The organism is Paenibacillus sp. GCM10027630, assembly GCF_042676305.1.
Lineage (GTDB): Bacteria > Bacillota > Bacilli > Paenibacillales > NBRC-103111 > Paenibacillus_S.
Genome location: NZ_JBHTGY010000031.1, coordinates 115,344 through 173,014 on the forward strand (window position 1 = coordinate 115,344; position 57,671 = coordinate 173,014).

The following is a 57,671-nucleotide window of genomic DNA, read 5'->3' on the forward strand; positions in this document are numbered from 1 at the left end:
GAGCGGCATAAGAGCAAAATATGCAGCCAATATGCAGCCAGAATTCGCTTGCTGAACGAAGCCGTGGATCGATACAATGATGCGGGATTGATACAAATATCGAATGTTAGCTCTGGTATTTATGTGCAGTTCAAGCTGCCCCTTACAGTCAATCTGGAGGTTCTGATGAAGCGGCTTGTGGAGAGAAACGTCATCGTAGTATCAGGCAAAAGATTTTATTTATCGGATTATCTGGAACGGGAGAAATTTCTGAGGATCAGCATTTCACGGACTCAGTCAGAGAAAATTGAAAGAGGGGTTAAGACGATTGTCGAGGAGGTTGCTCGAATGGTTAATGATCCAACTGCTCGATCCTCCATTACATAGTGGATACTGAACCCATCTGTCACCATTTGTATAGTGAAGATCAACAGTAAAACTTGGATTGCGTTTTCCTGAAGGGTTTATTGTCGAACACAATGTGTCAGTGCATTATTAACACAAATAATGACCACCTTGTACACCAACGAGCTCGGTCCTGCGGACTCAACAACGAACCCGGTCCTTCGGCCTCAACAACGGGAGCCGAGGCTGGAAAGGTGCTGCTGAACATGGCCCTGAAGGATTTTGTACGGAACGGAAAGTTCCGTTATTCCATCTGCCGCCTCCAATCCGGGGGAATAGCGGAAGTGGGAATTCCGTTATGTTGGCCCAATTGGAGCATTTATGCACAAAAACAGAGCAATAACGGAACTAGCTGTTCCCGTATCACTCTGATTTTAGGAGTTTTCAGGTGATAAAGGAACAATTACTTCCGCATTGCCCTTCATTTCCGTAGATGCAATACTGGCGGGTTGTTCAGGGTTATGTGCAGGTGATCTTTTCGCTAAAAGTACAGTGAAGCTGTACATGGTACACCTGGAGAAGAGTTCATGGCTATCAAGCTCTGGTCGTCCGCTCTTTTCCTGTTAAGCGAAAATGATAAGTCTCTTACTTATGATATATGGTTAGACTGAGCAAAACTAGGCGAATGGAAGGCAATGCCTTTATCTTTGCAGGCTCCGAGCAGCCTTACTGGCATACAGTGTAATTCCTAGTCCTGCCGCGTATACGACCGCACCAAATCCATAGGCGGCGGTGTAGTTTCCGCTAAGGTGGATAATCCACCCGGAAAGCCCCGGCCCCAGCATCTGTCCGACGGCGTAGAAGACAGATATAAAACCGAGCGCGGCGGCAACAATGTTTTGTGGCACCTGCTGCGCCGCTTGAATTTGAATAAGCGTCATTAAACCGCCGATGCTCGATCCCCATAGCATGGAGGAAATAATAAAGCCTGTCACACTTGGTGTGAGCATTGGAATCAGGTCTCCTGCGACCGCACAGCTCCAGGATAGAACGAACATCCGGTTTACTCCGAAGCGGTCGGACAAGCTGCCCCATACGGGTCCGCCCACAATACTGAAAATTCCTGCCACTGCATACGTAATTCCTGCTGTTTGGTCAGATAACCCTTGGTCAAGCATGAAGCCGGTCTGGTACAGATTAGGGATAAGATAAGCTAACCCAATCAGGAAATATAGCGAGGCGACTCTCATAAGCCCTTTGTTCTTGAGCCAGGCAGGTTTGTCCTCAATGCTCTTTCTGCTGCTGCTTGCTGCCGGATTTCTCAAAATGACAAGCGCAGCGAGCACCACTATTAACGATAAAAAGCCGAAGCATAGCCAGACCGCGCGCCAGCGCCAATCGGGAAACTGCCCGATTAAGAATGGAACGAGAAAGCCGCTCAACAGCATGCCGATTCCGGCACTGCTTAGCAGAAGACCAAGCACGGTACCTTTACGATTGGGGAAAAAGCTCAGCATAATTGTCATTAGCGGGGTGAAGACCAGGGAGCTCCCGGCTCCTGCGAGAAGCATGAAGGGCGCTATCGACTCCACGGAAGAAACCCAGGACAAGCCAAACATACTGATAATAACCGCGCTGCCGCCCATCAGCAGAACTGACTTTCCACCCCAGCGAATAGCTAGCAGGCCTGAAAGCCCGACAGTGACTAGATACCCAAGAAACATGATGGTTCCCAGCATACCTCCTTGGGAGACGGAGAAGCCGAGATCTTCTTCCATGTAAGGAAGAATGAGGCCATATGCCATTCGTGCAAAGCCGGTTGTCGTTATGACGAGCAGCATGCCAACCAGAATAAATGGCCAGAAATTAACCGACGATAAGCTTTGTTGTCCATCTTTCAATCTATCCATCTCCATTCTGTCCATAAATAAAAAGCTCTTGTTGTCATGTTACTGCTGCCTACAGCATTGCCTCTACCCCCAGACGGATTTAAGCTGTCGTTTGCCGGAAACAATGATTCAGGGATTGTTCGTTTAATCAGAATGATTGAATCGGACTATCTCTTGGGCTTTAACGCCAAAAGAGCCCCCAAACCGATTATGGCTGGGGGCTCTTTTGGTGGCCGGTTAACCTATAATGGTGGACAAGGGGGCTTGCAGGAACAGGCCTCCTGCCCCTCCGTTCACAGAGGGTGGGTAACTGGAGCTTCGGCGAAGCAGCGCCCCGGGGTTGACTCCGTATTGCTTTCGGAATGCCTCGGCAAAATGGCTCGGATTGGAGTATCCGACGGTGCAGGACACTTCATTCACATTAGCGTTCCCTTCTTGAAGCAGCAGCCAAGCTTGTTCCAACCGTTTTTCACGTAAATAGCCAAAGACGGTATTGCCGTACATCTCTTTGAATCCCACCTTCAGCTTATAATCATTCAGTCCTACTAGCCTCGAGAGCTGAAGCAAGGACGGAGGTTCACTCATTCGAACCATCATAATTTCGCGCGCAGCCTCGATTCGCGACTGCTCATCCCTGGTCAGCAGCGGTTTAGTCTCTTTTGAATTCAACAAGAAGGAACGGAAAGCAAGCAGCAGCAATTCCAAAATTCGGCATTCCAGTTCAATACGGTGTAAATCTCGGCTTTGCAGCCCTCTTACAAGATGTTTGAGAATGACGGCTGCTGCGGGATCGATTGTTTCCTGAAATATTCTGTATGGTTTTGCTCCCAGCAGTTCGGAGAAATCAATTGATCTTCCGCCAGCTGCCTCTGTCAAGTAATCATGAAAAACAGCTACCGACATACCAATCCCAAGCATCATAAATGGCTGTTTGGCATCGAATTCCAACCTTGCTTCAGCCGTATTGATTAACTGCAAACTCCATTGTCCTGGTACTATTTCTTGTTCGGAGGCAGCCAAATTGGATCTTCTCGTTCCCTGAAAGCAATAACCAAACTCCACCATCGGCTCCAGGGAAAACAGTTCTACGGTCCTATCGGAGGTTAGTCTGAAATCTGATAGAACAAGCTCCATTTCCGGCCTTGGATGAAGGCGATGAATTAGGCCCGTCCCCGCCGGATGCTGAATCGTGATATTTCTAGATAAGTCCTCCCGGTGGTTTGTAAGTGGCTCCAACTGATCGAAGAAATGATTGAAATTATGATGAAAAGCCGCTGCATGCGCATGCATAGTTTTCACACTCCGGTCACATGAATGGAATTAATGATAATCATTCTCATTATAGAGAAGATTGAGCTTTCTGTCGAACCTCTGGCATAAAACTGCAAATCACCCCATACCTGCCCAGAGATTAATCAACAGATCTTTTTCAAGAAAATATCGAATTGTATTATATAATAGGAAGATGACATAGAGGAGTACGAACTCTTACATGATAAAGGTGATAGGACGATTATGGACATTGTAAAGGATTTTTTGCTGCAAATAGCTTTTATAGCAACGTTAATTTTTACCTTTCAAATATTTTTTGCGGAGAGGTCTGACAAAAGTAATCATGTAAAGATCATCTTGATTGTATTATTGGGGCTATCTATCGTATTATCGATGTCTTTTCCTGCTTATATTAACTCCAATATCCGTATGGATATTAGAATCGTTCCCTTATTATTAGGGACTTTATATGGGGGCTGGAGAACAGGCTTAGCCTTATCTACACTTATCATTATGTACCGGTTTTATCTCGGGGTCGATTTGGGATTGTATACTACCATTCTAACGTTATTATTTGGCATGCCGGTGATCATCTATTTTCAAAAGCTTTACATAAAGTCAAAAAAGAATAAAAGGATACGAATTGCGATTCTACTATCCATTTACTATTGTTTAGTTGGACTCATAGTGGGGACTACTATAAGAGGATTTTCACTTGAAGTTTTTCAAGTACAATTAATTCATATCCATATTATTGTTGTGGTAATGTTGTTCTTCACTTCTTTAAACGAAACGATAAATGAAATGATCAGAAAAAATCAGCAGCTGCAATCAGAAGCCAAGGACGCGGAAATCGCCTTCTTGCGTTCCCAAATCAAGCCTCATTTCCTGTATAATGCTCTCAATTCCATTGCATCATTGTGTATCGATGAGCCTAGTAAGGCTGAGGAATTGACGATAGATCTTTCACAGTATTTGAGAAGCAGCTTTGACTTCAAACAACTGGATTCACTAACGACGATAGAAAATGAATTGGAGCTGGTGAAAGCTTATATCAACATCGAAAAGGCACGTTTTGGCGCCAGATTGCAAGTTGAGTACGATATCGATGTAAATCTGGATATCCGGATTCCACCGCTCATTTTACAGCCAATAGTGGAAAATGCTATAAGACATGGCCTGATGTCCACTTTTCGGGGAGGAGCCGTCAAAATAACCGTGAAAGAGGAAGCGGGATCCGTAGTCAGCTTCGCTGTAGAGGACAATGGATGCGGTATGACTGAACAAAAGCAGGAGGAAATACTTAAGCCAGATGCGGAAAAGAAGGGCATAGGGCTGCGGAACATCAGTCAGCGTATTAAGCTGCTTTATGGAAACAATATTCGTATTGAAAGTGCCGAGGGAATAGGGACGAAGGTTTTATTCGAAATTCCCGATCAATCGATCAAGCAGAGTGGAGGTTGAAGCATGCTGCGAGCCATTATCGTGGATGATGAAGAATTATCATTAAAACGTTTGAATAAGATACTATCCGAAAGCGGCGAGATCGAAATATGCGAATCGTTTCTGAACCCGCTGGAAGCTTATGAATTTGTAAAGAGTAATCAGGTACATGTCGTATTTCTGGATATTTCTATGCCGGAAATTGACGGTATGAGACTTTCCAGCCTTTTACTGGAGCTCGATGCTTCCATAGATATGGTGTTTGTAACCGGATATGATAATTATGCGGTTCAAGCTTTCGATATAAATGCAGTGGATTATCTCATGAAGCCTGTATCCTCCCAGCGAATGTCCAAAACGTTGGACAAAATAAAAAAAAGACATCGGATTATGGCTGTTGAGCCTTCCATAGAGGTCAGGAGTCCCATAACACAGATAGAAGAACCGTCTTCTACTGAAATACTGACCGAGCAGGAAAAGAGAATTCTTCGATTGATCACGGATGGTCTGTCGAACAAAGAAATCGCCAATCACCTGAGCATTAAGACTGAAACGGTAAAATCGCATATAAAAAATTTATATAGAAAGCTTAATGTAAATAATAGAGTGCAAGCGCTGCAGCGTGCCAAAGAATTGATGATACTTGCGTGAGAGCCTGTATTTAAAACCATTGATGCGAAGAGCAGGGAAGAAGTAGATGAAATGGTAAAGTTGGTGGCAGAGGCTGGCGGTACTATTTTCAGTAAACCCACAGAACATCAAGGCTGGATGTATGGCTGCGGTTCTGCTGATTTGGATGGACATAGGTGGAATATGCTGTATATGGATATGAGTAAATTATCGAAGAAATAAAGGCTAGGAGGTGCTGCAATGGATAAATGGTCTTCTGAGTCTCCCAAGATTGTTGGTCAAACAGCTTCAGCGGGTTTTCAAATCGGCGTACGAAGAACGCTTCCAATCTCAGTGGAGCAGGCTTGGGCGTTTCTAACTTCTGCTGAGGGTGTGAAACTATGGATCGGTGATGTACCGTCCCTTAAATTTAGCGTAGGGGAATCTTTCACCTCCCAAGAAGGTATTTCAGGCCAATTCAGGATCGTCAAACCGAATCAACAGCTTCGTCTAAGGTGGAAGAAAGTGGAATGGCCGCAGCCTTCCACGCTGCAAATCAGGCTGCTATCAACTAAGCCCGACAGAACAACGATTAGCTTCCATCAGGAGAAGCTGGATCATGCGAATACACGGGAACAGATGAAGCTGTATTGGGAAGATGTGCTGGACACGATTACAGAAAAACAAGCTTAGCCGCTTAGTAAAAAAGATGAGCTGAATGAAAGATGAACAAGTTTAGCTATATCGACTAGCCCAACCAATTATGCTGCATATTTTAAGAGTCTCCATGACGAAATAAATACGAAATGATTCAACGATTAAAATTAATGCCTTATAAAATCAGGGGCCTAAGCTCTACCCATTAAGAACTTTAACACACCAGATTGGGTGTGTTTTTTAGTTCTTTATAGAAACAAAGTTCTTAACATTTTCTAAGATTTTTATGTATGCAAACATCAGGCGGTTTCCTTCTTAAATATTCGGATGTCGGGGAGATTGCTATAGTTACTAAAGGTCTAGAACGGAACAGAAAATTCCGTTATTTAATCTTTTGCCACCAATTTAAGACGATAGCGGAAGTCAGAATTCCGCTATGTGGCGCGAATGATCAGTGCAAGGCAACAAACAGAGAGATAATGGAGGTGCGTCTTCCGTTATCTCTCTGTTTGTTGTGCTTTCCAAGCAATAGCGGAATGATTACTTCCGCTTTTGCTTCAACTAATGATTATGAAAAAGGTTTACTTAAGAAATCAGTGCTAGGGGTTACAGGTTTTATCAAACTGGCGTACAGACGATAAATTTCATTGAAATCCTGTTATTTACAAAGTTAACCAAGTTCAGATGTTGCATAAAGAGAAGCTTAATTGTATACTCAAATAAATGATGTACATATGATCTTATTATGTACAAATGTTCAAGTGGCAATGATAGGAGGTTTAAGATGGTATGCCTGAGATAAATCATGAACGATTTCGGCTGCTGGTAAAAATATGTAAGCTGTATTATGAGGATGGCTTGAACCAATTGGATATCGCCAAGCGTTTAGGGATTTCCCGTCCGCATGTTAGCCGAATGCTAGCAGCTGCCAAGAGCGAGGGCATTGTGCGAATATCGATACATAATCCGTTCTCCAGCGAGCAGGAGCTTGAGAAATGCTTTATTGAAACCTTCGGCATTCAAGATGCGATAATCGTTGATTCCTCTGATTCTGATCCGAACAAGCTGCACGCTCAGCTCGGCCGTACGAGTGCCGCGCTTATAGAGTCTGTACTGATGGACGGCGATATTGTTGGGCTTATGGCCGGGCGGACTGTAGCGAGCGCAGCAGAGGAGCTGGATTATTTTGCGAGAGAAGGACTGCAATTTGTACCTTTGGTAGGCGGTTGGGGATCTGAAGGGGGAGCATGGCACGCAAGCTCTAACACAATGGCCTTTGCGAACAAACTGAAATCCAAATACTGGATGGTTCATGCACCTGCCGTGGTGGCCAATGTAGAAACGGGTATATTATTGCGCCAGGAACCGGAGATTGACAAGGTGCTTCAGCTAGCGCAGCGCAGTCGCGTAGCTATCATTAGCATTGGCGAGGTTAGCGAGCAGGCGACTATGGTGAAATCGGGAAATATGAGTCACGAGGATATTACAGAGGTGGAAGCACGCGGCGCCGTGGCGAATCTATGTGCTTCCTTCATCGATCTGGACGGGCGGGAAATCGATTTTCCGGGAAAAAATAGATTTATCGGCTTGACGGCAAGAGAGCTTCGTGCCATACCGAACGTTATTGGAATAGCTGGCGGCGCCCAGAAAGTAAAAGCAATTACGGCGGCGTTGCGCGGCAAGTGGATCGATATTCTCGTAACCGACGCTGCGACAGCGAGGGCGATTATCGATTTTCATCGAAGTAATGAAGCAAAGTAAGAAGGAAGGAGATTGTTCCATGTCTGAGATAAAGTCGGTATTCAAGTCGGGTCCCGCTGAAGCCCATACGCTGTTATCAGCGAACGGTTACTATGGAAATTACGGAGGTTCGTTCATACCAGAAATTCTCGTTCCCGCATTTGAAGAGATTTCCAAGCAATTCGAGGCGATAAAAAATGATGAAGCTTTCTGGCAGGAATATTGCGCGCTGCTGGCTGATTATTCAGGCCGGCCTACCCCGCTGACCTTTGCGGATCGTCTGACGGAGCATTTTGGCCGTGCGAAAATCTATGTTAAACGCGAGGATTTGAATCATACAGGAGCACATAAGCTCAATAATGCTCTCGGTCAAGCGATGCTTGCCAAAAAAATGGGTAAAACTCGGATTATTGCCGAAACGGGGGCCGGACAGCATGGAGTAGCAACAGCTACGGTAGCGGCAAAGCTAGGATTGTCCGCGACTATCTATATGGGGCGCGAGGATATGGAGCGCCAATATGCCAACGTCTTCTGGATGAGACGGCTGGGAGCAGAAGTCGTTGCAGTCGATTATGGATCGCAGACGCTAAAGGATGCGATTAATGAGACGCTGAGAGACTGGGTATCCAGTTTTGAAACGACCCATTATGTTTTAGGAACGGCATCAGGTGCCCATCCCTTCCCGGCTATTGTGGCATTCTTTCAATCGATTATCGGCATTGAAGCCAAACAACAGATTATTCAAGCGGCCGGTCGGCTGCCAAGCCATGTCTATGCATGCGTTGGCGGGGGCTCGAATGCACTTGGTATATTTCAAGCATTCTACCCGCATGATGAGGTGCAGCTAATCGGAGTTGAAGCGGGTGGGCAGGGCAAGGAATCCGGCAATCACGCTGTGCGAATTGCTTATGGAGAAGGGAAGCCTGGTGTCGCTCAAGGTTATAAAACCATGTTCCTGCAAAATAAGGATGGACAAATGCATGATACGCACAGCATTGCGGCAGGCTTGGACTACGTAGGTGTATCACCGATTTTGGCCGATTTATCCGAGAAGGGGAGAGTTCAGTTCGCAGCAGCAACCGATGCGGAAGTAATCGATGCGTTGGAGGTAGTAATGAAGACAGAAGGGCTGATTCCTGCTTTGGAGTCCACACATGCTTTTGCTGGGGCATTCCAGCATATTGCTGAATCATCGAGGTCGGATATCTTCATTATTAACATGTCCGGGCGAGGCGACAAAGACATCTTCAATGTAGCGGAGGGATTGCAGGATGAAGAATGGAAAGCATTTATCCAACGAAAAAACAAGCAATACAACGATTAAGCTCGCTGAGTATATCAAGGGCAACAAAGCGGCATCCGGAAAGTCCATTCAACTGATGACACATCAGATTCTAGGTTATCCCGATTTCGATACCAATTACGAGATGATCCAACTGTTTCATGAAAATGGCGTTGATCTTGTGGAATTGCAGTTGCCTTTCTCGGAACCTATTGCGGACGGTCCTGTATTTTTGCGAGCGAATCAAACCTCGTTGGCGAACGGGACGACGACTCGGCAGTGTATGGATTTTGCTAGGCGAGCCGTTACAAGCTTTCCGAACATCTCTTTTATATTCATGACTTATTATAATATTGTCATACAATACGGTATTGAGCCATTCATTAGAGAATGCGCGGACATCGGTATCCGTGGGCTGATTGTACCGGATGCCTTACCTGAGGAAAGCAGTGACTTCATGAATGCATGTCGTGAATATGGGGTGGAACCGATTCTTATCGCCACTCCCTATACAACTGATTTGCGTTTAGCCTATTTATCGGAGCAAACCAAAGGCTTCCTCTACTGCGCGCCCCGAAAAGGAGTGACTGGCTCGAGAACAGCATTCGGTGATGAGACTGACGATTTTTTATCCCGTGTACGCGGGTTTGCCAAGACACCGATCGCTGTCGGATTCGGTATTCAGACCGGAGAGGATGTTGCATTCCTGAAGGGGAAATGCGATATCGCCATTATTGGAACTCAACTGCTGAATATTCTGGAGAAGGATGGGCTCACAGGCGTAGAGAGGTTTTTGAAATCCGTGAACAGTAATACTCGATAACTTAAAGTAATTCGGGGACTAAACAAAGAGCTAATCTCGCCACGCCGAATAAGGTGTGGTTTTTTGTTGTAAATAAATCTATTGATGCTTACATAATATTTTATGCTTACTTTTTAAAAGTAACTATGGTAATATAACTATTGTAATTATATTTGGAATATTTTAGATCAGAGGAGAGAAGATACAATGAGCCCATTCACTGAGCTTTTAAAATCCAGGAGATCAGCTAACAAGTTCAAATCAGAAGTGACGATCAGCAGGCAGGAGCTGGACGAGCTTTTTACTCTTGTTAAGTTTGCTCCGTCCGCTTTTAATTTGCAGCATACACATTATGTGGCAGTAACGGATCAAGAATTGAAGGAACAAGTACATGAGGCAGCTTTCAAGCAATATAAGGTCTTAACCAGCTCAGCAGCGATTGTTGTGCTTGGAGATTTGGAAGCGTATCGTAATATCGGGCCAATTAACGAGGGGTTATTGAGCCTGGGCATTATAGATCAGCGGGAATATGACGAAACCGTGAGTAGTGTGCATGCTATGTACGAGGGCGGAGGCGAGCGGTTCAAACGGGATGAGGCCATCCGTAATGCAAGCTTATCTGCTATGTTATTCATGCTAATCGCCAAGGATAAAGGCTGGGATACTTGTCCGATGATAGGTTTCGATCCCGACCGAATCACACAAGCGCTTAACATTACGGACAGGTATGTTCCTGCTATGCTGATAACTTTAGGGAAGGAAGATACAAGCAAACAAAGACCACGCGGTTACCGTAAGCCGAATGGGGAATTTGTCAGTTACAACGGTTTTTAAGCGACGCCTCAACTAATAGTAAGCTGTAGCCCGGAAAGTGGACTCTCTTTATAAGAGTACCCATTATTCGGGTTATTTGCGTTAAGCACAATAAATGGGAGGCTCTTGGAGAGAAATATGCTTTTAAAAGAGAGCTGCGGTTTGACAACTACCTTAAATTCATTTTAACTATAATTAATAGATTGTTTAACTTAAGGATTGGAGAAGTTCAATGGTATATCGAAATTTGGAAGAATGCATAATCGATTTAGAGAAGAATGGACATTTGATTCGTATTCATGAAGAGGTTGACCCTTATTTGGAAATGGCCGCAATTCATATAAAAGTTTATGAGTCCGGTGGGCCGGCGTTATTATTTGAAAATGTAAAAGGCTCGAAGTATCGGGCAGTATCCAACCTTTTCGGTACTATAGAACGCAGTAAGTATATATTTCGGCATACCTGGGAAGCGGTACAAGATGTAATGTCCTTACGTAACGACCCTATAAAAGCTATAAAAAATCCGCTTAAATATATAGGAACGGGCTTGGCAGCATGGAAGGCTCTTCCTATTAAAAAAGCTGGGGGGCATCCGGTTACGTTGCAGGAAATCCAAATATCAGACCTGCCTCTCATCCAACATTGGCCTGAGGATGGTGGCGCATTTATCACCTTGCCTCAAGTGTACTCGGAGGACCCCGATAAGCCGGGAATTATGAATTCCAATCTGGGTATGTATCGTATTCAACTCAATGGCAACGACTATGAACTGAATAAGGAAATTGGCCTGCATTACCAGATTCATCGCGGCATCGGAGTTCATCAGGACAAAGCTAATAAAAAAGGAGGCCCGCTTAAAGTAAGTTGTTTCATCGGGGGGCCTCCGGCACATACTCTTTCAGCAGTTATGCCCTTGCCCGAAGGCTTAAGTGAAATTACTTTTGCGGGACTGCTGTCTGGGCGTCGATTTCGCTATAGCTACATTGACGGCTACTGTGTTAGCAATGATGCTGATTTTGTTATAACAGGAGAAATTTATCCAGGAGAGACCAAGCCGGAGGGACCGTTTGGCGATCATTTGGGCTATTACAGCCTTACGCATCCTTTTCCTCTAATGAAAGTGCATAAGGTGTATGCCAAGCCTAATGCTATATGGCCATTTACCGTCGTTGGTAGGCCGCCACAAGAAGATACGTCATTCGGTGAGCTTATCCATGAGCTAACAGGCGATGCGATCAAGCAGGAAATCCCTGGTGTAAAAGAGGTTCATGCTGTTGATGCTGCAGGCGTGCATCCGTTGCTTTTTGCAATTGGCAGTGAACGCTACACCCCCTACCAGCAAGTCAAACAGCCGGCTGAGCTGCTGACGATTGCTAATCGTATTTTGGGAACAGGGCAGCTGAGCTTGGCGAAGTACTTATTTATAACAGCTGAAGAGAATCAACCCTTGAACGCACATCATGAAGTTGATTTTTTAGCCTACATTTTGGAACGTATGGATCTGCAGCGGGATATTCACTTTTATACTCAAACTACAATCGATACGCTGGACTATTCCGGTACCGGATTAAATAGCGGCAGCAAGGTTGTATTCGCAGCATATGGAGATAAAAAAAGGGATTTATGTCTGGAGGTTCCTAACGTTTTTAATGAGCTGCGGGAGGTTGAACAGGCTCGCTTGGCGATGCCCGGTATCGTGGTAATTCAAGGTGCCAAGTTTACTACCTACAGCGAAGCGCAGCAGGAATTAAAAGAGCTGTGTGATGATATTCAGTCTAAAGGTCCGATTCCATCTTGCCCGATGATCATATTGTGTGATGACAGCCAGTTTATGAGTGCGACGATTAACAATTTTCTTTGGGCAACATTTACACGCAGCAATCCTTCCCATGATATATATGGCGTCAACAGTTATTATGAAAATAAGCATTGGGCTTGCGATAATGTTATTATTGATGCCCGCATCAAACCGCATCAAGCTCCGCCATTAATACCGGATCCGGATGTTGCAAAAAACATCGAAAGATTTTTTGCAGAAGGTGCTAGCTTAGGTGGAATTAAGCTGCGGTGAGTATGCAAGGAAGGGCTGCACCGAAAGTCATTTTGGGACAATCCATCCACCACTTTATCCTGATATAGAGTCGCAAAAGAACCCTCAATTCCACTTTGGTAGTGGAGTTGAAGGTTCTTTGCACATTTTATGGGTACAGTTACTAGGCTTTTCCCTTTTGAGACAACCACTTCTTGGGGTATAGAACGGAGATGGGAGATCGGAGCGGGAGAAATCAACATTTAGTAGTTTTGATTACAATATCCCCATCCATTCCCGATGCCGGCTTGCTGTTGTTGAGGATAATAATCATAGGGTTGACGATTCGAATGAACAGGAGCCTGATTGTTGTTGGGCTTATTCGAATAAGCTGAATTGGCTGCTGCATTGCTTTGGACCTGATTTGTTTTGCAATCGCTAGGCGGTCCTATGAAAACAGTTTTCGTTATGGGGGCCAACGTTTCTTTCACTTGTGCCTCATTGAGGCAATAAGTATGGGCAAATACACTTGCAGGGGTTAATCGCAGCAGGTCGGAACCACCTATGAATTCAGGAGTCGGCGCATCGAATATGGCCAATAGATGTGTGTTATCTACCGTAGCAATTTCATAATGCCACCAGCCCTGCGGCACATTAGCGACTTGGCCCGGATGGATTGAGAAATTGAGCAGCTGCTTTGTAAATGGATTGACTATGGAGACAACAGCGGCGCCGGAAATACAATACACTAGTTCTGAGGCATTTTGATGGATGTGGGGCTCAATGACATTTCCAGTACTAAGAAAAATATCAAGCAGAGACGTGTTGCCTAAAGTGTTAAGCTGATCGATGGAAAGAATATTAATATAATTCTGATCATCCTTTTTGAAAAAGAGGTTGTTATTTACATCAAAGGTGAATTGTGTGGATGGTGAAGTATAGTCCATGTATGAAACGGTCACTTTTTCCCCTACCTTCATTTAATATAGGCTTTTGACTTATGGGATATCTTATGTTTCTACCCAGAAGAAAGTGCACCATTTTATAGTAAAGGTAATTCACTGCGTTTAGAGGGGGAAGCGGGACTGGACAAACAGGGGGATCGCTATATTTTCTTTTACAATGAAAAACCATTCCTGCGTCCGGTACATCGGTCAATCACCCTCCATAACTTCCTCCTGGCGGTCGGTCGAAGCCACTCTAGCATCATTGTTTTTTCCAGCGGTTCGGCGGCATGTCAAAAACTGCGAAAGTGCAGGTTTTTTCAATGGAAAACGTTCATTTAGAGGGAATGCCTGCAAATATACAGGAATATTAGCCTAGGATTGTTTCGCCATGAGTTTGAAAGGTAAAAACATGTATTTTTGCAGGAAAACTTCGCTCTGTACAAAAAAAGATAGAAAAGATGTAAGATTGCAGGCTTTTTACAATCGTTTCATCGCATTTGGATGGAGCTCATACCTCACAAAATGCTTGCCCTCCGCGCCGGCTACAGGGGAGAACAATCCCTTTGTGCAGAGTGAATGCAGGATACGAACGGCAGTGCGATGGTTTATGCACAAATGAGTCTCCACATCAATGGGGCGCAGCGGACGAGTGAGCATGCAGGCAAGCCGGATGATTTCCAGTTCCGCTACACTCTTCATGCTTGTAGGAGAAGATTGTGGGAGATAGCGGCTAAGCACCATTTGCAGCAGGGTCTTGCACAGTTCAGGACGGTGAGCAACATCATCGTATGCAACTGAAATCACCTGAAAGCCCATAGCAGATAAGAAGGTTTCCCGGTTCAGCTCGTGGCAATATTTTTGCCTGTCCATATCCCGTACATGTGGACCGAACCCTTTGATTTCTAGGATTAGCTTGACATGCGAGGTTATCAAGGCAAAGTCGCAGAAGTAGGATAACCCCCGCCAATCGAGCACTTCGAATTCTGGATGTAAATTGTTGAAATCCCCCCGCAGAGGCCACCATACGTTGCAGCAAAACAGCTTCTCAGCTTCCCGGTGTCCTCGCTCCAATCGTCCTCTCCGTTCCCCCGTTCTTTTATGCAAATGATGTTGAATAAATGCTGCATGCGCCGCCTCGAAATTCATGGTATCATCCCTCCCGAATAATAAAAAAAGAACGTCCCGGGTCCATTTCGCGCAGGAATGGACCGGGACGTTCTTCGTCACTTACATTTTATTATAGTAAAGAATCTATCATTTAACCAGTGGGCTTATGCAACGCCACAACGGGAGCCGCGCACGTTGCAAAAAATCAAGCATTGCGGCGCTTATTTTGAACCCAGCGGCGATAAATCAGATAGGTTACTAATAAGAATAGAGCATAGATTCCAATGGCCATAAGAAGCTTGTCCACACCGGAGAACAGATGCTCCCCGATATAGGCATATACGAGCATGGCGGGGATTTTTCCAACAGCTGATGCTACCGAGTAAGTGAGCAACCGAATGGACAGTAGGGCCGAATATACATTGACTAAGGCTTGCGGCAAAACAGGAATCATGCGGGCAAAAACAATTGTCCAAAACGGATGATGCTCAATGGTTTGTGTCAGTCGTTCAAGTTTGTTAAATTTGGCTAAATAGGCTCTGCCTTGCTTTTGGAAAAAGAGTTGCACCAGCAAGTAAATGATCACACTTCCTACGGAGGCGGCAAGCCAGCTTATTAATGCGCCCAGTAAAGAGCCGTAGAAATAACCGAGCATTCCGATAATAATTTTGAAAGGAATGACTGGAAATAGAATGAAGCCTACGGCTATGAGAAATATAAGAGCTAAAGGGGCTTCGCCATTTTGAAGCCAGCTCACAATTTCATTTCTGTACATATAGAAAATCAGGATAGCTGCTGCGTAACCGATGCCTGCGAGTATGCTTTTCATATTAGTTAATAGAGCCCCACTTCATTAGATAAGCTGTGGATATATACGTCCAACATTGGATAAGAAAATAATACCATTCATTATAGCAAGCTTGCCAAGCCAATGAAAGTTTCAATGGAGCGGGGACATGGAAAAAAGCTGGCTTGGGATTATAATCCAGGCCAGCTTTTGTTAAGCATTTATAAACTATTGATGCGTTACATTATATGCATAAACCCAGTTTTCAGCATAGGCATCAGGACTTTCCCCAGGGGCCGTTGTGTCATTTGACTGTGTATAATTGCCTATTTTGAAATAACAACCTGTAGCATTTTTTGTCTGCGTGTACGGTACCGTTTGGCCATTGTATTCATAGCTGAGGACGCCGCCTGAAGCGGTGACTTTAACGGTAAATACGGTACCTAAAGTATAATTGCTGTCAAGCAAATACGCGTGGGTATTGTTTCCGTCTGTAATATAAATTTGGGCTGTTGTTGAAACACCGCCAGGGTTGTTTCCTTCAACACGGAAAACAGTTACATCATCATTTGCATCATGGATTTGGCCGACTACCGTATGCGGTTTTATGGACGTCAAGTGAGTAACTTTTTGTTTGATAAACATGGAATGTGTTTTTCCATCATTAGTTCCCCATGACTTTTGACTGCTCGAATCCTGCGTTGTGTAGTTATCGACCATCTCACGCAATTCACTTCTTGGATTTTTGGAACCGCTAGTTGAAACGGCACCGTGGTTAGCCCGGAATTGAACTGCATAGCCATCTGTGTCGTTCACAACTTTGAACCACGGGTTAATGGAATAGGTGTCCAAATCAGGCTGGAAGATTTCCAATGGTGTGGATGGATTAGAGCTCGATTTGGGTATAGGCAGAGTAAGCTTCCAGTTTTTCAAATATAACACTTGTGACGGTAATGTTGGTGTACTGCCGGATTGCGTTGTCGCGCTGGCGGTATTACTTGCCGTTGATACATTTCCGGCCGCATCCTTCGCTTTGACAGTGTAGCTGTAAGAGGTGGATGCACTCAGGCCTGTGTCGCTGAATGAGGTAGCTGTTGGTGATCCGACAAGGGTGGAGCCACGGTATACTTGATATGCCGTAACACCCACATTATCGGTAGAGGCAGTCCAGCTCAAGTTGATTTGGCTGCTGGATGCTGCCGTTGCGGTCAAGTTGGTTGGTGCTGTGGGAGCTTGCGTATCTCCGCCGCTACCACCACCTCCAGTAATTGTGAAGTCGTCAAAACGAACGTCAGTCGACGTAGTTCCACGGGCAAAAATGATAGCGCTCGTGTTAGACGATCCTGTGGTGAAGGATACCGAAATGGAGGTCCAGGCTGATGAATTGCCGCCTATGGTAACTTCGCTGCCGCCAAAAGTATTCGCTCCAATTAACCCTTGACCCAAAATCCAGGCACTAAGAGTATAGGTGGTGTTGGTGCTCAGACCAGAGATAGTTTGTGAAATTTGCGAGCCTGAGGATGATATTTTACCTGAGCGGGTGCCGCTGTGGTAATCACTTGTAGAGATCGCGGTGCTGCCGCTAGTTGTCCAGCCGGTGAAGCTGTTTTCAAAACCAGGGTTTGCAACGGTAACCTGAGTGCCTCCGGATTGAGTTGTAGCACTGGCTGTGTTGCTGGCAGCTGAAAGATTGCCTGCAGCATCCTTTGCTTTAACGGTGTAGCTGTAGGAAGTGGATGCGCTCAGGCCCGTATCGCTAAAAGAAAGGGTTGACGGAGATCCTACAAGGGTTGAACCGCGGTATACGTTATACCCAGTTACTCCTACATTGTCGGTAGAGGCGTTCCAGCTCAAATTAATTTGGCTGCTGGAAATTGCAGTTGCGGCTAGATTCGCAGGCGCTGTCGGAGCTTGTGTATCGCTTGAGGCGATATCGCTGACGAGGACATCGTCCCACCAGCCGGCTCCTGAAGAGTAAATGGCGATTTTACCGCTGGTGAGGCTGCTGTCGGTTACACTCACGAGCTGTGAGCCGTTGACCGATCCGGAAATTGTCGTGCCATTCAGCGATAGCTTCAAAGTATAGAAGGTTGATGTGTTAAAGGTATAAGCGGCACTTTGTAAGGTTGTGGTTGTGCCGCCCACTTTTTTCTTCAGCACTACATTGCCATTATTTAACGCAAGTATGTAATAGTTGTTGTTATCGGTATACCGTCCGACAATCCCTGTAGTGGAGCTGGTTGAAGCGGTTTGAATGCGCGCTTGGTAGGTGTAGTTCGTCCAAGAGGATTGGCCGTTGGTCATCATATAATCGGTTGAAGATGTAGTGGTTTGTTTGGCTAAGTTTGTACTGATCTGTGAAATCGCCCAGCTGCCGTTGCTGGTTGCGTTCACCCAGCCGCCCTGAGGAAATGAGGAGTATGATTCAAAATCATCACTGAGCAAAGTGGCGGCAAAAATAGGAGTGATAGGGACTAAAGCCACCAATAGAAGCAAGCAAAGCAAGAAACGCATACCTTTTTTTGCATCAGAACACAACATAATTATAGCCTCCCTAATTATTTGTATGGGATCTCATGTTGTCATTTGGTTTTCAGTTCTTCCACTCCGATTAACTATTTTTTTGGATTAAGCGCTTTCACATGAAAGTTGCAGATGCACCTCCTCAGAGCTCTACGTAGCCATGCTGTTTTATTAGCAATGGGCAAGCTGGATATATTTCACTTCGACTTCATTGTACAACATTGATTTGTAAAGGAAGCAAGGGTATTTTTTGGGTCAGGTTGTCATTCCTATAGGTTTCTTTGAGTTTTTTCAATTTGCAATAATCTTTGAAATGAATATGGTAGAATAATTAGTAATAGTGCTGCTAATCGCTAATGCTCAATACTATGAAAGTCTAATTTGATTTACATAGGAGGAGGAATTATGGACAAAGAATTTTTGTTGCAAAATGCAATCGAAATAATGGCAGACCGCTACAAAGCAGCCCAGACGCCAGAATTGGAGCTAGGTGCGGATCTATTTGCAGTAAGAATTAAAAAGAAGCTGATCAAGGACGGATGTACAGAGGCAGAGGCCGAAGCGGCAAGGTTAAAAGCGAAATTTTCTCACTAAAGGGGTTTTATTAATGTCACAGATGCTTAGAACTTTGTATACATTTTGCCAAAAAACTAAACATAATTCAAATAAATTGATAGTCTCCCAGTATAATCACAGCAAGGAAGTGAGCGAGTATTCTTGTGATCGTATCGAATTTGAAACATCCCCCTATGATAGCTTGAACCTCGTTGAGGACAATGGCGATAGAGTGTTATCCTTCATGATTCAAGACTGTGTTATTAACTTCGAAGGGAACAGCGCTAAAATATATCATTTGAATAAAATGTACCTAGAATTTGATTTTATTGAGTAGAATCATTGAAACATAAGAATCAGCCAAGGGGCTGCGGCCAATGTAATGAAAGCTGTAGCCATCATGGCTATAGCGGCGATGGAGCCAGAGACGTCACCATACTCCATGGCTTTGCTGATTCCGGCTGAATGTGCGCTTGTGCCAAACAGAACGCCGCGTGCAATAGGATGCTGAATGTGGAGCCACTTAACAATTAATGGACCTACAATCATGCTGAGCAGTCCGGTGAAGATAGTGGCGACAGCGGTTATCGTCGGAATGCCGCCGATATTGGAAGATATGGAAATAGCAATGGGAGTCGTTGCGGAGCGCGGAGCCAGACTGTCCATTATTTCCGGCGATAGTCCAAGCAGGTAAGATAATCCAGCTGAAGTCACAATGGCAGCAATTGCGCCACATCCTACACAGATGATAATGGTCCACGCATTATTCTTTAATTGCTCCCAATTTTTGTACAAAATTACAGCGAGTGCAATAGTAGCAGGTTCGACCAAGTCGGTAAGCCAACCGGCTCCTTTATCATACGTATTATAAGAAACGCCGGACAATTCGATAACAGCGATAACGACCATTGGGGTAACTAGTAACGGTGTCAAATACATTTTTTTATAAGTTCGGTATAAGCGTTTGGATGCCCAATAAACTATTATTGTGCCGAATAACCAGAGAATAGCGTTCATCATCGGCTTTCTCTCCTTTTACGTAACATAAATAATTGGCCCATGAGACCCGTACATATCATAACGGCTATTGTACTGAGTAAGATAGTGATCGCAATTCGGGCTCCGCTATGGATCACCAGGCTTTTATAGTTGATGATAGCAACAGTTGAAGGAATAAAGAACAGAAGCATTTCCGATAGCAGCCACTTGGAGCCATATTCAATCCAATCGAGCCGGAGTAATTTAAGTTTTAGAAGTGTGAACATGATGATTATGCCGACAATACTGCCGGGAACTGGGATATGCAGCCACTCAACGATCAAGTTGGAGATTCGGGCGAGGATGATAAATAATACGACCTGAAAGATTGTTTTAAGCAGCAATCTCATTATTTCCGCCCCCTTCTTTCCTATTCCTAGTATACGAAGGCGCGTTGCATGAGTAAAATGAATATATAGAATGGTTTTCATTCCATTTGTCTATGGAAATGAGGGTTTATTATCCGTGGAAATACGCCATTTAAAGTATATTACCGAAATCATGCGTCATAATAGCTTTACAAAAGCTGCCGAAGCGCTGCATATAACACAGCCAACCATTAGCAAAATGATCAAAAATCTGGAGAATGAGCTTAACATCGAAGTGTTTGCCCGGGATGGAAAACAGATTAAACTGACGAATGCCGGTGAAGCGATAGTAAAACATGCCGGGCCGATTCTTCAGCTGTTCGATGGTCTGATGACCGAAATAAACGACTTGACTTATTTGCATAAGGGCAGCATCCGTATTGGGCTTCCTCCGATGGCCGGATCAAGGTTTTTCCCTGAGGTACTCAAACGGTTCCAGGAGCAATATCCGGGAATCTCGATCAAAATGGTGGAGGATGGCGCGAGAAAAATCGAGGAAAGTCTATCGGACGGAACATTGGATGTGGGAGTTGTCTTGGGCCCGGTTGAAGAGGAAGTGTTCGATACATTCCGGCTCGTAGAGGATCGGTTAAAGGTTATTATGCATCCAGCGCATAAGCTGGCTCAGCGGAGCCAGATTGAGCTTGCGGATTTGGCGGAAGAACGATTTATCCTGTTCTCCAGCGATTTTGCCCTGCATGACCGAATCATTAACGAATGCCGCGCTATAGGTTATGATCCACACATTGTCTATGAAAGCTCGCAATGGGATTTTATCGGTGAGATGGTAGGTGCGGATTTGGGCATTGCAATGCTGCCCGACACGATCTGCAGAGTACTTGATCCTGATAAGCTAAGAGCGGTTTCTTTAGTCCATCCAATTATACCGTGGGAGCTGGTGATGGCTTGGAGGAAGGAAGGATACCTTTCCTTGGCGGCCAGGGAATGGATTGCGTTTACGAAAAAAATATTTAATGAACGTGTATGAGAAAGAGTAATAGTATGCCTTGATTTAACCCATATTGTATAATAAACATGAAACTGTAGATTAATAAATGGATCTGCCGGTTCTGAATAAGTCTTTTAAACTCATATTTTATAGGAAGGTGTTGAGGATATGAAAATTATTTATCATGGACATTCCGCAGTACAAATCGAGACGAATGGAAAATCGCTAATTATCGATCCATTCCTCAGCGGCAATAAACTGGCGGTTATGAAGCCCGAAAATATCAAGACCGATGCAGTCCTTTTGACCCATGCCCATATAGATCACATTCTCGATGCAGCACCAATAGCGCAAGCGAATAATATTCCTGTCGTTTCCAATGTAGAGCTGGCTGCCTATATGTCCTGGAAAGGTGTGGAGACAATCGGTATGAATATCGGCGGAACGGTGGATCTTGGCTTCGCTCAAGCCAAAATGATTCATGCACTCCATAGCTCAGGCATCGTTGATGAGGAGAACAAAACGATATTATACGGAGGCATGGCTGCCGGGTTCATCATACGTGCGGAGGGCAAGACCCTACTGCATACAGGTGATACCGGACTCTCCCGGGATATGAAGCTGATAGGCAATCGTGAAAAAATTGACGTTGCTTTTGTACCGATTGGAGGCCATTATACGATGGGCCCTGAGGATGCGCTTCAAGCAGCGAAATGGTATAGGGCTAAGCTGGTCATTCCTGTTCACTATAACTCTTTCCCCATTATTAATCAGGATGCCAAAGCCTTCGTAAAGCAGTTGGAAGCTGAGGGGATTAGTGGAAAAGTAATGGCGCCGGGCGATGAGATAGAAATCTAGGTCTGTAGTTCATAAGGAGTGCACATTAAGGCACTTTTTGTAACATTTTATCGAATATTAGATTGCCATAAGGCTTCTATTTCTGTAGACTAAGTGTATAGACTAAACATAGTTAGGCTACTCGAATGGAGACGAATTGATGGACAATATCAGGCAATTTTTTTTGAATTTAACGGTAAGACGATTTTCGATCCTTTTTCTAATATGCTTGCTGCTCATTAGTATTAAGGACATGCTGAACCTGGTACTTTTGACCTTCCTGATAGCATTTATTATGAGCAGTATTCAAAGGTTTTTAACGAGAAGGCTCAATAGATACGTCCAGATTAACAGCAAAGTCATTATCATACTTCTGTATGCTGCGATGATTTCCATATTGGTTTATGCGATCGTAAATTATTTACCGAAGGTCTTTGTTCAGATCATACATTTAAAAGAAATTTTAGTCGGATTAACGAATTTGCCTGCTCCTCAAGATGAGATTTCCCGATATGTCTATAAAACGTTGAAGGATCTGAATTTACAAGCTTATGTGAAGCAAGCCTTCGAATATATTCTCAGGTTCAGCAACTGGGGTACAACCTTTGTTCTGGCAACCATATTGAGCTTGTTCTTTATTCTGGAGAAGAATAGAATCTCTGCATTTACTTCCAAGCTTAAAACAAGTAAAGTTTCCTGGCTGTATGAAGAGCTTGAATATTTCGGTAATAAATTCATTCTGTCCTTCGGGAAAGTTATCGAAGCTCAAATTCTTATTGCTCTGTTCAACACTATATTGACTGTGATCGGGTTATGGATTCTAGGCTTCCCGTACCTGTTTGCTTTAGCTCTTATGATCTTCCTGCTTAGCTTGATACCCGTGGCAGGGTTCCTGATATCCTTAATTCCTTTATGTATTATCGGCTATAATGTAGGTGGTCATATGATGATCATCTATGTGGTTGTAATGATTGCGGTGCTTCATTTCCTGGAAGGGTACTTCTTAAATCCGAAGCTGATGTCTTCCAAAATGAATCTCCCTATGTTCTATACGTTCATAGTACTTATTTTCTCGCAGCATTATTTCGGCACATGGGGCTTGATCGTAGGCATTCCCGTGTTCGTGTTTATATTGGATATTCTCGATGTGGATACCTCAACTTAAAATGAGATAGTAATGAACCGCGGCAACCGCCCAAGTGGCGTTTAAGCAGTCAGCATTCGACAAATACACAAGTCCTCCATCCGAGTAATAGCTCAGAAGGAGGGCTTTTTACTGCGGTTACCGAACGGGGATCAGCCGAGGGATCAGCCGAGGGATCAGCGCCGCAGCCTGACCGTTGCTTTGCAGCTTGAAGCGTGGTAGTGTGTCGGTTAATCTTAGACTTTGGCCGTCACTAATGGTAAATTTAAACTTATTAATAACAAGAAGGAGTTGAGCTGTATGAAGATTGCTTTTATATCTGATATCCATGGGAATGCTCATGCATTGGAAAAGGTGCTAATAGATATTAATAAAAAAAATGTGGATAAAATGTATGTGATGGGAGATTTATGTTACCGCGGCCCGGAACCGAAAAGATCCATTGAATTGATTCGTTCCTTGAATGCTGAAGTGATTAAGGGCAATGCAGACGAATGGGTCGTTCGCGGTGTCCAGAAGGGCGAGGTTGCGGATTCCGCTTTGGAAATGATGAATCGTGAACGGGATTGGACTGTATCTAAATTAGATCTAGCCGATATCGACTATTTGTCCAAGCTGCCTACAGAAATTAACGTTACAATAGAGGGCCTGCCCCTGCATCTTTTTCATGCTACACCGGATAGCTTGTTTGATATTGTGCCTCCGGATGCTGATAACGAAACGGTTAGTTCCAAGCTGATGTCATCCAAGGACGCGCAAATGTACATATATGCTCATATTCACAAACCATATATCAGGTATATCAATGGTAAAGTGATCATGAATACAGGGAGCGTCGGGCTGCCTTTTGATAGTATGGCAATGGCTTCCTACGCTACTTTGGAAATAACGGAAGGGGCTATCAGAACCTCTATTGAACGGGTAAGCTTTGATATTGAAGAGGTTGTCCGGCAATATGAGGCTTCGAGCTACCCCAATGCGGAAATGATGACGAGGGTTCTTAGGAACGCTAGAGTTAATTAAAGAAACCAAGCAGGGAACAAGGAGGAGCTATGTCAACGAAAACGAATGCCTGCCGAATTTTAGATTCATCTCAGACGGAGTATACATTGCATGAATATGAGTGGAGTGAGGACCAGCTTGATGCTTTTACAGTTGCTGATAAAGTAGGATTGCCGGTGAATCATCTATATAAAACGCTTGTATTACGTGGAGACAAAACCGGTATTATTATAGCGTGTATCCCCGGGGACAAAGAGCTGAACTTGAAAGGGCTCGCTCAAGTGAGCGGGAATAAGAAGGTCGAGATGGTTCAGGTAAAAGAAATTCAAGCATTGACCGGTTATATTCGCGGTGGAGTGTCACCACTTGGGGTTAAGAAGAAATATCCCTTTTATATGGATCTAACGGTTACTACAGTTAACCCAGTCAGCATAAGCGCTGGTCGCCGGGGACTTCAAATATTTCTCGATGGCAAAGATTTGGCAGCCGTCTCTGAAGCTGTTTTAGCTGATATTACTCTGTAGATTAGCAATAAAATGATGAAGGATAAGGAGACTGTACATTGGATTTTTCCAGCAAGCTTAAGGAACTACGGCAGCAGCGTGATATTTCATTGCGGAAATTAGGAGAAAAGGCCAGCATTAGCTATTCGATCCTTAATTCAATAGAGAATGGCCGATTCCAACCCTCCAAAGAAATTGTAATATCATTAGCGTATGCATTAAGAGTTGAAAATGTAGAAGAGCTGTTAGTCCTTGCAGGTTACCCTACAACTATTAGCACAGATAGTGAATGATATATTGCGAGGGTCTGCATTTACCTAGCGTTATATAAGGAGTGAAAACAAATGGTGAGTCAGGGTTCCATCACGGCCATGATCGTGCAGGTCATTCTGGGAGTTCTCATTCCCGTGGCGCTTGTGTTATATTTTCGCAGGACTACGGGTATTTCTTATCGTGCGATAGGTGTCGGGATACTCGTTTTTTTCATCTTTTCGCAGGTTTTGGAAAAAGGTATGCATTATTATGTATTATCCTTTAATAAGTCGACGGCAGCTTGGTTCAAAAATCCTTGGCTGTTTGCTCTTTATGGGGGGCTTGCCGCAGGTGTATTTGAAGAGGTAGGACGGTGGCTTGGCTTTACTTTTCTTCTGAAAAACCGGCAGCAGCGCAAGGATGGCATCTCCTTGGGAATCGGTCATGGAGGCATTGAAGCCTTCCTGATAGCGATCGTTTCCGGTGTACAGGGAATAATCTTTGCAACAATGATTAATGCGGGTAAGCTTGAGGAGTCACTTGGAGCGGGTTTGCCGCCGGAACAGATAGCTGAACTCAAGAACCGTTTGATCCAAACTGCGCAAAGTGAATTTTGGTTGGGAGGACTAGAGCGTATCCCGGCAATATTCATGCAAATTGCGTTCTCTCTAATTGTATTGTATGGTGTTCGCAATCGTAAGGTTGTATATTTACTTTATGCTATTCTGCTTCATGCCTTTGTTGACTTTGCACCTGCCATGTATCAAGCTCATTTCTTATCATTGTGGGTGGCTGAGGCTGTAATATGGATACTGGGTATTGGGGCAATAGTGGTGATTGTGAAGTCGAAGAAATGGTATACGTAAATAAAGAGGGATTGTCTCAGCGTATGAGGCAGTTCCTTTTTTTGTAATTTTATTATTGACATACCATAATGTAAGCGATATCATTTGTTTATCGAACGAAGTTCGCATATGCGAACTACAAAAAATGGAAGGTGGCGCAGCCAGTTGCGAATTACAAAATTAGAATTATTTCATGTTAAGCCAAGATGGCTCTTTCTGAAGGTTCACACCGATGAAGGGATAACAGGCTATGGAGAACCGATTGTTGAGGGCAGGGCCAAGACGGTTGAGGCGGCAATCCGGGAGCTGGAATCTTATTTGATCGGGCAGGATCCTTTAAGAATTGAACATCATTGGCAGGTGATGTACCGTGGGACTTTTTATCGTGGAGGTCCGATTCTGGTAAGCGCAATAAGCGGTATTGAACAAGCGTTATGGGATATCAAAGGGAAATACTACAACATTCCGGTGTATGAAATGCTCGGGGGTGCTTGTCGGCATAAAATTCGCATGTATAGCCATTGCTCGGGAGATACGCCTGAGGAAATTGCCAAAAATGCGGTTAAGAAACAACAGCAAGGCTTTACTGCTATCAAAATCGGCATTGATCCCCCGGTGCTGAACGTAGATAGCTTAGCATTCGTCGAAAGCCAAGTAGCCAAATTGGCGGCAATTCGCGCTGCGGTTGGTAAAGAAATGGATATCGCCATTGATTTCCACGGCAGAGTGAGTCCAGCCATGTCGATCCGACTTGCACGGGAGTTTGAGCCTTATTATCCGATGTTTATTGAGGAGCCATGCCTGCCTGAGAATGTGGATACTATGGTTAGGGTTGCACAATCAACGTCTATTCCTATTGCATCGGGAGAGCGGTTGTTTACACGCTGGGGCTTCAGAGAAGCGTTGGAGAAGCAGGCGATAGCCATTGTACAGCCAGACCTGTGTCATGCGGGCGGAATTCTGGAAGCTAAGAAAATAGCCGCCATGGCAGAGGTGTATTACGGCTCCATCGCTCCTCATAATCCACTCGGGCCGATCTCATTGGCATCCTGTTTACAGCTGGATGCATGCACGCCTAATTTCTTGATTCAGGAGCATCCTTCTCTCCATGAGAAATGGGATTTGGGCGCGGGCTATCTCAAGAAACCTTTTGTTATAGAAGACGGTTATATCAAGCTGCCGGAAGGTCCAGGCTTAGGCATCGAAATTGTAGAAGAATCGCTGGTGGAGAGGGCTTACCCTGGTGATTGGGATACACCGAGATTGTATCACGAGGACGGCTCCTACGCAGAATGGTGAGCTTTAGAGGTTATACCGCGAGTGGTTGAGCCATAGGTGAAATGTGAGTGTGTTGAAGCTCTATAAAATTTTGGGAGGTCCGATTATGCTTATTAAAATGTCAAAGCTACCCGCAGTAGTTACGAGTACCTTGTTATCGCTCAGCATGCTTCTATCGGCTTGCAGTGGAGGCGGTACGGGTGCTGGAGCGGGCGGTGCGGTACCCGCGAGCGATAAGGGGAGCGGTAGTTCAACAACTCCAGCGGCAACAGTAACTGGTAACGATGCTTCCAAAAATGAGCCTATCACACTCACTATCGTCTCAACCACTATTCTGGAAAAACCGGAAGCAACCGTTGAACAAGCAATTGCTGATGAATTTATGAAGCAGCATCCGAATGTGAAAATTCAGTTTGTCGGCGTGCCGATGAATGATTTGTTTGCTAAGCTGACCACGATGGCAACAGGCAAGCAGCTTCCGGACATTTTCACAAACACACCCGATTTCGTAGCTAAGGCTGAAGAAATGGGTATTACAGCAGATATGTCCAAATTATTGGGTGATGATTTTTTGAAAGGCTTTTATCCATCTAATCTTAAAGAAGCAACGTTCAAAGATAAGCTGCAATTTATGCCTTGGTTTACAGCTCCCACAGCTCTATTATACCGAGCCGACTGGTTTCAGGAAAAAGGCTTGAAGCCTCCAACTACATGGGATGAATTCAGGGATGCTGCGAAAGCGTTAACGGAACCCGGCAAACGTTGGGGTTTTGCATTGGTTGGCTCGAAAAATGGATCGGGTGCGGGACGTTTCATGCACATTCTTCGTTCCTATGGGGTAGAAGAGCTGCGTGAAGAGAATGGGAAGTGGGTGACGGATATGGATAAACCACAGGCCATTGAAGCGCTGAAAATGTTCGGCGAGCTGTACACGAAGGATAAAGTAGCGCCGCCTGGACCTACTCAAGTAAGCTATGCAGAAGCGGTAACCTTGATGGCTACGGAAAAAACGGGGATGATCGTGACAGGTCCGCATTCTACGGGAGCCATTTATGCGCAGAACCCTAATTTGAAAGGGAAATTAGGATCGGTCCCGCTGCCAAAGGCGGCTAATGGAGGGAAGCATGTCACTACGTTAGGGGAACTTGGATTCTCCATCTCCAGCGGCTCGAAGAACCAGAAGATGGCTGTAGAATATTTGAAGTTTCTTGTTTCCAAGGACAATGCGGTTAAATTCAACGAAACGACAGGACGTATGCCGACAAGAACGGAAGCTGGGGATTTGGTGAAAAGCAGCGCAACGTTTGCCGGGTTTGTTCAAGCGTTGGAATATGTAGTTAACTTCCCGCAGGTGCCTTATTTGCCGAAAGTTCAAGATATACTGGGCGAGGCTTATCAGGTTCTGCTTACCGAACAAGCAACGCCTGAAGCTGCTTCCAAGAAAGCGGCACAAGCCATCCGTGACGAAATCCAGAAAAGCTCCAAATAACTTTGCCAGAGGGGAAACCGCCTGTCCAAGGACATTTCCCCTCAACCACCAACGGTCAAGGGGGGATTTCCCTGAAACGGCATACCTTACGGGGCGAATGGGCGGGGTTATATTTTGCGCTGCCTGCTATCCTGATCATGCTTGCTCTTATTGCTTATCCGCTCGTATATGGAATGGTCATCAGTTTATATGAAACCAATCTGCTCAATAAATACGACTTCAAATGGCTGATCAATTATAAAGATGTACTGACGGATCCCGGGTTTCTGAAAAAACTGTATATCACCTTGAAATTTACTGTGCTTGTGGTTGCAGGCAATTTTATAGTTGGCTTTGTTCTGGCCATACTGTTAAGTATGAATATCAAAGGAAGGGCTGTATTTCGGGCCATTCTAGTGCTGCCGTGGCTGTTCCCCGAGGTTGTCGTTGCCCTAATATGGAAGTGGCTATATAATCCTCTGTATGGGTTAATCAATTATTACCTGATGGAATTTCATTGGGTCAAGGAGCCCTTGGATTTGTTAGGCAATCCTAATCTCGCGTTGTTCAGCGTTGCTATTCCTGCGATCTGGAAGGGCTTCCCGCTTGTACTTGTTATGATTATGGCGGGACTGCAGTCCATCTCACAGGATCTGTATGAAGCGGCGGAGATTGATGGTGCCAATGCCTGGCAATCGATTCGTAATGTCATGATACCCGGGCTTATGCCCGTGCTGTTAGTTACTCTCATCCTGGAGACAATCTGGTGGTTCAAGCATTTTACAATTATTTATTTGCTCACATCAGGCGGTCCGGTTGACGCGACCAGTGTGCTCAGCATCGATATTTTTAAACAGGCCTTCGAGCAGTTCCAGTTTGGCCGTGCATCAGCGACAGCTGTTCTTGTTTTCATCATTTGCTTATTGATTAGCTACTTGTACAGGAGGCTGCTAAGAGATGATGACAAATAGGAAACCAAATACGATGCTGATGGCGATCATCTATGTGATTCTGATTGTTGCCTGCTTACTTATTATTGTTCCGGTGCTATGGATGGTTTCAACTTCATTGAAAGCGGAAAGCGATATTTTCTCCATCCCTCCAAGATGGCTGCCTGAGAAGGTGACATTCGCGGCTTTCACAAGGTTATGGACGGATTATCCGTTCAGCAGTTACTTCTACAATAGTCTGGTTTCCGTTGCTTTTGCTACGGTGCTGTCGCTGTTCTTCTCAACATTAGCCGGGTTTGGGGCATCTAGGTTTCATTTTAGAGGAAAAGGCGCCTTTTTAACCTTCTTACTGGTTACCCAGATGTTTCCTTCTATTATGCTGCTCATTCCTTTTTACAAAATTATGTCGATGATTGGGCTGCTGGATTCCTTGGCGGGGTTGGTGCTCACCTATATCTCGTTTACGATTCCGTTCTGCTCCTGGATGATGATGGGGTATTTTAATACCATTTCCAAGGAGATTGACGACGCTGCTGCTATTGACGGCTGCAGTAAGCTGCGTATTTTTTGGCAAATTATATTGCCATTGACCTTGCCTGGGCTTGCAGCGACGGCTATTTATTCGTTTATTGCTGGCTGGAATGAGTATATTTTCGCCTTGGTGCTAATTACGACTGAGACGAACAAAACGGTGCCTATTGGTATCGGGCAGCTCATCGGACAGTATAAAATTGTGTGGAACGATCTCATGGCCGCTTCTTTGGTAGCATCCGTTCCGTTGACGATTTTGTTCTTATTTATGCAGAAATATTTTATTTCGAGCTTGACTGCGGGAGCCGTGAAATCATAAATGATCAAAGAAAACAAATCTGCAGCACGAACCATAGACCTGCTTTGTCTGATACAAAGTCGAAATGCCCCGCTGACGTTAACGGAAATCTGCGATGGCTTGGACATCCCGAAGAGCAGTGCTTTCGAGCTGGTACAGACGTTAACGAGTAAAGGCTTTTTGGAAGTCGATGATGAGCGTCTTAAGACATATAAGCTTGGTTTGAAATTGTACCAGGTTGGAGTTTCCTACTTGACTGGAAGTGATCTTCACCGAATTGCCCGTCCTATTATGCAGCAGTTGGCCGATGAGCATGGGGCAACCGCTCTACTTGGGATGGAGGATAACGGCGGCTTGGTTTATCTGGATCAAGTAGAGCCACTAACTTCCGTAAGAACGAGGACGCAGCTCGGCTCCAGAGCCCCGATGCACAGCACAGGCTTAGGTAAAGCTCTTCTGGCAGCTTATTCAGATGCAAGGATAAAGCAAATTACTGGAGGGGAAGCGCTGCTTCCTCAAACGGAATTTTCCATTACAAGGTTTGACGCGCTGATGGTCGAATTGAATCATACAAGGGCAAGAGGTTATTCTATTGATAACCGAGAGAATGACTGCGATGTTATCAGTGTATCGGCTGCTATTTACGATTGGACTCATAACGCTACGGCTGCGCTCGGTTTTGCCGCTTTATATGCTCAAACCGATGAGAACCGTATCATCACTCTCGGGAAAAGCATTACAGAAGCTGCATTAACCGTATCGAGGAAACTGGGCTATGTGGGAACAAGGCTCTATGAGATGGATAAGGATGGTAAATTGGTATAGAGCTCTTATGTGAGATGGATAAGGATGGAAAGTTGGTATGGAGCTTTATGTGAGAAGGATAAGGGTGGTAAATTGGTATAGAGCTTTATGTGGGATGGATAAGGATGGAAAGTTGGTATAGAGTCTTTATGTGAGAAGAATAAGGGTGGTAAGTTGATATGGAGCTTTATGTGAGAAGGATAAGAGTGGAAAGTTGGTATGGAGCTTCATGCGAGAAGGATAAGGGTGGAAAGTTGGTATAGAGATTCATGCGAGAAGGATAAGGGTGGAAAGTTGGTATAGAGCTTCTTGAGAGATGAATAAAGGTGGTAAAATAGTATAGAGCTTTAATGAAAAACATAGCAGGTAGTAATACTAGCTAAGCTTCGTCAGGTAGATTTTCTACTTTGGGGTTTAGCTTTTTTTTGATAAATTAGCCAGAAAGTTTAAGTTCTTTTCAGCACCAAAGTATGAAGCAGGGTTGCCCTTTCTAAGTTTTTAACATATCTAAATTTTGAGATCTATACGTATTCAATCATCAGGGGAGTTCCTTTTTATATTCGGATAGCGGAGAAGTAGCTATTTGCTCTATAGCTCTTGAACGGAACAGAGATTTCCGTTATTCCATCTGCCGCTGCCAATTTAAGACGATAGCGGAAGTCGGAACTCCGCTATTAGCGGCGAATGATGAGTAATATGCAACAAATAGAGAGATAACGGAAGCAGATCTTCCGCAATCTTTCTATTTGTTGTGCTTTCCATGCCATAGCGGATAATTACTTCCTCTATTTTGGCTTATTCATATGGGGTGTACGAAGCTTGCCCCATATTAAACATGGATTTGCTCAACTTCGTCAAATAGAAATTTGAATTTCACTAAAACGAATTGTGACTTTTTGCTCACAAGAAAAGGCTTTTAAAGCTCGAATGCATTTTCGACGGGCGGTAGCGAATGGTTAACTGGAATTTCTGGAGCTAATTCCTCCATTACATGCCTAATGAGGAACTTAACTGGAAATTGTCATGCTAATATATATGTTTTTAGAATAAATTCAATAAATCATTAAAATTAACGGGAGGATTTCCAGTTATTTGAAAAAAAGTCCCTCGATGCCTGGAATTAACGGGAGGATGATTTCCTGTTAACCAATCATGCCTAACCTTGAACTGCACCAAAATCAATACCCATCCGTCACTTTTCCCTGAGAATGTCCAATGAACAGCCATTCGAGGTCCCTTTCACTTTTTAACAGGACATTTTGTTATGGAATCATTTAGTAGGGTATCGTACTATAGATAGTAGAGTTTAATAGGATGTAATTATGTCGAACGATACCAATAAAGAGAGGAAACATTAACATATGAGACGCCAAACTACTGGAAACCGAACGCAATCCAATCGAAAAAGGAATTATTTGCTCGCCTTAGTAGGCATCGCAGCCGCTTCGTGCTTGTCGATTATTATTCTTGCGCCAAATTTCGCTAACAGCTTAATTATATCGAAGGGCAGCACTGAGGCACCACAAGCCGTAGAGAAAACCGCACCTGCCAAACCGGCAAGAATAGCGCTCGATTTTCAAATGGATGATATTATGAATGGCTGGGTCTCTTATTCTGACGGGATTATGAAAACCAACGATGGGGGTGTGAGCTGGTCTGCTGCCTCCACCACTACAGCTACCACTACAGCAACCACCACAGCAACCACCACTACAGCTACCGTTGCTGCAGATTCACCTGACAAATCTAACCTCACGTCCGCAGCTCCTGTCGAGAATGAAGCTTTACAATGGATCAAAGGGAGCCTGCCTAGCAACATTCAACGGATTGCCGTTGGAGCGAAAGAGCTTGAGGTTAAAAAGTCGCAGTTTCTAAGCGAGCATATCGGCTGGGTGCTGTTGGTTAAAGAGGAGCAAGGAGCTTCTCCCTTGTGGGTGACTACAGATGGTGGTAAAAGCTGGAACCAGCAGGTTACACCTGAGCTTGTGAAGCAGATGGAAACGGAAAGTCTGCGACTGCGAACCATAGCGAAGGAAGCGGAATATTATGCCGACAATGAGGCAGCGCGGAAAGCTATTCAGTCGGAGTGGACGTTAATGCCCGAAACGGCAGCTCGAGGAGATATTGTACTTGTACGTCACCGTTCTCCCGGTAATGTGGAATGGCAAGGAAAATCTTATGAGATGAAGCCGTTTGGTTCCGGTTACTTCACCTATTTGCCGATCCCCATGAATACTAAGGCGGGAAGTTATCCCATTGGGGACAAGACCCTCACGATCAAGGAGAAGAAATTTGAAACTCAATATTTACAAGTGACGAAACAAATGGAAAGCATGAAACAGGATACGAAAAGAATTCAAGAGGATCAGAAGAAGATTGATCTGGCCAGAAGCAAGTCCGAGCAGGAATTTTTATCCTCCTCTCCGTTTATTCAACCGATTGAAGGTATCCTGACGACGCCATACGGTTACACAAGATATGTGAACGGCAAGCTTGACAGCAGCCATATGGCAATAGACCTTGCTGCAAAGGAGGGGACTCCTATCAAAGCAACTAATGACGGCGTAGTGGCTCTCGCTGATAGTTTGTATTTGACAGGAAACTCCATTTATATCGATCATGGTATGAACTTGTTCTCCCAATATGCGCATCTATCTGAGCTGAAGGTTAAAACAGGGGATCGGGTGAAGCAAGGTGACATTATTGGCCTTGTAGGAACTACTGGGTTTTCTACCGGTCCTCATTTGCATTTTACATTTTGGGCGCATAATATACAGGCCAACCCCAACCTGTTCTTCAATACCAAACCGTTTAATTGGTTTCAGCCTGCACCTTAAATAATATTATGTGGAGTCGTTATCATCTTGGTCGACAGGATGGTAAGGCTCCATAGCTTTTTGGAAATGGCGCAAAAACAAATAATCTACGCTGTTTAATTCTTCTTCCCGGTACATGAGAAAAAGCTGATTAAGTGGAAACGGATTCTGCTCGATGGGTATGGCGAACATTTCTCCCGATTCAATCTCCGCCTGCATGTAAAGAGGAAACGACAGAAAAATACCAAGCGTACTTTTGATCCAATGTTTAATCAATTGCAAATTATTGGTTTCATACTGCGCATTATAGTGCAGGTTCAGATCATTGAAGGTAAGATCTATTTTTTTGCGAAACATGCTCTCCGGCTCATAAAGAATAAGCTGTTCTTTCAACACATCCTGCAGCTTCAGGGAAGCTCGACCGGCATAAGGATGCTCCTCGGATACGATGGCATAGACTGGATGCGAATGCAGCAGCCGAAAGGTGATTGCAGGATCATTGGCGGTATAACGCGTAATTCCGAATTGAAAATGCTTGTTCTTGATCATCTTGATTTGCTCTTGGGTTGTGCAGCAAAGCACCTGAAGTGCAATGTTGGGGTAGGCTTTACTAAAGCTGTCCAAAATCGGGGGCAGGATGATACTGGCAAATGAATTGACACAGCCGAATGAAAGCTTGCCCGTCAAGCCTTGCTTTAGATGATCCACTGCCTCACGGCCTTGGTCCAGCGCGGCAAGCGCGTTTAGTGCATAGGGGAGGAAGGCGCTGCCTTCTTCAGATAGCCTGATTATTCCGTGGGCCCGGATGAGCAAGGGCTTGCCCAGCTCTCTTTCCAGCTGCTTGATCCGGTGTGAAACCGTAGGCTGGGGCAAGTACAGCTTTTCCGCGGCTTTGGAAATACTCCCTAATCGGTAAACCGTCACGAAGGTTAAGATTTGATCGAAGGTCATGAAACACCGCCACTTTCCCAATTAATGTTGCTTGCAGCCGTCTTTGTGGGCATGGTATTCAAAAAATGAATAAGGTCATTCAGTTTTGGATATGTACTTGATATCGAATTCGCCATAAAATAAAGATAAATAACGGGCGCGGCAAATTGTTCAAGACATTGTCTTGGGCTAGTTTATTAATTTCATAAATACTAGAAGCCAAGTTCAAAAAGGAGGCTTTTTGAACAACCTCTAGAAGTGAAAAGGATAGGGTAACTAATGCCGCTCCTTAAGTTAGGATATCCCCTAAAGCTCACCAATACAAGAGACAATTAGAAGACAAGAAGGTGACTTGCTGTGAATTCGGAAAAAGCGGTGCGAGCGATTGGGATTTATGGTGGAGGAGTGTTTTTCGGGGTGATGACGGTAGCCCAGCCGTTTTTTACGCTTTATGCAGATGCACTTGGGGCTTCTACTGCATTGATTGGATTAATTGTAACACTCAGGTCTTTATTGCCAATGTTTATTGCAATGCCTATCGGGCAAATGATCGATACCTTGGGACCTTTTCGGATGACCAAGATAGGATGCTTATTGCTTATGGCTTCATTAGCCATTATGTCATGGAGTAGTACACTGTTGGTACTGGCTGTTTCACAGGTGCTTCTTGGAGCGAGTATGATTATCATGGCGTCTTCGCTTCAGGTTCTTGCTACGGATGGGGAGCAGGATAAGGCGAAACGCAACAAGAACATCAACCGTTTCTCCATGTGGTCTTCCGTAGGCAACATGGCTGGGCCGCTATTAGGCGGACTAGTTGTTTCCTATTATGGTTCTTCCATATGGAGCTACCGCTCTGCTTTTATCGCTTCGTTTATCGTTTGCTCGGTTTGTTTTATCCTTGTTTCGTTGATCAAGAGTCAAGATGGACCTGGCAAGCTGACGAAAACTAAAGAGCTTTTTAAACCTAAGGAAATGCTGAACAGCTATATCAGCGGGATTCACTTAACCCGGCACAGGGGTGTTCAGTTTGGGCTTGTGGGTACATTTCTGATTATGTTCATTCAAGCGTTGTATGGCAGCTTTATCCCGCTTTATTTAAATGAGCATGGCTATTCGGCCTTTATTATTTCATCAGTTATCTCACTAATGGGATTGTCTGGTCTGGTATCACGGTTTTTATTGGGCCAATTCATGAAACGGGTGACATTGGAAACGATTCTGCTCACCGCTGGCTGTGTAGCTTCAATATGCCTGATCTTTATTCCCGTTGCTTCCTTGCATATTATCGGAATTGGCATAATTACTTTCCTGCTCGGCAGCTCAATCGGCATGAATTTGCCGGTGACCATTATGATCATGGTGGAGGAAACGAAGGAGTCGGAACGCGGGAAGGTTATGGGGCTTCGCCTCTTAACGAATCGTTTATCGCAAATGACCGCTCCTGCCATGTTTGGCCTACTCGGACAGTCTTTCGGCTTGACCGCAGCTTTTTATACGGGAGGCGGCATGCTTCTTGCAACGATGCTGGGATTTGCTGTCTACAGCTCCAACAGGCAGGCACCGGTGAAAAGCGAAGCCTCCGCTTCTACTGCCGCGGAGCAGTCATCCAACCTTTGAGTTTATGCAGCAGCGGTCATAGTTGAAACAGATTCAGATATTAACCGGGCATTAACATATGGATGTGAAAATCTCCTACATCAGTTATTGATAATGGGACTGCCATTACCTTGCATTCTGTGGAAATATGATGATCTCCCAAAATATTTGGAGGTGTAATATCCACATGAATTCCGTCGTTGTACAGCATTGTGCTGGCATTACCGCTGATCATGTTCCCTAATTCGGAAATAGCGCTTTGACACATTTCGTCCAATTCGGTTACTGCATAACCGCCCATCATGGCAGATACGATTTTCAAGGCCACTTGCTCAGGAAAGCCAAACACGACATCACCTTTGAAATGTCCAACGATTCCGACTTTTAGCCAAATGTGTTTCTCCATGAGCTCTAATTTCTTTACGGTAAGCTGGCCGATTGACGGTTTGGTCTGTACAAAGGTTTCGATTACAAGGATGGAAGCTGATAAAAACGGGTTGATATAGCTTGCTTGCATAATGAACTCCCCCTGCCTGATTAGAATGAATAAAAAGGACTGCCCCGAATTGGAGCAGTCCTTTTTCTGAAAAAAAAGTAAAGCTGCATTTCGGCAACCCAGCTGTCATAGGAATGATTTCCCTTAGACCTGAGGCTTTGCGTCCCTGACTTTCGACAGGTTTGCTATTATCGTTGTAGCTTGTAGGTTATAAGAACTGGTTACAAAGTACTAAAACTATCATATCACACTGCTTCAAGATTAGAAACGAAAATAAATGTTTAAAACACCACAAAATGATAGTCAATAAATAATAAAATAAAAAAGATTATAGGACTAAAATGGGTACTCTCCTAATAGTATAATAGTAGGCTTGGGTTAGAGCCCGGGCTACTAATGGAGGGATAAAATATGGAAATCGAAGCAGTAGAACAAGAAGTATTGTTGTCGGATGAGGAAACTATCGAAGAGGCTGAAGAAGTAGAGGCAGAAGAAGAAGAAATCGAAGCAGAGGAAGAAGCAGCAGAGGAAGAGAGTGAGGAATCAGAATCTGAATCGGCCGAAGAGGCAGAGGAAGAAGCTGACAGTTCGGAGGAAGAGTCTGCCGAGGAATCCGAAGAAGAGTCCGCTGAGGCTGATGAATCCGAATCCGATGAGTCCGGTTCAGAAGCGGAAGCGACTGAATAATACTGCTTCGATCCCTTCTCTACATCTCGAACTGAAATCTATATCATATAGCTTATGATGACAGCAGCACCGCATTATGCGGCAGCTGCTGTTTTTTATTGTGAATATTTTGAAAAGTCAGTGGATAAAATAAATAGCGTTGTATTTATATACATTTAAATGTATAATTATGCATTATTGATTAGGGGTGATGGAATGAGTTTACAAATAGCCTTAGAAACTTCTCAGCTGATGGATGAAGCAAAGAAATCGATTTTATTTACTGCAGCACGCCCGGAGCTTGTAATGGAACGCGGCGAAGGCATGTACTTGTGGGATACGGACGGCAATCGGTATCTGGATTTTATCGGAGGTTGGGCTGTAACTTGTTTGGGGCATTCACCCGAGATTGTTCGAGAGGCTTTGAATCGGCAATCGGGCATGTTAATTAATTCGAGCCCTTCATTTTACAACAAGCCGATGCTTGAATTTGCTAGCCTCTTAACGAATAATTCGTGCTTTGACAGAGTATTTTTTGCAAGCAGTGGGGCGGAAGCCAATGAAGGTGCGATTAAACTAGCCAGAAAACACGGTCAGTTAAACCTTGGTGGAGCTTTTGAAATTATTACGATAATTAACAGCTTCCACGGACGTACGTTAGCAATGATGTCTGCGACTGGAAAGCAGCAGTGGGAACCTTTATTTGCTCCCAAGGTGCCAGGCTTTAAGCATGTGCCATTGAATGATATAGATGCATGCCAGGCAGCTATCAATTCCAATACTTGCGCTATTATGCTAGAGCTTGTTCAAGGTGAAGGCGGGGTTCATGAAGTTGATGCTGAGTATTTATACAAAGTGCGTGAATTGTGTGATGAGTTTGGTCTCATGCTTATTTTCGATGAAATACAAACGGGGCTCGGAAGAACAGGGAAGTTGTTTGCCTATGAACATTATGGAATCGAAGCGGATGTCATGACTTTAGGAAAAGGAATTGGCGGAGGATTCCCTCTGTCAGCCTTATTGGTTAAAGAGCCTTATAATATATTTGAACCTGGGGACCAGGGAGGCACATATTCCGGGCAACCATTGGCCATGGCAGTGGGGCTTGCGGTAGTGAAGGAGATCATAGATAAGAAGCTTTCCGTTCATGCAGAAGAGCAAGGGAATTATATGTATAACAGCCTGCGCGATATTGCTCATAAATATCAGCTAAAGCAGCTGCGCGGCAAGGGGCTGCTGCTAGCCTTTGACCTCCCGGAAGCCAGAGGCAGTGAGCTGGTCTCCGAATGCTTAAAGGATGGCTTGCTGATTAACTCCCCCAAGCCGATAACCATCCGCCTGATGCCTTCACTAATTGTGTCCAAGGAAGAGATCGATGCCATGATTCAAATATTATGCGGAGCGCTGGATAGGTTGCAGATTTCATAGTTTAAGACTCCTTTTATCTTATTGAGCCCTGGAGGATTTTGTACGGAACTAAGAGTTCCGTTATTCCATCAGCCGGCTCTAATCTAAGGAGATAGCGGAAGTGGGAATTCCGTTATGTTGGCCAAATTGGACATTTATGCATAAAAACAGAGGGATAACGGAACTGGCGCTTCCGTTATCCCTCTGTTTTTTGGGCTTTCCAGCTTATAGAGGAACAATGACTTCCGTATTGCCCTTCACTTCTGTGGATTCAGTACTAGTCGGTTGTTAGGGTCATATACAGGTGATCTCTTCTCTAAAGGAGGTGGAGCTAAATGTACATGGAGCACTGTAAAGGTGTTCATTATTATGTATAACGGCTCGAAGACCGGTTAGGGAAGTGATGGGGCGGCGCAAACAGAGAGAAGTCAAAAGGGGACATGGGTGTGGGACGGAGGAGTGTGAGCGTCCGCCTGATTGTCACATCGGTGACTGATCGGGTATGCAACCTACCTTTGAAGCTCGTGTTGATTCCGAGTATCTTCATCGAGAGAGCTTCGAATAAAAACTTTTTCTTATTTCCTGAGCTTTCATGTTTACAATTTATTCATACCTGTTTAATACTCGCCAAATGTTTGATTTATATAATCAAAACAAACATAAACAAGCAATAGAGAAATAAAACGAACATTAAATGATTGAATTTGCTTGAATTGCATGTGGAAGAAAGGAACGATCCTGTTGACAGATGTTTTAACTAAAATCAAAAAAGCAGCTGCAGGCTGCGATGAAAGGGTACTTCAAGCCATTGATCTGGATCTGATCAAGATCGATACAGGAGCTATCCTGGAAGTAGCCCCCTATCTGCAAAGCAAAGGCTACTGGAAGATTAGCATAGCAGCCGATGCAACAACCTACGAGGTCGCAGGCAACAAGCTGGTTGAGGTCATCGAAAATACAGCCATATCGGTACATAGAACGATCATCAAGCCGGACCCTCAAGGTGACGTCATAGCCGATGAAGCTTCCCTGCTTCAACTGATAGCCGATATTAAACAAAATGAGGCAGAAGCTGTAATTGCGGTGGGAGGAGGCACCCTTCATGATATCGTCAGGTACTCGGCTTACCTATTGGGAATCCCCTTTATCTCCGTGCCGACGGCGCCTTCGGTAGACGGATTTAATTCCAAAGGAGCTCCCATTCTAATAAGAGGGGAGAAGATAACGATTCCCGCGATTGGGCCAGACGCTATTTTTGCAGATCTTGATGTGCTGGTAAAAGCTCCTAAAGCATTGGTAGCTGCGGGGTTTGGTGACATGCTTGGCAAATATACATCCTTATTTGATTGGAAATTCGGGTCGTTAGTTGCCGGGGAGCCTTACTTGCAAGCTGCTGCCGATATTACCAGATCCGCATTGCAGCAATGTGTGAAGCATGTGGATTTGATCGCTGACAGGCGGGAGGAAGGGATTCGCACTTTAATTAGTGCGCTGATCGAGTCGGGTCTCGCCATGCTGTTGTTAGGCCAATCACATCCGGCCTCGGGTGCTGAGCATCATTTGTCCCATTATTGGGAAATGGAGTATATCAAACTTGAGCGCAGGCAGCTGCTGCATGGAGCTAAAGTAGGCGTTGCTTGCATCGAAATTTCCAAGCTGTATCATCGAATCGCCCATGAGGGTTGGAAGAATCAATCCTGGACAAGCGAGGCAGAAAAGCCTGATCCAATCACAGTGAATTGGGAGGAAATCAGCAAGGAGATTCGGGACATTCCTACTGGGGAGACGCTTGGTAAGCTTCTGAGAAAAGTTGGCGGTCCTATATCGGTTGAGGAGCTCCCGGTGAGCAAGGAGCTGCTGGAGCGCAGCTTGCGCGAAGCCCATCAGGTTCGTCCCAATCGGTTCACTCTTTTAAGGGCTTATAATGAACAATTAAACCTACAGATTAATTAGGAAATGCGCGAGCAGCTCCATACACTTTTACAAAGCGAGGGATATTTTTGTTAGCGGTACAAAGAAAAATGCGAATTGTGGAATATGTTAGGCAGTATCGCACAGCGACAATCGCAGTGCTTGCCAAGGAATTTAATGTACATGAGGCTACGATCCGACGAGACCTTACTGAAATTGAACAAGAAGGTCTCCTGAAGAGGACACATGGCGGAGTCATTGTTGAGCAATGGACGCATGACGAGCCTCCTTTTAACGAAAGAACCAATCAGTGCCTGGAGCAAAAGATGAGAATCGGTCAAATGGCAGCAAGCCTGGTAGAGGATGGAGAAAATATAATCATCGATTCCGGGACAACTACGCTGCATATCGCGAGAAATTTGGTTCATCGCTCGAATATTACTGTGGTTACCAATGATATGAACGTCGCTGCAGAGCTGCGCGATGCCCCGCGTGTTAAGGTGATCTTGACCGGGGGAGAGCTGTATCCATCCAGTTATATGCTCAACGGCATGTTCACGGATTATGTGCTCAAGTCTTTGCATGTGGAGAAGGCGTTTATCGGAACCCCTGCCCTGCATCCGCAGCATGGCCTAATGCATCCTGAGGCTCAATTGGTCCCTGCTAAACAGGGCATGATAAAAGCAGCCAGAGAAATTATCGTGGTTACGGATGATAGTAAGATCGGCAAGCTATCGCTCCATTCAGTGGCACCCAATAGTTCGATTCACACATTGATTACCGGGAAAGAAGCATCCGACTTCGACCTCAAGCCATTTCAAGAATGGGGAATTAATGTTGTAACGGTTTGAATGTGATAAGGAAGAGGAGGGGGATTACTCTTGGCATCCATTGAGTTTATGCGTGTTACGAAATCTTTTGAAAAAAGCGTCGTCATTCGAGATTTGGATTTAAAGATTGAAGATGGAAAATTTACGGTACTGGTAGGTCCTTCGGGCTGTGGGAAAACTACGCTTCTCAGAATGATAGCTGGGCTTGACCCCCAAACATCAGGCTCGGTGTTCATTGATGGAAAGGATGTTACACGAACTGCACCTGGTCAAAGAGGTGTGGCTATGGTTTTCCAAAACTATGCACTTTACCCAACAATGTCGGTCCGTGAAAATATCGAATTTGGATTAATAAACAATAAGGTAGACAAAGCGGAGAGAATACAGCTGGTAGAAAGTATAAGCTCTACAGTCGGGTTGAAAGATTATCTGGACCGCAAGCCATCCACTTTATCCGGAGGCCAGCGTCAGCGTGTTGCTCTGGCTCGCGCTATGGTCAAGAAACCATCCGTGTTTCTAATGGACGAGCCTTTGTCCAATCTGGATGCCAAGCTCAGAGCGCAGATGCGCCTTGAACTGATTGAACTCCACAAAAAGCTCGGTACCACCTTCGTATACGTTACTCATGATCAAGTGGAAGCTATGTCTATGGCGGATACGATCGTTCTGATGAATCAAGGGCTTATTCAACAAGAGGCTCCGCCGGATGTCATCTATCATGAGCCTAACAACCTGTTCGCTGCTCAGTTTATTGGAGTTCCGCCGATGAATGTGGGAGATTTGGGGGTAGATGGGGTAAAATTCGGATTTCGTCCAGAAAGCGCGGTATTGTCCGATGAACCCGGCGGACTACATTATTCCGTTAGTGGAGTCATAGCTACGAGGGAGATGCTTGGCTCTGAAACTCTTTATCAAGTAAGAACAGACCGTCATTCTTTCATGATCAAATGTATCGAAGATCCGTTTTCGGTCGATCAAAGGGTGCATATCGGAGTAGCGGCAGCAAAAATATATTTCTTCGGAGCGGATGAAACCCGTATAGGTGAGGATCACATTCATTACCGCAAATATTTGGATGTGCTGAGAGGGCATCGGAATGGATAAAAAAACAATTTGGGAATCTGTCCGTCCTTATATTATGATCGCTCCGGCTATGGCAGGCATCTGTATGTTTGTTATGTACCCTATCCTTTACTTAATCTATTTAAGCTTTTTTAAATACAACCTGATGAATAAAGCCAAAAACAAGTTCATCGGACTGGATAATTTTACCCAAATTTTTACTCGCGCCGATTTTTACAAGGCATTGACGAATACGCTGCTTTACACAGTCGGTGTAGTAAGCCTGACGCTGATCTTGTCATTGCTTATAGCGGTGTGGCTCTCCAAAAGGACCCGGTTTAATGCAATTATTCAAGCCGGTATATTCACGCCTCATATCGTTTCCATAGTATCTATTTCACTAGTATGGTTGTGGCTTATGGAGCCTAACCACGGGATGCTCAACTTTCTGCTCAAGTCTTTGGGCTTGCCAACATCCCAATGGCTGCAAAGCTCAAATACAGCTCTGCTATCTGTCATTATTGTATCGGTGTGGCAGGGCATCGGCTATTACACTTTGATTATTGTGGCTGCGCTTCAGAGCATATCCCCCACCATATATGAAGCCGCAGCATTGGATAACGCCAGCAGGTTTAAAGTATTTTACAAGATTACATTACCGCTTATTTCACCGCAGCTGTTTTTTATCCTGATTATTATGACTATCGGCTCCTTTAAGGTTTTTGACACGGTTCAGGTCATGACAGGCGGGGGCCCCAATGATGCAACAAGCACGATTGTTTATTATATCTTTGGGTACAGGACAACGAATATAGGCTATTCGGCTGCTACTGGAGTGGTTCTGATGGCGATCATCGGACTGCTAACCTTTGTATACTTCCGAGTGTTGTCCAAAAAAGTACATTATCAATAGGTGGCCATTCGGACCACTCAAAAGGGGAATTCGTACTTGAAAACATATGAATTCAAATACTTGAGGCTGACCAGGGACTTTTTATTGAAAGTAATTATTTTAATGGTTTTCATTTTCCCGTTTCTATGGATGATATCCACCTCTCTTCAAACTTTTCGGGAGACCTTATCCTTCCCGCCTACCCTGATTCCAGCATCGCCGCAGTGGATTAATTTTGTACAGGCTATGAGTGCGGGCCCTTTTCTGACATATGCTAAAAACTCTGTAATCATTACGATCTCCATTATCATCATCCAGCTGGTTGTAATGATTCCTGCGGCGTATGCCTTTGCCAAATACAAGTTTCGCGGGAAAAATATGCTGTTCGGCATGGTACTGCTCGCCTTCATGATTCCGGGTCAGATTACCTTCATCCCGGTTTACTTAATGATGGCGGATTGGGGAATCAGCAAGACGCTATTGCCTCAGATTATCCCTTTTATGTCAAGCGCATTCGGCATCTTCCTGCTGCGTCAATATTTTATGCAAATTCCACAGGAAATTGTTGAGGCGGCCAGACTGGATAACGCGAGTGAGTTCAAAATTATGTGTCAAATCATGATTCCTATGTCCAAGCCTGCATTAGCAACTATAGCTCTGTTCAGCTTTGTCAGTCATTGGAATGATTACTTCTGGCCTTTAATAATGACAGATTCGGCTTCCATCCGCCCGTTGACTGTAGGAATTGCGATGCTCCGGGAGACTGAAGGAATAAGCAACTGGCACATTATTATGGCCGGCAACGTTGTATTGGTCGTTCCTATTCTTATCGTCTACTTATTTTGCTCCAAGCAAATTGTAAAAGCTTTTGTTTACTCAGGGATTAAATAAGAGCTAGTCCCTTTCAAATAAAATTTGAGAACTCACAATGGAGGGAATTTAAATGAAGAACAGGTTAAGTAAAATGTTGGCAGTTCCGGTAGTATTGGGATTAATTGCAGGCTGCGGGGGAGGCCAACCAGAGCAAACAGCTCCTGCGGCAGCGAAGCCTTCAGAGCCAGCCAAAGCGGCTGAGCCGGCAAAGGCTGCAGAGCCTGCTAAAGCCGGAGGCAAAGTTACCGTACAGTTCTGGCATTCCTTGGGTGGCAAGAACGGCGAATACACCGATGCCATGATCAAGCGGTTTAATGAGAGCCACAAGGATATCGAGGTGGTGGGAACCTTTCAAGGCGGCTATGATGAAACGGTGACCAAGCTTCAACAAGCGATTGCATCGAAGAATGCACCGGATGTAAGCATGCTGGAGCGCGCTTATGTAGAGCTTTTTGCAGATGCAGATGTTTTGGAAGATTTGACTCCAATGATGAAAACTTCTAACATAAGCGTCGATATTTTTAACCCCGGCTTGATGGGACATTCGACTTTCAATAAAAAGCTGGTATCCTTGCCGTTAAATCGTTCGACTCCAATTATGCATATTAACAAAACGATGCTGGACGAGAAAGGGCTTGCGATACCTACAAACTGGGATGAATTAAAGAAGGTTGCCGAAGCGCTTGTCATCAAAGAGAACAACGAATATAAGCGTTATGGTGTAACCATGCCTTATGATACCTGGTATCCAATAGCTATGATCTCACAGGCTGGCGGCAAGTTTTTTAGCGATGATAAAAAAAGACAATCGGGTTCCATGATAATGGAGTGGGCGTTAAAGTGTTTAATTTCCTGAAGAACCTTCAGAGTACAGGAGCCTTATATTATCCGCCGGCTAAGGATTCTGGAAATATTACAACACAGATGTTTGTGGATGGTAAAGTAGGCATCATGTACGGGTCTACTGGAAGCATTGGCGGCTTGGCGAGTGCTGTTAAATTTAATTATGTCACTGCATTTTTGCCTCAGGATAAGATGTATGCGAATCCGACCGGCGGAGCCAATGTTTCCTTGCTGTCCTCTTCCAAAAACAAAGCCGCTGCGTGGGAGTTTATACGCTGGATGGAGACGGATTCCCAAGGAGCTTTACCGTTTATCTTGCAATCCGGTTATCTACCATTTACCAAAACTATGGTTGAATCCACAGAAATTAAAGAGCAATGGGCAAAAGAACCGAATCGGAAAGTGGCTTACGATCAGCTTCAATACGCTGTCGATACGAATAAGGATGTAGCTTGGCCGGAGGTTATGCACGAGTTTTTCTCGGCGATAGAAGCTGTGATGTATGACAGTAGGAATGTTCAGTCCACCTTGGACACTTTCAAAAAAGAAGCTGAAAGAATTCTGGCTAAGTAATCGCGAGGAGCTGAAGGGATGTCCTTACAGAATAACAAAGTAAGTGCGCAGAAAATTCATTGGCAGGCACACCAAAGCACGAATACAGAAATGCCGGAGAACACAATGTCAGCCATGCATTATGCATGGGAGCTTGGCGGTATCCCCGAGATTGACATCCGGCAAACAGCAGATGGAATCATTATCGGCATGCATGATGCCACACCGAAGCGGACGACAACCGCATCAATTACAGATCAAGATACTCCGATTTCTGAATTAACTTTTGCGCAAGTACAGAGCTGGGATGCAGGAATTAAATTTAGCGAATCGTTCAGAGGGGAGAAGATTCCTTCACTGGAGCAAGTACTGGATGTTTTGTCTGATTATCCGGAGCGTGAGGTTTATCTGGATTACAAACAAGTGGATCTGGCCAGCTTAGCGGGCGTCATTCATAAGTATGGCGTCGAACGGCAAGTCATTTTCTGTCACCGGGATCAAGATAACTGTAGAACTATGAAACGGTTGGCTCCTGAAATACGGACGATGCTGTGGATACCGGATACAGAGATTGACACCCGGTTCGGAGAAGTGGCGGAGGCCGGATTCGACTCTCTCGATATGATCCAATTTCATTTGGTTGATGCACAAGAAAAGCCGGAATGGAGATACAGGCTGCAGCGCCAATTTCTGCAGAATGCATTGGAACAATTGAGCGAAGCAGGGTTGGAGCTGGAAGTATTGATTTTTCATTTCGATCAAGCTTCATTATTCGGGCTGCTTGATGTTGGTATTCGAAGGTTTGCTGTAGATGAACCAAAGGTATTTGCAGCAGAGCTCGAGCATTATTATAATAAATAAATTCAAGTCGTGCTTGAGGAACGGATAGCTGGTACCGGTATTCTACTGGTGCCAGTTTTGCTTATTTTACTTAACCTCGAGTACCGAGCCGCCAAGAACAAAACGCCATTCGAGATGATTGCCGAACACGTTATCGATTCGAACGCCACCTGTTGCTGCAGAAGCCGTATGGATCATTTTCCCATTGCCCAAATAGATGCCTGTATGAGTGATACTTTCGATCGATTTGTTCTTGTTGCGGTAATTTTGTGGATCGACACCATTGAAGCTTATGAAAAATAGTAAATCCCCGCGCTGCGCGTCATAGATATTGGAGTAGTTTCGATTGGAAAAGGTTTGCACATATAATGCCTGATTACGGGAATCTTTCGGTAAATCCATGCCAAGGGAGGAAAGAAAAGCCCATCTTGTAAAATCCGAGCAGTCAAATGTGGAAGGATCAGAACGATCTGAACCGTACTCGTAAGGCGTTCCAAAGTACATAGTCGCTGTCGAGATTACATTCTCCGCATAGCTGCCTTGAGTGGCGGCTATCGAAGGATTGGGCCTTACTTCTACAAGCTGCCCAGCTTCTAACCCAAGAATTTTGACGGTTTGTTTGTCACTTGTGGAGGTATTCTGAGCACGGTAGCCGCTAATTTCTTGTTCAATATACGCGTCCCCTTTTCTAAGCCACCGATCATGCTCTGTAATAGTATCATTAAACAGACGTTCATCCATACCTCCGAATTGTGTCGATGCTTCGTTTTGTGCGGCCTTACTATTGCAACCCATCAATATAATCAATAAAGCGGCTGCTGCAAGTAACTTTTGTTTAATGCCCATGAGCTTTAGTCCCCTTTTTTATTTAGAAGAAGATACCCATATATTGCATTAAACGGTTAAGTTTTATTCAGGAAAATATCAGAACAAAAAAGAAAAGCTTCTGATCGAAGCCCTTTCGAGGAAGATACATTCGTGTCTTAGCGGTGGCTTTTCTTGCAATATCAGACTTCTTCAGCTCCGCTGAAAACTTATGAAGTCTGATATTATAAGAAAAGCTTCTGATCGAAGCCCTTTCGAGGAAGATACATCCGTGTCTTAGCGGTGGCTTTTCTTGCAATATCAGACTTCTTCAGCTCCACTGAAAACTTATGAAGTCTGATATTATAAGAAAAGCCCCGGCAAGGCCGCAGGCTCTTTTAGCTTGTATAATGTTGGTCTTTATTATTGTTTTAGTACGGTAACATCGGCAGATACTTGTGTACCTTTGGAAGTTATTGCGGTTATAGTAAATTTAGTTACATTTCCATTAACATGAACGGTTCCATTGGGGTCAATCAAGACAGTACCTACAGCTCCGCTACTAGGATCTCCAACGATATCCTGCGGAATAACTACTATGCCGAGTGCGGTATTATAAGTGGAAAGCTCTGCTCCCTCATATTCGCTGCCATAATTATCGGTAACTATCATGTCCATCTTCTCAAAAGCGTTGAATTGGGCAGAATACACACCATTGGTAACAGTTACGTACTGAATAAAAGCTGAATCTCTTGCTTTAATGGATTCAGCAACCGAATAATCGCTTTTTACATGGACAGGAATGGTAACTTGCTTGAAGTTGCCGTCAAGGGTCGAATAAACAATGTTTATTGTAGCCGTTCCAACTTTATTACCTAAAATATAACCCTTGTGTTCAGACGAAACGGCTGCTTTTACGATAGATGGGTTCGATGAGGTAATCGATTGAATAATACCAGGTGCAGATACTTCTTCGCCGGATGCCTTGTTCACTGTAAATACTATTTCTTTGGCGAATTTACTGATGGTTGGGTCTTCGGCTTCAGTCTTCGAAAGTCCTGTAGTTGATTCTGCTATCCCGCTGTCAATAACGTTGCTTAATTCATAGGACTCGGGCAGCGTGAAACGAAGGTCGCCTGTTGCAGCTGTTGTACCGACTGTAAGAGTACCTGATGCCGTTAGGATAGATGAGCTATCCAGACCGCCTAAAGTTACTGTATAAGTTCCTGTAGAAAGCTTCGTATCGGACGATAAGGCTAATGAAGCTGATTTCTTATCGCTGGACCATGTAGTAGTAACCGGAATGTCTGTACCGTTTTTGCTCAGAGACCAAGTAGCTTTGGAAGTGTCAACCTCCTTATCCAACGTTACTTGCACGGTTTGATCTCCCGATGCCTGAACAGTGGATACGGATACCGGAGACTGCTGCGTAGGGGAAGATGGCAAGGAAGCATACGCTCCTACTGCCAGATCAGCCCGTGTTGCGTCGCTGTCACCTTTTTTATCCAATGGATGGATGCTTAATTCCGTCGCTTGTTTAACTGCATCGGCATACCATGGACTTGCAGATGTGTTGACTTTATGGCCTAATCCTTTTAACAGCACGGTATCCAATTGTCCTACGGTAACCTTATCGCCGGGAGCGAAGGTCGTATCCGTCATACCATCAATTAAACCCGCTTTCTTAGCGGCTTCAATATACGGAATTGCCCACCCGTTCGCTGGATCCGTGGCAAGAACGTCAGTGAAGCTGGAGGTTTGAATGGAAGTATCAACCTTGAGACCAAACACCAGGGAAGCGACCTTCGCGAATTGGGCTCTCGTCATGTTTTGCGAGATACCAAAAGTATCACTGGAGACGCCTTCGAAAATACCTTTCGCTAGAAGGGTATCGATTTTGCTTTTCAAACCAGCGTCAATACTTGTTAAATCTTTATAATCAGAAGTGGTTTTTACATTTTCGGCCAATGCTGTGGAAGCAAGCATAGAGAAAGCTACAGCTGCGGTTGCGATAAGGGTGAAACTTTTTTTCATAGCTTTGTTCCTCCAAATATATTTAATAGTAATCCATCTATCAAACTTAATCATACTACTAGTGGATAGTAATTGCTAATTTAGCAGGTATGCAAATGTTGGACGGGAAGGGAGGAGACAGCTATGATCTCACAGAATGTAATAATGGAATTAGGAGATAAGATATCGAGGAGAGTATATTATGGAAATTCGAACATTGCATGCAGATGAACAGCTTCCAATGGAATTGCTTTTATTAGCAGATCCTTCCCGGAAGCTTGTCGAGGAATATGTACAAAGGGGCCAATGTATGGTGGCGGTTGCGGATAACGTAATAATAGGTGTCTACGTACTGCTGCCAACAAGGCCTGAAACAGTAGAGATAGTTAATATAGCAGTTGATGAAAGGCATCAAGGCAAGGGAATAGGAAGACAATTGGTTCATCATGCGATTGCAAATGCAAAGCTTCTCGGATTTAAAACGATTGAAATTGGAACCGGGAATTCAAGTGTAGGACAACTGGCTCTCTATCAGAAATGCGGCTTCAGAATTATTGGAGTTGATAGGGACTTTTTTATTCGACATTATGAGGAAGAAATTTTTGAGAATGGAATACAGGTTGTAGATATGATTCGTCTATCGCAGGATTTACTGGTAAAATAAACTAGTGAAAAATCATAGAAGGAGAATTCAATATGAAACAGCTAAAACTAGGTATGGTCGGCAGCGGGGATATTAGCAACCGCTTTTTTGAGCAAGCGGCGAAGCTGGATAATGTAACGTTTGTGGCCACATGTGCGAGACGCTTGGAGAATGCCAAAATCAAGGCTGAAACGTATAAGATAGCACGCTGGTATGATGATTATATTCAAATGATGGATAACGAAGAGCTGGATGCAGTCGTCGTTACCACTCCTCATTCCGTACATGCTGAAGTTGTGTTGGCCGCCCTGGAAAGAGGACTTCATGTGCTCAATGAAAAGCCTATGGCTACGAACTTCGATGACTGCAAAAAAATGGTCGAGCTTGCAGAGCGGAATAATAAAATTTTCATGAGCCTTCCCTATGATTTAAACCCGGCCTTTACTACAGCGCTTGAGTATATAAAAGAGGAAGTAATCGGTAAAATAACCGGAGCTGAGGCGCAGCTTAACATTCCCGGCCCCGGTAGGGATAATTGGTACTACAACCGGGAAATTTCCCATGGAGGAGCAATCCTGGATTGCATGGTATATCCGATAAGCCGATTAATTTCTCTGCTTGGTCCCGCTAAGAGCGTCACGGCGGAGGTTAATACTTTGATTCCGAATCGAATTGTCAGGGGCGGCAAGGAAATACATAGCGATGTGGACGATAATGTTACAGTGATTGTAGAATTTGCAGGAGGCCAGCATGCGATATTCCGCACATTGTGGGCTACCTCGTTTAATCAGAACAATACGATCATTTATGGGCGCAAGGGTACTGTAGCTATTAACGATTGTGGGCTTCCTCTAGTCGTTCATTCTCCGAACGCACCGATTCCTGATGCAGAGGAAGTAACTTGGCGTGGTGTAAAAGAATGCTATTTACCAAAGCTGCTGTCTTCTGTCAGCTCCGAGCAAGATATCATGAGTCATTTCGTTCATTGCTTGAGAACCGGTGAACAGCCGAAGCAGTCAGGCCGGTTGCAGCTGCATGTCCATGAAATTATGTTCGCCGCTTATAAGTCCGCAGAAACCGGTCAGCGCTGCATGTTAACTACTACCTTCGAGCCTTGGCATAAGCTGGACACGGGAATATTTGATACGAAGAGCCAGTTTATTTAATTAATCATGCAGGAGTTCAGTAATTGGAGCTCCTGTTTTTGTTGGTTGAAGAAGTTATAAATAGATGTTTGAAATAAAAAAGAGCCTGCTGTAAACTGGGTCTTGAATCTGCAAGAAGGGGCCTGAACTTATGAAGATGATACTTTTTATACTATTGCTGCTCATGTACCCGCTGTTTTTACACTGGATCAAGATTTCCGATCTCCGGGTTATTCCTTTGGTGATCCCTTATGCGCTTGGGGTATTGTCGATCACGATTATGCTGACTGGAATTGCTGAGTATGTTGCAGGCAAATTTAAGAATAAATCGGATAAACAATAAAACAGCGTTGAAATTTTGGGGCGGTAGGTTTACAATATATAGCATAAGCGTTTTGCAATGTCGTCAACTGTTTTATAATGTAGAACAAAATGAAAATTTGCGGAAGGAGATGCATGAATTTGTCAAATCCAAACTCCAGTACAGTTAGTGATCCAAAGCAAGATTTAGTAGACTTGACGATTCCCGCTACTATGAAAGCAGCCGTAATGACAGAGCCTCTGAAAATTTCAGTGGTCGAGCTGCCGGTTCCAGCCCTTGAACCTGACGAGGTATTGGTTAAGGTTATGGCTGTAGGTGTGTGCGGCTCCGATATCCATTATTATGAGCATGGCCGAATCGGTCCATATATTGTTAAGAAACCGATTATACTCGGACATGAATGTGCGGGAATAGTCGTTGCATGCGGCGAGAAAGCGAGCCGCTTCACCCCGGGAGATCGGGTTGCCATCGAGCCGGGAGTTACTTGCGGTCGTTGTGATGCCTGCAGACAAGGCAGGTATAATTTATGCCCGGACGTACAATTCCTTGCAACACCTCCGGTTGACGGAGCTTTCGTTCAATACATTGCTCATCGCGAAGATTTTCTGTTTCCTATTCCCGATCATCTCTCCTTTGAGGAAGCAGCTTTGAATGAGCCGTTTTCCGTAGGCATTCATGCTTTGAAGCGGGCGGGCTTCCAGCCTGGTCAGACAGTAGCGATTATTGGCATGGGACCGGTAGGGCTAATGGCAGTTGCTGCGGCCAAATCATTCGGAGCAAGTCGAATTGTTGTAAGCGATGTTGAAGTGAATCGTTTGAAAGCGGCTACATTGCTAGGGGCGACTGATACTGTATTGGCAGGCGAGGAGGCTTCAGCGGAAATCATCCGCTTGACGAATGGTCTGGGAGTGGACGTTGCGTTAGAGACGGCAGGGCATCCAAGAGCGTTGAAAACCGCATTAAGCTCGCTGCGTCGTGGGGGCAAGCTCTCTATTGTAGGCCTTCCTCCTGTGGATGAGGTTGGTATGCAGGTTCCTTTCATATGTGACAACGAGATTGATATTTACGGTATTTTCCGCTATGCCAATACATACCCGCAGGGGATTCAATTCCTGTCATCGGGCTTATTGGATATCCAGCCAATGATCACAGACCGTTATCCATTAGAGCAAACACAGGAAGCAATGGAGAGAGCGCGGACGAACAAGGCGGGAAGTCTGAAGGTCATGGTTTATCCCAACCCCATAGCTTAAGGAGCCGATATGCCGATCATACAATCATTGGACCGTGCTTTGAACATATTGGATTTATTCGATGAGCATACGAAGGAATTGAAAATTACCGAAATCAGTACCCGTATTGGATTGCATAAAAGCACCGTACATTCTTTGCTCAAAACGCTGCAAATGCACGGCTATATCGATCAAGATGCGGAAAGCGGCAAATACAAGCTTGGTTTGAAGCTTCTGGAGAAGGGCCAGCTGCTGCTGCAAGGAATGGATATACGCGAGACGGCCCGTAAGCATTTGGTTTCACTATCCAAGCAAACCGGGCAAACGACGCATCTGGTCATTTTGGATGGTAAAGACGGCGTTTATCTCGATAAGGTGGATGGTGATAAAGCAGCCATACGCTACTCCCGAATCGGTCGCAGAGTGCCTTTGCATAGCAGTGCAACAGGCAAAGCATTAATTGCCTTCCGCACCTCCGAAGAAATAGAGCAATTGCTGAATGGCTACCGCTATATCCAACAAACGGCGTTTACGGTTACGGATAGAGAAAAGTTCGTCCTTGAACTGGCCGATATTCGACTTCAAGGTTATGCTGTAGACAATCAAGAGAACGAGCCTGGAGTTCGCTGCGCCTCGGTTCCAATTTTCAATCATGCCGGAGATGTAGCCGCAGCGATGAGTATCTCTACGATGATCGCCGTTGTGGGTGACGAGCAATTTCAACATTGCATTCAATTATTACTATATGAGGCTGCTCAAATTTCTCAGCTGCTAGGATATAAATCATGATGAGACAGTCAATTTCCATGTGGTTTTTCTAAAAACTTATTATAGAACATTTATCCACTATGAGAGGATGTTTGAGCATGAGAATTATTCGATATAAGACAGCGGCTTCCCAGATCGTATTGGCCGCATTGACTGAGGAAGGCAAGCTTACTGAGCTGCCGCAGCAGGATTTTTTAAGTGTGGTAAAGCAGGCCCAGGAAGAAGGAAAGACTGTGCTGCAGTACGTACAATCCATCTCAGCTTCGAAGGAAGGCTTGCCTTTCTCTATGGAGGAGTTAGATCTGCTAACTCCTATTGAAGCGCCTGAGGTTTGGGCAGCGGGAGTTACCTACGAGAAAAGCCGTGAAGCCCGAAACTACGAAGCAACGGGTGGAAAACTGGATGCGAGCACATTTTACGATAAAGTATATGATGCCGTTCGACCTGAAATATTTTTTAAGTCGACAGCAGCTCGTACAGTGGGGCCGGGACAAGGCGTGCAGCTTAGAAGCGATTCCGAATGGCAAATTCCTGAGCCGGAGCTTGCCTTAGTGCTGGACAGCAGCGGTACGATCTTAGGGTATACGATTGGCAACGACATGAGCTGCCGCGATATCGAAGGGGAAAACCCGCTGTATTTGCCTCAGGCGAAGATGTGGAAGCGCTCTTGCTCCATCGGGCCGGCTATTTTGTTGGCTGAGGCTGTGGAGAATCCTTATGATTTTCAAATCTCATGCCGAATTTTCCGTGATGGAGAGAAGGTCGTAGAAGGCTCGGCAAGCACTGGGCAGCTGAAGCGGAAGCTGGATGAGCTGGTTTCTTTCTTGAAGCGGGATAATGAGCTTTTTGAAGGGACTGTGCTGCTCACAGGAACCTGCATCGTGCCGCCTAATGAATTCACGCTTGCAGGCGGGGATCGGGTTGACATCGAGATCAGTGGAATCGGTGTGTTATCCAATCCGGTTCTTGCTGCACAATAAAAGTTAATTTTTCATGGATGCAAAAGAATAGCAGCTGCGATGCCAGTTTATTGGCTGGCTTCAAAAACTTTAAGGAGGAATAAACATGTCTACAGCAGTCAACGCGCCAACCTATCAAAACTATATTAATGGGGAGTGGAGCGCTTCGGTCAGCGGTCAAACCGTTTCAAGCATCAGCCCTGCAAATAAAAATGAAGTGGTTGGTTACATCCAGCTATCCACATCAGAGGATCTTGACCGTGCCGTACAAAGCGCCAAGCATGCACAAAAAGCTTGGAGAAAGCTCGCTGGTTCAGCAAGAGGAGAGTTTCTATACAAGGCTGCCAATGTTATGGAGAAGCGGTTGAATGAAATCGCCGAAACGATGACACGCGAGATGGGGAAAACTTTGCCTGAAGCAAAAGGCGAAACAGCGAGAGGCATCGCCATTCTGCGTTATTATGCTGGTGAAGGCATGCGCAAAGTCGGCGACGTGATTCCTTCGACAGATGCCGATGCTCTTATGTTCACAACCCGCGTACCGCTTGGCGTTGTCGGTGTAATTGCGCCTTGGAATTTCCCGGTAGCTATTCCGATTTGGAAAATGGCTCCAGCCTTGATTTATGGCAATAGCGTCGTGCTTAAGCCAGCACAGGAAACTGCAGTCACTGCTGCTAAAGTTATCGAATGCTTCGCAGAAGCAGGTTTCCCGGCTGGTGTCATCAATTTAATTACAGGCAAAGGCTCTGTAATCGGACAAGGGCTAGCTGAGCATTCAGACGTAAGCGGTATTACCTTTACAGGCTCCAATCAAGTCGGTAAACAGGTGGGTCAAGCTTGCTTGGCAAGAGGCGCTAAATATCAGCTGGAGATGGGCGGCAAAAATCCGGTTATCGTTGCAGCGGACGCCGATCTTGATTTGGCTGTAGATGGAACAATCAGCGGAGGACTCCGTTCGACAGGCCAGAAATGTACAGCGACCAGCCGTGTTATTGTACTTAGCGAAGTATACGATGAATTCAGAGAAAAGCTGATGGCCAAGGTTCGTACTATTAAAGTGGGCAACGGGCTTGAAGGTGATACCTGGATGGGACCATGCGCTAATGAAAACCAGCTTGAAACCGTACTTTCTTATATTCAAAAAGGAATTGAAGAAGGAGCAGAATTATTGCATGGTGGCGGACGTCCTGAAGATCCGGCATTAGCTGACGGTTTCTTTGTAACGCCGACCGTATTCGATAATGTTACTTCTTCGATGACCATTTCCAAGGAAGAAATTTTTGGACCTGTGCTGGCTTTGATCAAAGTCGACACTATTGAACAGGCGATTGAAGCAGCCAATGAAGTCGAATTTGGGCTGAGCGCTTCCATCTATACGGCAAGCATTAGCAATCTGCTTTCCTTCATTCAGGATATGGATGCCGGTCTTGTTAGAGTGAATGCAGAAACTGCCGGTGTGGAGCTTCAGGCTCCGTTCGGTGGAATGAAGCAGTCGAGCTCGCATTCACGTGAACAAGGTCAAGCTGCAATCGAGTTTTTCACGGCAATTAAGACGGTGTTTGTAAAAGCATAACATACAGCATGAATTTGCGGTCACATTTACGTTCTTTTTTACGTGATGTGACCGTAGTTGTATAAAAGGACGAAGGAAAGGTGTGGATTGCGGATGACAGAGTCGTTACACGGAATTATGGGTGTTTCTCAGGATGGCTTATATGAGATTCGAACGAAAGCTCCGGGCCCGGCAGGCTCTTTGCCTCTAACTCGTGATATGCTTCTGAATGCTCCAAGCGGGGAGCTGTTCGGTCTCTCGCAAAACGTTGGAATGGGCTGGTCTCCTGAGCGTCTTGGGGGTAAGCAGTACCTGATTCTAAGCACACAGGGCGGTATTCGCCGAGAGGACGGAACTCCAGTCGCCTTGGGTTATCACACAGGACATTGGGAGGTTGGCCTGCTCATGCAGGCCGCTGCACTGGAGCTCTCCGGCAGAGGGGGCGTCCCCTTTGCCGGATTCGTAAGCGACCCTTGTGATGGTCGCTCGCAAGGAACCGACGGCATGTTCGATTCCCTGCCGTACCGCAATGATGCAGCCATCGTATTCCGCCGCCTGATCCGGTCGCTGCCCACACGCAAAGGCGTGATTGGGGTTGCGACCTGTGATAAGGGGCTGCCGGCGATGATGGTCGCTCTGGCTGCGATGCACGAGCTGCCCTGCATCATTGTTCCCGGCGGGGTTACCTTGCCGCCTGAGCAAGGCGAGGATGCAGGGAAGATCCAAACCATCGGCGCAAGGTATGCAAGCGGTGAGATGACGCTGGAGGAAGCGGCCGATCTCGGCTGTAGAGCCTGTGCGACGCCTGGAGGCGGCTGCCAGTTCCTCGGAACCGCCGCTACGGCACAGGTCGTTGCCGAAGCGATGGGGATAGCGGTTCCGCATTCGGCCCTGGCGCCATCCGGCCAGCCGATGTGGGAGGAAGTAGCCCGGCAATCTGCACGGGCTGTGACCGCCATGGAGGCCAGAGGCCTACGGATGAAGGACATTATTACGGACGGAGCCATCCGCAACGCAATGGTCGTACACGCAGCCTTCGGCGGTTCGACCAACTTGCTGCTGCACATCCCGGCAATCGCACATGCAGCAGGGCTTCGTGTGCCGGATGTGCAGGATTGGACCGAGGTGAATCGCCGTGTTCCCCGCTTGGTAAGCGTGCTGCCTAACGGTCCGGAGTATCATCCGACAGTCAGGGTGTTTCTGGCTGGCGGCGTGCCGGAGGTTATGCTTCATCTGCGCAGCCTTGGCTTGCTGGACGAAACCGTCCTGACCGTTACGGGCGAAACGCTCGGAACGGTGTTGGACTGGTGGGAAGCAAGCGAGCGCAGACAGAAGGTGCGTGAGCTGCTGGTTCAGTTGGACGGAGTCGATCCGGACGACGTGATCATGAGCCCGGAGAAAGCGAAAAGCCGGGGACTGACGTCCACAGTGACGTTCCCTACCGGCAACATCGCTCCTGAGGGAGCTGTT

General features: G+C 45.1%; 55 protein-coding genes and 1 riboswitch (2 of these 56 cut by a window edge). Of the genes, 43 read left to right on the forward strand and 12 right to left on the reverse strand.

What is annotated here, in order from left to right:
- Positions 1-366, forward strand: the 3' end of a protein-coding gene (locus tag ACFQ0C_RS14225) for an aminotransferase-like domain-containing protein (protein WP_379367778.1). 1,002 nt of this gene lie to the left of the window's left edge; only the last 366 of its 1,368 coding nucleotides appear in the window; its start codon lies off the left edge, out of view; the stop codon is at positions 364-366.
- Positions 367-1,025: 659 nt separating this feature from the next.
- On the opposite strand, the gene ACFQ0C_RS14230 is transcribed toward ACFQ0C_RS14225, so the two are convergent.
- Positions 1,026-2,249 carry an MFS transporter gene (locus ACFQ0C_RS14230; RefSeq protein WP_379367779.1) on the reverse strand — a complete coding sequence of 408 codons (1,224 nt, stop codon included), beginning with the start codon at positions 2,247-2,249 and terminating at the stop codon, positions 1,026-1,028.
- A 201-nt stretch (positions 2,250-2,450) separates the two neighbouring features.
- A complete protein-coding gene (locus tag ACFQ0C_RS14235) occupies positions 2,451-3,503 on the reverse strand; it encodes a helix-turn-helix transcriptional regulator (protein WP_379367780.1) in 1,053 nt (350 codons plus the stop codon).
- 225 nt (positions 3,504-3,728) lie between these two features.
- Here ACFQ0C_RS14235 and ACFQ0C_RS14240 point away from each other — a divergent pair, with 225 nt between their 5' ends.
- The 9 genes from ACFQ0C_RS14240 to ACFQ0C_RS14280 all read left to right on the forward strand — a co-directional run bounded on the left by ACFQ0C_RS14240 (position 3,729) and on the right by ACFQ0C_RS14280 (position 12,902).
- Complete coding sequence (locus tag ACFQ0C_RS14240) at positions 3,729-4,949, forward strand: sensor histidine kinase (RefSeq protein WP_379367781.1); 1,221 nt, start codon at positions 3,729-3,731, stop codon at positions 4,947-4,949.
- A 3-nt stretch (positions 4,950-4,952) separates the two neighbouring features.
- A complete protein-coding gene (locus tag ACFQ0C_RS14245) occupies positions 4,953-5,579 on the forward strand; it encodes a response regulator transcription factor (RefSeq protein WP_379367782.1) in 627 nt (208 codons plus the stop codon).
- Between the two features lie 51 nt (positions 5,580-5,630).
- Positions 5,631-5,780, forward strand: coding sequence for a VOC family protein (locus ACFQ0C_RS14250; protein ID WP_379367783.1), 150 nt, complete (start codon positions 5,631-5,633; stop codon positions 5,778-5,780).
- A gap of 18 nt (positions 5,781-5,798) precedes the next feature.
- Entirely contained in the window at positions 5,799-6,230 is a 432-nt protein-coding gene (locus ACFQ0C_RS14255) for an SRPBCC domain-containing protein (RefSeq protein WP_379367784.1), read from the forward strand.
- A gap of 753 nt (positions 6,231-6,983) precedes the next feature.
- On the forward strand, positions 6,984-7,955 hold the full coding sequence (locus ACFQ0C_RS14260; protein ID WP_379367785.1) for a sugar-binding transcriptional regulator: 972 nt from the start codon (positions 6,984-6,986) through the stop codon (positions 7,953-7,955).
- 19 nt (positions 7,956-7,974) lie between these two features.
- A complete protein-coding gene (trpB, locus tag ACFQ0C_RS14265) occupies positions 7,975-9,258 on the forward strand; it encodes a tryptophan synthase subunit beta (protein WP_379367786.1) in 1,284 nt (427 codons plus the stop codon).
- On the forward strand, positions 9,206-10,039 hold the full coding sequence (gene trpA, locus ACFQ0C_RS14270) for a tryptophan synthase subunit alpha (RefSeq protein ID WP_379367787.1): 834 nt from the start codon (positions 9,206-9,208) through the stop codon (positions 10,037-10,039). The genes trpB and trpA overlap by 53 nt, the downstream gene beginning before the upstream one ends.
- A 186-nt stretch (positions 10,040-10,225) precedes the next feature.
- Positions 10,226-10,852, forward strand: a complete 627-nt coding sequence (locus ACFQ0C_RS14275; protein ID WP_379367788.1) for a nitroreductase family protein — start codon at positions 10,226-10,228, stop codon at positions 10,850-10,852.
- Positions 10,853-11,063: 211 nt separating this feature from the next.
- Complete coding sequence (locus tag ACFQ0C_RS14280) at positions 11,064-12,902, forward strand: UbiD family decarboxylase (protein ID WP_379367789.1); 1,839 nt, start codon at positions 11,064-11,066, stop codon at positions 12,900-12,902.
- Between the two features lie 221 nt (positions 12,903-13,123).
- Here ACFQ0C_RS14280 and ACFQ0C_RS14285 read toward each other — a convergent pair whose 3' ends face one another.
- The 4 genes from ACFQ0C_RS14285 to ACFQ0C_RS14300 form a co-directional block, all read right to left on the reverse strand.
- Positions 13,124-13,822 (reverse strand): cupin domain-containing protein, encoded by a 699-nt coding sequence (locus ACFQ0C_RS14285; RefSeq protein ID WP_379367790.1) that lies wholly within the window; start codon positions 13,820-13,822, stop codon positions 13,124-13,126.
- Between the two features lie 462 nt (positions 13,823-14,284).
- The gene (locus tag ACFQ0C_RS14290; protein ID WP_379367791.1) at positions 14,285-14,953 is read right to left on the reverse strand and encodes a hypothetical protein; all 669 of its coding nucleotides are present in this window, start codon (positions 14,951-14,953) and stop codon (positions 14,285-14,287) included.
- A gap of 166 nt (positions 14,954-15,119) precedes the next feature.
- On the reverse strand, positions 15,120-15,743 hold the full coding sequence (locus tag ACFQ0C_RS14295) for a TVP38/TMEM64 family protein (RefSeq protein WP_379367792.1): 624 nt from the start codon (positions 15,741-15,743) through the stop codon (positions 15,120-15,122).
- Positions 15,744-15,929: 186 nt separating this feature from the next.
- Positions 15,930-18,242 (reverse strand): polysaccharide lyase family 7 protein, encoded by a 2,313-nt coding sequence (locus ACFQ0C_RS14300; protein ID WP_379367793.1) that lies wholly within the window; start codon positions 18,240-18,242, stop codon positions 15,930-15,932.
- A gap of 387 nt (positions 18,243-18,629) precedes the next feature.
- On the opposite strand from ACFQ0C_RS14300, the gene ACFQ0C_RS14305 reads away from it, so the two are divergent.
- Positions 18,630-18,818, forward strand: a complete 189-nt coding sequence (locus tag ACFQ0C_RS14305) for a hypothetical protein (protein WP_379367794.1) — start codon at positions 18,630-18,632, stop codon at positions 18,816-18,818.
- Positions 18,819-19,118: 300 nt separating this feature from the next.
- On the opposite strand, the gene ACFQ0C_RS14310 is transcribed toward ACFQ0C_RS14305, so the two are convergent.
- The gene (locus tag ACFQ0C_RS14310; protein WP_379367795.1) at positions 19,119-19,799 is read right to left on the reverse strand and encodes an LrgB family protein; all 681 of its coding nucleotides are present in this window, start codon (positions 19,797-19,799) and stop codon (positions 19,119-19,121) included.
- Entirely contained in the window at positions 19,796-20,167 is a 372-nt protein-coding gene (locus tag ACFQ0C_RS14315) for a CidA/LrgA family protein (protein ID WP_379367796.1), read from the reverse strand. Before ACFQ0C_RS14315 ends, ACFQ0C_RS14310 begins: the two co-directional genes overlap by 4 nt.
- A gap of 115 nt (positions 20,168-20,282) precedes the next feature.
- Here ACFQ0C_RS14315 and ACFQ0C_RS14320 point away from each other — a divergent pair, with 115 nt between their 5' ends.
- From ACFQ0C_RS14320 to ACFQ0C_RS14380, 13 genes are all read left to right on the forward strand, one after another.
- Complete coding sequence (locus ACFQ0C_RS14320; RefSeq protein WP_379367797.1) at positions 20,283-21,173, forward strand: LysR family transcriptional regulator; 891 nt, start codon at positions 20,283-20,285, stop codon at positions 21,171-21,173.
- A 129-nt stretch (positions 21,174-21,302) separates the two neighbouring features.
- Positions 21,303-21,992 (forward strand): metal-dependent hydrolase, encoded by a 690-nt coding sequence (locus ACFQ0C_RS14325; RefSeq protein ID WP_379367798.1) that lies wholly within the window; start codon positions 21,303-21,305, stop codon positions 21,990-21,992.
- 139 nt (positions 21,993-22,131) lie between these two features.
- The gene (locus ACFQ0C_RS14330; RefSeq protein ID WP_258212581.1) at positions 22,132-23,136 is read left to right on the forward strand and encodes an AI-2E family transporter; all 1,005 of its coding nucleotides are present in this window, start codon (positions 22,132-22,134) and stop codon (positions 23,134-23,136) included.
- Positions 23,137-23,415: 279 nt separating this feature from the next.
- The gene (locus ACFQ0C_RS14335; RefSeq protein WP_379367799.1) at positions 23,416-24,138 is read left to right on the forward strand and encodes a metallophosphoesterase family protein; all 723 of its coding nucleotides are present in this window, start codon (positions 23,416-23,418) and stop codon (positions 24,136-24,138) included.
- A 29-nt stretch (positions 24,139-24,167) separates the two neighbouring features.
- Positions 24,168-24,641 (forward strand): Cys-tRNA(Pro) deacylase, encoded by a 474-nt coding sequence (gene ybaK, locus ACFQ0C_RS14340; protein ID WP_379367800.1) that lies wholly within the window; start codon positions 24,168-24,170, stop codon positions 24,639-24,641.
- A gap of 38 nt (positions 24,642-24,679) precedes the next feature.
- Complete coding sequence (locus ACFQ0C_RS14345; RefSeq protein ID WP_379367801.1) at positions 24,680-24,913, forward strand: helix-turn-helix domain-containing protein; 234 nt, start codon at positions 24,680-24,682, stop codon at positions 24,911-24,913.
- A 51-nt stretch (positions 24,914-24,964) separates the two neighbouring features.
- Positions 24,965-25,738, forward strand: coding sequence for a YhfC family intramembrane metalloprotease (locus ACFQ0C_RS14350; RefSeq protein ID WP_379367802.1), 774 nt, complete (start codon positions 24,965-24,967; stop codon positions 25,736-25,738).
- A gap of 144 nt (positions 25,739-25,882) precedes the next feature.
- On the forward strand, positions 25,883-27,016 hold the full coding sequence (dgoD, locus tag ACFQ0C_RS14355; RefSeq protein ID WP_379367803.1) for a galactonate dehydratase: 1,134 nt from the start codon (positions 25,883-25,885) through the stop codon (positions 27,014-27,016).
- A gap of 85 nt (positions 27,017-27,101) precedes the next feature.
- The gene (locus ACFQ0C_RS14360) at positions 27,102-28,484 is read left to right on the forward strand and encodes an ABC transporter substrate-binding protein (protein WP_379367804.1); all 1,383 of its coding nucleotides are present in this window, start codon (positions 27,102-27,104) and stop codon (positions 28,482-28,484) included.
- Positions 28,485-28,486: 2 nt separating this feature from the next.
- Positions 28,487-29,434 carry a carbohydrate ABC transporter permease gene (locus ACFQ0C_RS14365; RefSeq protein WP_379367805.1) on the forward strand — a complete coding sequence of 316 codons (948 nt, stop codon included), beginning with the start codon at positions 28,487-28,489 and terminating at the stop codon, positions 29,432-29,434.
- Positions 29,421-30,263 carry a carbohydrate ABC transporter permease gene (locus ACFQ0C_RS14370; RefSeq protein ID WP_379367806.1) on the forward strand — a complete coding sequence of 281 codons (843 nt, stop codon included), beginning with the start codon at positions 29,421-29,423 and terminating at the stop codon, positions 30,261-30,263. Before ACFQ0C_RS14365 ends, ACFQ0C_RS14370 begins: the two co-directional genes overlap by 14 nt.
- On the forward strand, positions 30,264-31,067 hold the full coding sequence (locus ACFQ0C_RS14375) for an IclR family transcriptional regulator (protein WP_379367807.1): 804 nt from the start codon (positions 30,264-30,266) through the stop codon (positions 31,065-31,067).
- A 1,340-nt stretch (positions 31,068-32,407) separates the two neighbouring features.
- A complete protein-coding gene (locus ACFQ0C_RS14380; RefSeq protein ID WP_379367808.1) occupies positions 32,408-33,883 on the forward strand; it encodes a peptidoglycan DD-metalloendopeptidase family protein in 1,476 nt (491 codons plus the stop codon).
- Positions 33,884-33,889: 6 nt separating this feature from the next.
- Here the strand turns inward: ACFQ0C_RS14380 and ACFQ0C_RS14385 are convergent, their stop codons facing one another.
- Positions 33,890-34,813, reverse strand: coding sequence for a LysR family transcriptional regulator (locus ACFQ0C_RS14385; protein WP_379367809.1), 924 nt, complete (start codon positions 34,811-34,813; stop codon positions 33,890-33,892).
- Positions 34,814-35,149: 336 nt separating this feature from the next.
- Here ACFQ0C_RS14385 and ACFQ0C_RS14390 point away from each other — a divergent pair, with 336 nt between their 5' ends.
- Entirely contained in the window at positions 35,150-36,412 is a 1,263-nt protein-coding gene (locus tag ACFQ0C_RS14390) for an MFS transporter (RefSeq protein ID WP_258212592.1), read from the forward strand.
- 40 nt (positions 36,413-36,452) lie between these two features.
- Here the strand turns inward: ACFQ0C_RS14390 and ACFQ0C_RS14395 are convergent, their stop codons facing one another.
- Entirely contained in the window at positions 36,453-36,908 is a 456-nt protein-coding gene (locus ACFQ0C_RS14395) for a chemotaxis protein CheX (protein ID WP_258212593.1), read from the reverse strand.
- An 89-nt stretch (positions 36,909-36,997) separates the two neighbouring features.
- A riboswitch (cyclic di-GMP riboswitch) is annotated at positions 36,998-37,084 on the reverse strand.
- Positions 37,085-37,298: 214 nt separating this feature from the next.
- On the opposite strand from ACFQ0C_RS14395, the gene ACFQ0C_RS14400 reads away from it, so the two are divergent.
- The 10 genes from ACFQ0C_RS14400 (at position 37,299) to ACFQ0C_RS14445 (ending at position 46,784) form a co-directional block, all read left to right on the forward strand.
- Positions 37,299-37,574, forward strand: a complete 276-nt coding sequence (locus tag ACFQ0C_RS14400; protein WP_258212594.1) for a hypothetical protein — start codon at positions 37,299-37,301, stop codon at positions 37,572-37,574.
- Between the two features lie 195 nt (positions 37,575-37,769).
- Complete coding sequence (locus ACFQ0C_RS14405; protein ID WP_379367810.1) at positions 37,770-38,981, forward strand: aspartate aminotransferase family protein; 1,212 nt, start codon at positions 37,770-37,772, stop codon at positions 38,979-38,981.
- Between the two features lie 720 nt (positions 38,982-39,701).
- On the forward strand, positions 39,702-40,913 hold the full coding sequence (locus tag ACFQ0C_RS14410) for a sn-glycerol-1-phosphate dehydrogenase (RefSeq protein WP_379367811.1): 1,212 nt from the start codon (positions 39,702-39,704) through the stop codon (positions 40,911-40,913).
- A 47-nt stretch (positions 40,914-40,960) separates the two neighbouring features.
- Positions 40,961-41,722, forward strand: coding sequence for a DeoR/GlpR family DNA-binding transcription regulator (locus ACFQ0C_RS14415; protein WP_379367812.1), 762 nt, complete (start codon positions 40,961-40,963; stop codon positions 41,720-41,722).
- A 30-nt stretch (positions 41,723-41,752) separates the two neighbouring features.
- Positions 41,753-42,805, forward strand: coding sequence for an ABC transporter ATP-binding protein (locus ACFQ0C_RS14420; RefSeq protein ID WP_379367813.1), 1,053 nt, complete (start codon positions 41,753-41,755; stop codon positions 42,803-42,805).
- Entirely contained in the window at positions 42,798-43,676 is an 879-nt protein-coding gene (locus ACFQ0C_RS14425) for a carbohydrate ABC transporter permease (protein WP_379367814.1), read from the forward strand. Before ACFQ0C_RS14420 ends, ACFQ0C_RS14425 begins: the two co-directional genes overlap by 8 nt.
- Before the next feature lie 102 nt (positions 43,677-43,778).
- Positions 43,779-44,546, forward strand: coding sequence for a carbohydrate ABC transporter permease (locus tag ACFQ0C_RS14430; RefSeq protein ID WP_379367958.1), 768 nt, complete (start codon positions 43,779-43,781; stop codon positions 44,544-44,546).
- A gap of 52 nt (positions 44,547-44,598) precedes the next feature.
- Positions 44,599-45,384: an extracellular solute-binding protein gene (locus tag ACFQ0C_RS14435; protein ID WP_379367815.1), complete on the forward strand. Its 786-nt coding sequence runs from the start codon at positions 44,599-44,601 to the stop codon at positions 45,382-45,384.
- Positions 45,369-45,944 carry an extracellular solute-binding protein gene (locus ACFQ0C_RS14440; protein ID WP_379367816.1) on the forward strand — a complete coding sequence of 192 codons (576 nt, stop codon included), beginning with the start codon at positions 45,369-45,371 and terminating at the stop codon, positions 45,942-45,944. Before ACFQ0C_RS14435 ends, ACFQ0C_RS14440 begins: the two co-directional genes overlap by 16 nt.
- Positions 45,945-45,962: 18 nt before the next feature.
- Positions 45,963-46,784: a glycerophosphodiester phosphodiesterase gene (locus tag ACFQ0C_RS14445; protein ID WP_379367817.1), complete on the forward strand. Its 822-nt coding sequence runs from the start codon at positions 45,963-45,965 to the stop codon at positions 46,782-46,784.
- 66 nt (positions 46,785-46,850) lie between these two features.
- Here the strand turns inward: ACFQ0C_RS14445 and ACFQ0C_RS14450 are convergent, their stop codons facing one another.
- Both ACFQ0C_RS14450 and ACFQ0C_RS14455 read right to left on the reverse strand, forming a co-directional pair.
- Positions 46,851-47,609: a C40 family peptidase gene (locus ACFQ0C_RS14450; RefSeq protein ID WP_379367818.1), complete on the reverse strand. Its 759-nt coding sequence runs from the start codon at positions 47,607-47,609 to the stop codon at positions 46,851-46,853.
- Positions 47,610-47,990: 381 nt separating this feature from the next.
- The gene (locus ACFQ0C_RS14455; RefSeq protein ID WP_379367819.1) at positions 47,991-49,601 is read right to left on the reverse strand and encodes an S-layer homology domain-containing protein; all 1,611 of its coding nucleotides are present in this window, start codon (positions 49,599-49,601) and stop codon (positions 47,991-47,993) included.
- Positions 49,602-49,782: 181 nt separating this feature from the next.
- Here ACFQ0C_RS14455 and ACFQ0C_RS14460 point away from each other — a divergent pair, with 181 nt between their 5' ends.
- The 8 genes from ACFQ0C_RS14460 to ACFQ0C_RS14495 form a co-directional block, all read left to right on the forward strand.
- Positions 49,783-50,244 (forward strand): GNAT family N-acetyltransferase, encoded by a 462-nt coding sequence (locus tag ACFQ0C_RS14460; RefSeq protein WP_258212605.1) that lies wholly within the window; start codon positions 49,783-49,785, stop codon positions 50,242-50,244.
- Positions 50,245-50,276: 32 nt separating this feature from the next.
- Positions 50,277-51,389 (forward strand): Gfo/Idh/MocA family protein, encoded by a 1,113-nt coding sequence (locus ACFQ0C_RS14465; RefSeq protein WP_379367820.1) that lies wholly within the window; start codon positions 50,277-50,279, stop codon positions 51,387-51,389.
- Positions 51,390-51,519: 130 nt separating this feature from the next.
- The gene (locus ACFQ0C_RS14470; protein WP_258212607.1) at positions 51,520-51,711 is read left to right on the forward strand and encodes a hypothetical protein; all 192 of its coding nucleotides are present in this window, start codon (positions 51,520-51,522) and stop codon (positions 51,709-51,711) included.
- A 191-nt stretch (positions 51,712-51,902) separates the two neighbouring features.
- Positions 51,903-52,943 (forward strand): NAD(P)-dependent alcohol dehydrogenase, encoded by a 1,041-nt coding sequence (locus ACFQ0C_RS14475; protein WP_379367959.1) that lies wholly within the window; start codon positions 51,903-51,905, stop codon positions 52,941-52,943.
- Positions 52,944-52,952: 9 nt separating this feature from the next.
- A complete protein-coding gene (locus ACFQ0C_RS14480; RefSeq protein ID WP_379367821.1) occupies positions 52,953-53,711 on the forward strand; it encodes an IclR family transcriptional regulator in 759 nt (252 codons plus the stop codon).
- Positions 53,712-53,788: 77 nt separating this feature from the next.
- A complete protein-coding gene (locus tag ACFQ0C_RS14485; RefSeq protein WP_379367822.1) occupies positions 53,789-54,670 on the forward strand; it encodes a fumarylacetoacetate hydrolase family protein in 882 nt (293 codons plus the stop codon).
- 85 nt (positions 54,671-54,755) lie between these two features.
- A complete protein-coding gene (gucD, locus tag ACFQ0C_RS14490; RefSeq protein ID WP_379367823.1) occupies positions 54,756-56,222 on the forward strand; it encodes an alpha-ketoglutaric semialdehyde dehydrogenase GucD in 1,467 nt (488 codons plus the stop codon).
- 93 nt (positions 56,223-56,315) lie between these two features.
- On the forward strand, positions 56,316-57,671 hold the 5' portion of the coding sequence (locus ACFQ0C_RS14495) for a YjhG/YagF family D-xylonate dehydratase (RefSeq protein ID WP_379367824.1). Its footprint extends 618 nt past the window's final position; only the first 1,356 of its 1,974 coding nucleotides appear in the window; its start codon is at positions 56,316-56,318; its stop codon lies beyond the right edge, outside the window.

Coding starts and splice junctions, on each gene's coding strand:
- ACFQ0C_RS14230 (WP_379367779.1), bottom strand. CDS start 2,249: ATGGACAGAATGGAGATGGATAGATTGAAAGATGGACAACAAAGCTTA.
- ACFQ0C_RS14235 (WP_379367780.1), bottom strand. CDS start 3,503: ATGCATGCGCATGCAGCGGCTTTTCATCATAATTTCAATCATTTCTTC.
- ACFQ0C_RS14240 (WP_379367781.1), top strand. CDS start 3,729: ATGGACATTGTAAAGGATTTTTTGCTGCAAATAGCTTTTATAGCAACG.
- ACFQ0C_RS14245 (WP_379367782.1), top strand. CDS start 4,953: ATGCTGCGAGCCATTATCGTGGATGATGAAGAATTATCATTAAAACGT.
- ACFQ0C_RS14250 (WP_379367783.1), top strand. CDS start 5,631: ATGGTAAAGTTGGTGGCAGAGGCTGGCGGTACTATTTTCAGTAAACCC.
- ACFQ0C_RS14255 (WP_379367784.1), top strand. CDS start 5,799: ATGGATAAATGGTCTTCTGAGTCTCCCAAGATTGTTGGTCAAACAGCT.
- ACFQ0C_RS14260 (WP_379367785.1), top strand. CDS start 6,984: ATGCCTGAGATAAATCATGAACGATTTCGGCTGCTGGTAAAAATATGT.
- trpB (WP_379367786.1), top strand. CDS start 7,975: ATGTCTGAGATAAAGTCGGTATTCAAGTCGGGTCCCGCTGAAGCCCAT.
- trpA (WP_379367787.1), top strand. CDS start 9,206: ATGAAGAATGGAAAGCATTTATCCAACGAAAAAACAAGCAATACAACG.
- ACFQ0C_RS14275 (WP_379367788.1), top strand. CDS start 10,226: ATGAGCCCATTCACTGAGCTTTTAAAATCCAGGAGATCAGCTAACAAG.
- ACFQ0C_RS14280 (WP_379367789.1), top strand. CDS start 11,064: ATGGTATATCGAAATTTGGAAGAATGCATAATCGATTTAGAGAAGAAT.
- ACFQ0C_RS14290 (WP_379367791.1), bottom strand. CDS start 14,953: ATGAATTTCGAGGCGGCGCATGCAGCATTTATTCAACATCATTTGCAT.
- ACFQ0C_RS14295 (WP_379367792.1), bottom strand. CDS start 15,743: ATGAAAAGCATACTCGCAGGCATCGGTTACGCAGCAGCTATCCTGATT.
- ACFQ0C_RS14300 (WP_379367793.1), bottom strand. CDS start 18,242: ATGTTGTGTTCTGATGCAAAAAAAGGTATGCGTTTCTTGCTTTGCTTG.
- ACFQ0C_RS14305 (WP_379367794.1), top strand. CDS start 18,630: ATGGACAAAGAATTTTTGTTGCAAAATGCAATCGAAATAATGGCAGAC.
- ACFQ0C_RS14310 (WP_379367795.1), bottom strand. CDS start 19,799: ATGATGAACGCTATTCTCTGGTTATTCGGCACAATAATAGTTTATTGG.
- ACFQ0C_RS14315 (WP_379367796.1), bottom strand. CDS start 20,167: ATGAGATTGCTGCTTAAAACAATCTTTCAGGTCGTATTATTTATCATC.
- ACFQ0C_RS14325 (WP_379367798.1), top strand. CDS start 21,303: ATGAAAATTATTTATCATGGACATTCCGCAGTACAAATCGAGACGAAT.
- ACFQ0C_RS14330 (WP_258212581.1), top strand. CDS start 22,132: ATGGACAATATCAGGCAATTTTTTTTGAATTTAACGGTAAGACGATTT.
- ACFQ0C_RS14335 (WP_379367799.1), top strand. CDS start 23,416: ATGAAGATTGCTTTTATATCTGATATCCATGGGAATGCTCATGCATTG.
- ybaK (WP_379367800.1), top strand. CDS start 24,168: ATGTCAACGAAAACGAATGCCTGCCGAATTTTAGATTCATCTCAGACG.
- ACFQ0C_RS14350 (WP_379367802.1), top strand. CDS start 24,965: ATGGTGAGTCAGGGTTCCATCACGGCCATGATCGTGCAGGTCATTCTG.
- ACFQ0C_RS14360 (WP_379367804.1), top strand. CDS start 27,102: ATGCTTATTAAAATGTCAAAGCTACCCGCAGTAGTTACGAGTACCTTG.
- ACFQ0C_RS14370 (WP_379367806.1), top strand. CDS start 29,421: ATGATGACAAATAGGAAACCAAATACGATGCTGATGGCGATCATCTAT.
- ACFQ0C_RS14375 (WP_379367807.1), top strand. CDS start 30,264: ATGATCAAAGAAAACAAATCTGCAGCACGAACCATAGACCTGCTTTGT.
- ACFQ0C_RS14380 (WP_379367808.1), top strand. CDS start 32,408: ATGAGACGCCAAACTACTGGAAACCGAACGCAATCCAATCGAAAAAGG.
- ACFQ0C_RS14385 (WP_379367809.1), bottom strand. CDS start 34,813: ATGACCTTCGATCAAATCTTAACCTTCGTGACGGTTTACCGATTAGGG.
- ACFQ0C_RS14395 (WP_258212593.1), bottom strand. CDS start 36,908: ATGCAAGCAAGCTATATCAACCCGTTTTTATCAGCTTCCATCCTTGTA.
- ACFQ0C_RS14400 (WP_258212594.1), top strand. CDS start 37,299: ATGGAAATCGAAGCAGTAGAACAAGAAGTATTGTTGTCGGATGAGGAA.
- ACFQ0C_RS14405 (WP_379367810.1), top strand. CDS start 37,770: ATGAGTTTACAAATAGCCTTAGAAACTTCTCAGCTGATGGATGAAGCA.
- ACFQ0C_RS14425 (WP_379367814.1), top strand. CDS start 42,798: ATGGATAAAAAAACAATTTGGGAATCTGTCCGTCCTTATATTATGATC.
- ACFQ0C_RS14430 (WP_379367958.1), top strand. CDS start 43,779: ATGGTTTTCATTTTCCCGTTTCTATGGATGATATCCACCTCTCTTCAA.
- ACFQ0C_RS14435 (WP_379367815.1), top strand. CDS start 44,599: ATGAAGAACAGGTTAAGTAAAATGTTGGCAGTTCCGGTAGTATTGGGA.
- ACFQ0C_RS14445 (WP_379367817.1), top strand. CDS start 45,963: ATGTCCTTACAGAATAACAAAGTAAGTGCGCAGAAAATTCATTGGCAG.
- ACFQ0C_RS14450 (WP_379367818.1), bottom strand. CDS start 47,609: ATGGGCATTAAACAAAAGTTACTTGCAGCAGCCGCTTTATTGATTATA.
- ACFQ0C_RS14455 (WP_379367819.1), bottom strand. CDS start 49,601: ATGAAAAAAAGTTTCACCCTTATCGCAACCGCAGCTGTAGCTTTCTCT.
- ACFQ0C_RS14460 (WP_258212605.1), top strand. CDS start 49,783: ATGGAAATTCGAACATTGCATGCAGATGAACAGCTTCCAATGGAATTG.
- ACFQ0C_RS14465 (WP_379367820.1), top strand. CDS start 50,277: ATGAAACAGCTAAAACTAGGTATGGTCGGCAGCGGGGATATTAGCAAC.
- ACFQ0C_RS14470 (WP_258212607.1), top strand. CDS start 51,520: ATGAAGATGATACTTTTTATACTATTGCTGCTCATGTACCCGCTGTTT.
- ACFQ0C_RS14475 (WP_379367959.1), top strand. CDS start 51,903: ATGAAAGCAGCCGTAATGACAGAGCCTCTGAAAATTTCAGTGGTCGAG.
- ACFQ0C_RS14480 (WP_379367821.1), top strand. CDS start 52,953: ATGCCGATCATACAATCATTGGACCGTGCTTTGAACATATTGGATTTA.
- ACFQ0C_RS14485 (WP_379367822.1), top strand. CDS start 53,789: ATGAGAATTATTCGATATAAGACAGCGGCTTCCCAGATCGTATTGGCC.
- gucD (WP_379367823.1), top strand. CDS start 54,756: ATGTCTACAGCAGTCAACGCGCCAACCTATCAAAACTATATTAATGGG.